Consider the following 57671-nt stretch of genomic DNA (forward strand, 5'->3'; position numbering starts at 1 on the left):
CCACGACCCGGGCTAACACCTCCATTTATAAATGAATTTTAGTGTCGGGGTTTTATCACGATTAACCGGACAAGTTAATTGTCGTCAACCGGACAGGATAATTGTCGCACAATATCGCAATGACCATAAGACGTTCAGAGTATCAATGATACCAGTTCAATTCTTGATAAGCTTTTTAACAATCTGACAGATCAAGCCGAAAAAGTTTATAGGGTTTACCTCTGGCTATTAAGCACGGTATCCTGGAACCAAAAAAACTCCGGACTTTCCCTGTCAGTACACACTTCATTTAAAATTATTCAAACCACAGCATAATAAAACCCGCTGCATAACTTGTATTGACCGGAACCGGACTTTATCAGAATTATCGTCTCCAATAGTTTTTGTGACCTGGAGGATTTGGGAATTTGAAAGGGTACCGTTTGATGGTATTTCAGGTCCGTATAGTTTAACGTGCTGCTGTGAGGCGAGCAACCGTTTCGCGCGGCCTTAACAGCAAAAGGTTATGTTTTTTTATTTTCCCATTTTAAATTAAACAATGTTGCTAATGTTTCTGCTTTTTTGAAAATTTCATCAAATGTTACTACTTCCACATCTTTCAGGCTTGTTCTAAAAAGCTCAAAGGATTTTCTCTTTTTTTCCGTATCTAATTCACGCGAAGCATTTCCAACTATAACCACACATCGAGGGTTAAAAACATCTATTTTATGATCTGTACCATTTGTTATTTCTTTTATGTTTTTTGACAACTCTCTTCTATAGTCTAGTACCTGAACGATTGAACCTGAAAGATCGTTTGAGGGCTTATGCACACCTCTACGATACCTTGTGCCAACAAGTTTTGTCATAGGTGTTTTAATTTCAACCAGAATTGCATCATTTGATGATTCATTTGTATATAAATAATCTACGAACTTTGCATTTTGTCGGTCAACATTCATGCCACCCACATAAGCTTTATCTTTAATGAAAATTACTGGCACTGAAAATAATTGTGATAATACGTAAGGATTTTCGTTGAATACGACTTGCCAGAACTCCTCATTAGAATTTTCTTTGTTCGCGTGCCATTTTTTGATCACATTAATTATTCTACGGGCTGAGTGACCCATCCATACAACTTCTTCAAGATTGTCCTTAAAAACACACATTGACCTACAACGCTCTGCTGAAGCCATCGCCCAGGCGGCTTTCATGGGGTCATTTTGCTCTATTGCTTTTTCAGCTATGGAGTTATACATACCAAAAAGAAGAGCCCACCATTCCAAAGTGTTTTGGTTTTCTTTTAATATTTTGAAAATATCTTCCGAGTGATCGGGATTATCAATATCAAAATCTTCAATTAATCTCGATTCCTTAAGAATCGAGTTACAGTACTTATCGTTTTCTTTTAGCCGTGAGAAAAACTTCTCAGGTTCTTTTTCCAATTGGCCTATGAAGATAAGCTTCGAAAACCACGCCAGGCCATACTTTGTTAAAACTGCGTTACTTTTTAATGGATTGGCTGACAAATTTATGAAACCTTTTGGAATTGTGAATTTATCACCTTTCTCAACTTTTATTCCATGGCCATTTTCACTGCGCTCTCTTAAGTTGATTTTCCGTCCACATTTGGAACAAGTTCTTATCACGTATGGTGTAGATAAATCGCTTATATCTATTAAATAATTACATTTATCGCATGACATTCTGTTTGTTCCTTATCAGCTCAATTCTAATCCATTCGTCCAACTCATATCTTCATATTTTCAAAACATAACCGCTAATCAGCCGCGCGGTTTTTTGTGTCGGCTACATTAGCCATGTTATTTTTTTACGATATCATTTCCATGGTTTAATAATCCGTCTGTCCTCGAATAATATGTCTCTGTATTCAGATCTTATTCTTGCATCGACTGCGACGATGCCTTTGTCTTCAGGTTTAAAATTGCCAACACCAAATGAATGCCAATAGTCTGTCCATGTTGAGTTATCATAGATAGGATTTAATATGGAAGAATGAGAAGTTATTATCCGGCTATCATTATATCTCTTTAATTCTGTTTCAATAATTATTGATCTACCACACATCCCCTTAATCCTAATATCAAATGGGATATACAGATACTGTCTTCCATCAAAAAAACCTTTCTTTTTCCACTCCCATTTGTAACGCCCTGGCGTGAATAGCGCATGCCCAATTTCATTGGTAGATCTATTAATTGTAAAATCACAGGCATTTGTGAATTGGTTATGGATTCTATGACAGTTGCTGCATTCAATATAATTCGATTGGATATTACCAATTCGGCGGGTGTCTTTTTGTCCACAGCTAAAACACTTAGTAATTGTATCCAAAATTGACCCAACTCCCCATCCTACAACTCCATTCAAGAACATTGAGAAAATATCAATCATTATTCATTCCTAAAACATAACCAGTGATTTATGCAGATCTGAATATCATGCAATTTACAATGTTATCCGATATGCACCGATAAAAAAATTTGGTTCATAAATCAGTATCAGTGTTTCAAATTTGAGTAAAGAGCTATTTGACCAATCGCAATCAAATGAACAAAGCTTGAAGAATTCCCCGTCAACAATATTTTCAGAATCTATGACTGAGATGGTTCCCAAAGCCAGTACGGAAGGAGAGGCCACCTCACCTTCCAGCAATCCAATCCGGGAAGAATAAAAATGGAAACCTAAGGGTTTACCCGGATTTACAGGAATGGTATGGGGTGGTATGAGATCAACCCAGATCAAAAAAATTTGAATGATTATTGAATTGTACTTTCGGGGGTTAATTATATTGATTAAGAGAAATTTAAAATGTCTTTAAAAGAAATGATTTTCAGTCTAATGCCAGCGTGGATCTTCCTATTTTCATGTTTTGTTCCAGTGCTATTGATTTTTTATATTTTCAAACATCAAACCAGAAAAAAGAAATCACCTCTGACTATAGATTTATTAAGAAGCCCGGGAGAATCATTAAGAATTCAGATCGATAAAAGTACCAATGACATCTTAGAAAACTTTTTTTTCCTATGCATTTTTCCTATTATTCTATATTCAGTCAGCATTACACAATATTCATTTTCCCACTGGAAACCGGGAATAACCTATTTCATTCTTATGGGTTTGATAATTACCGGCGGTTTGCTTTATTTTGGAAAAAAATTGTATAAACTATTCAAACAACGTAACCATTTACGCATAGGATATGAATGTGAAGTTGCCATAGGCCAAAGCCTTCAGAAACTTGCAAAATATGGTTTCAACACATTTCATGATTTCCCAGCACAAAAAAATTTTAATATTGATCATATTGCTGTTGGGCCTCAAGGAATTTTTGCAGTTGAAACTAAAGGCAGAGCTAAATTAAAAAAAGCAGAAAATAACAATTGGAAATTATTATTTGATGGGGAAAGACTACGTTTCCCTGGGTGGACAGAAACCGAACCTGTTTCTCAAACAACCCGGCAGGCAAAATGGCTTCAAAATTGGATAAAACAAGCAACCGGAGATCAACATTATGTGACACCAGTTTTAGCTATTCCAGGATGGTTTATAGATTTCCCCCCCAAACCAAGTGAACTAAAGATCTGCAATGGGAAAAGTTTTGATTTCCTCACAAAAAACAGAGCTGTATTAACCGAAAAGCAGATAGCGGTTATTTCATTTCAGATTGAAAAAATGTGCAGAAACATTGAATGTAAATCGTACAATAAAAAATAGGATGTAATATATGAGAAAGAAGACTATGTTTTTTATGATTATTGGGATCTTTTTTATGAGTAATCTGCTTGTTGGTTGTGCTACAACAGCTCAGACTCAATTTTACCGCCCCGTCAATTATGCTGGAGATCCTTACCAAATTTCTGGAAAATTTGACCCAATGAAAGGTTGGAATGGTGTTGTGAAAATTTATATTAATAGAATAGAGGTTATTAACAAACCTCTTCCTGTTTTTACGAATTCTACTGACGCTTCGGGAGTATTCGAAGATAAAAAAGTATCAACTACCATCACAAGAATAAAAACCTTTTTGTCATCCTATATTCGCGCTGACGTATTTATTGGATCAGAAAGAGCTGCATCTCTTACATTTTAGAATCAAAAGCTAACAACATAAACGGATAATCAAAGATTTAATTAAATATATGAAAGGTTATCGCCACCATGTTGCCAATATTTCCAATATCCGATCCGGCTCGCGGTATTTGACAGCAATCCAACCAGAGAAGAATAAAAATGGAAGCTAAGAGTTTACCCGATTTACAGATTGGATTTGGAGTGGTATGGGAAAAGAGAAAGTATGTTCTTTTTGTTTGGGGGAGTTTTGATCGGTAAAGGAAAGAAAAAGGAGAACGATCATAATGAAAAAGACAATAATTATATTTACTATGCTATTAATAGCCCCATCCATTTCATATGCGGTAAACATAAACGACCTTCCAGGTGATTATACTTTAACCAGTTTAAAAGTAACCGGTGGTGGTTTAACTTTCCAACCCACATCTTTTTCGGGTAGGGCTTCCATGACAGAGAAAGGTTTTGTGATGGATGCGTATATTACTAACATAGACGGTAACGGTGTTAATCTAAACTCCTGTGGATTCTACACTTTAGGTACAGATGGACTGACAATTAATATTTCATTAAGGGGTGGGGATTCCGGTACAGTTACCGTGTCATACTCAAACGAGAACCTTTTGGTTAAAGAGTATGAATATGTGAATAACATTCAATATTTGACTGAGTATACTTTCAAAAAAGATAAATCGTATTACACATCGACAGGATACACCCAAGCCCAACTTGACCTTGCGGTTTCAAATGCTGTAGAAGCTAAAAACACTGTTATTGCTCAAAAAGATGCTCAGATAGCATCTATGTACACACAGACCCAACTTGACCAGGTTGTTTCCAATGCTATGGCAGCTAAAGATGAGATTATATTACAAAAAAACAAAACGATTTCTCAGCTTACCGATATGGACGGTGATAATGTCACTGATATGATAGATATAATGCTTGGGCTGCAGGTTTTATCTGGAAAGCGATAAAACAACTGCAATGTTTTGTGTGAGCAGCGACTTCCAGACGGGATGTGGCGGAGTTTTAATGGGTAGGATTGGTTAGCTCAACAATTAAATGAATCAAAAAACAAATCACTATTCTTATGGAGCTATTCCGTTATGAAACATAAGAAAATGTCCGATATTTTGAAAGAAATGGCCTTAACGGTTTTAAAAGAACCATACGCTATACCATCAAGTGAGGCTGCACATGCCGCCTTACTCCTTTCACATGCTGCCTGGAACAGGTCAATAGGTCAAATATTCCATGATAAAGATTGCCAACCCATTCTTCAAGAATTTGAAAAATCAAGACCGGGATTCTGGTCAGAGCTAAAAACCAAAGATTGGAAATCGCTTGTTGATGATCTAATGAACTATAAAAAACAGCACTTTTCTCATGACAAACGTATAGTTGTTGTATGTGGAATGAGAGATCACAATGTGCACGTTGAATGGAAAGAAACGAAAAAAGAAAGGCTAATAGATTAGCAGGGAGTTTTAATCCCCCAGTCTCCAGCAATCCAACCCGGGAAGAATAAAAATGAAAAAATTAGGAGGTTACCCGATTTACAGGTTGGGTTTGTGGTGGTATGGAAATAGACGAAGCTGATCAGGAGTTTTGATCTGTAGGATTGACGATTCAAAGATTTGAATGAACTTAATATTTTAAAAGGATCTCGATATCCAATAAAAGAATAAAAAAATATTCGCTTGATTATGCTTCCGCAATATATTAGAATCGTAACCGTTGGAATATAAAGACATCCCTTCATGTTCTTGCTGTCCTTCTTCCCAAAATGTTTAGCAACATAGATACGACTATTTCCTAAATCTTATCCAATTCATATTATAGTTGATCAGATAGTTAAAGCCAAACCATCCGTAACGATGGGACGAATAATACGGAGTCTTGGAGACAAGACAGCCGGGTTGCTCATATTAAGAGCAACCGTTTTTTTGAATTTAAGAAGAAGAGAAAGGAGATGATGCCTATGATTGTTCAAATTTACAACCATATCTAAAAAGAACGTTTCAATCCAGAGAATTAACTGACCAGTTTAAATTAATAATAAGGAGGTATTATATGAAAAGCAAATTACTGGCGATATCCCTTGTGCTGGGATGGATAATTTTTACCATTTCCCCAATGGTTTGGGCTGACGACTGCAACTGCGAAAATGAAACCTACACTATAGATGCTGACTTCGATGGTGGTACCTTAGTGAACGTTAACCATGAGGATCCAAACAACGACCAATTGCAACTGGACAGTGAAGCAACACCTTTCGGATTTATTTGGGTAGCCGTATCTTCCAAGGGAACCGTTGTCAAAATTGATACCGATACCGGAGCAGTGCTGGGTGAATACCGCACCACACCCTCAAGTCAGGGTCTGGGGAACCCGTCTCGGACAACGGTTGACAATGATGGCAGCGTTTGGGTGGCAAACCGTAACGATGTCTCGAACGGATTTGGGACAATCGTGCATATCGGTCTCCTGGAAAACGGCCAGTGTGAGGACCGCAACGGCAACGGAGTCATCGACACCTCCACCGGACTCGGGGACGTAAAGTCATGGACCGATGCCTCAGGAACTCGTGGGGTCGAGACAGCTGACGACGAGTGTATTACTCATTATACCCAGGTCAACTCGACAGGCACTAGGCACATCTCCGTTGACGCCAATAACGATGTTTGGGTCAGTGGAATCGGCAATCGGGTTTTTGACCTGGTCCAAGGCGGGCGGTACGATGTTCCCGGCTCCGGCACCATCATCCGTTCGGAACCCTCGGTTGGCTACGGCGGGTATGGGGGCCTAATAGATCCTAACGGCGTCATCTGGTCTGCGCGCAACCTTCTGCGCTGGGACGTCGCAAATTTATTGACTGGCCCCAACGGTGACCCTCCAGGAGACTCAATCGGGCCACCTGCTGTTGGAACGAATTGGTCCGGCCAGAGTTCACCGGATAGCTACGGGCTGTGCATCGATAGCCAGGGAAATGTCTGGAACACTCAGGTAAGTGGAGGCCTGATTAACAAGTATAAACCAGATGGCACTTGGTTAGGTGGTTTTTCCCACGGCTGGGAAAATGCACAAGGCTGCGTGGTGGACGGGAATGATGATGTCTGGGTTGCGCACTCCATTGCTGAGGGGGGCTCCAATACGGTTGGACATATTTTGAATGACGGGACATATATAGGCAACGTCACCTTGGATCCAACCGAGAATGCTTGGGCCACAGGCGTGGCTGTAGACAGGGAGGGAAAAATATGGGCTACTGGTTATAACAGTAGGAAGGTTTATCGGATAGATCCCACAAAAGACCCTCTCGATGCAGATGGTTGGACACCTGTTGGTAAGGTTGATTTTACTTCGGTCAATCTCGGTGGTTTACTCTATAACTATAGCGACATGACTGGAAGCACACTGATCGCGCCTCCAGACACCGGCACCTGGACGATTATATACGATAGTGGGTGTGCCCTGAATGACTGGACGACGGTGAAAGTGAAATGGGCTTCTGATGAGCCCGGCGACAGTTCGATTATGGTGGAGGTCTCCTCCAGTGAGGACGGGGTAACATTCGGATCGTCCCAGGTCACGGCAAACGGCGATCCGCTGACAGTGGGCGAAGGTCAATATTTAAAAGTGATGGTGACCTTTGAGCGAAGCACATATACCGATGATGACAATGATGGTATCAATGATTCTCCAATATTGTACGACCTGACAGTTGAATGCAATCTGCCGCCCGATTGTTCTCAAGCAGCAGCAAGTATAGATACTATCTGGCCACCGAATCACAATTGGGTAGATATTGGTATAATCGGTGTAACCGACCCCGATGGTGATCCGGTTACAATCACAATTGATAGCATTAATCAGGATGAGCCCGTCGACACCTATGGTGATGGAAAATTCACCCCTGATGGCCAGGTAATTGGAACCGATACGGCCTCGGTGCGCGCAGAGCGGGCAGGCAGTAAAAAAGTACCAGGTAACGGTCGCGTTTATCATATCGCCTTCACCGCCAGTGATGATAAGGGTGGCGAATGCAATGGAGAAGTGCTCGTGGGAGTACCTCATGATCAGGGTCAAGGGAATGTCCCAATAGACGACGGCCCCTCTTATGATTCAACGGCGTTATCGCCATAAGTAGGACCAAGGTGACATACCTGGATGAAGGCAGGGTCAGAAAGGCCCTGCCTTTTTTGTGCTTTGTCAGTATCCTCAAAATTTCGATTATATTATATGAACCAAAAGCAGCATCATAAGGATTTTGTAATTGCCCCTTTCTTAAAAATCTGCTCAAACACAATATGATGTATCCTGTCCGATGAAAATTTTCCAATAAGGGAAACCTCTGCTTTCCAAAAAAACATTTGACATTCTTCTTTTTTTCATGAAATACTAAGCACGGTTCGCTTCCCCGAGTTGACCAAAGCCCTCGCAAGGGGGCAGCATGACACAATCAGCTTTCGAAAAACCTGTAGACACTCAGTCTGACAAGTTTTTTGCGTTCTGGCCTCCTTTTATCCAACAATCCAGAAAGGAGGGCATCTTGGAAGTATCTATTCCAAACTTCGACTATTCCGTCTTTGACCCAGAAACAAGAGAATTCCTTCGAGTCAAAGAAACATTAATCAAAATCAGAACCAATCAGACCGTTATCGAAAACGGGAGGGATCTGTCCGAAGCAAAGGGAAAACTCAACGAAAATGGAGAATTATTCCATACATGGGTTGAATCTGCTATCGGGATAAAGTTCGAAAGGGCTTATGAGTATATACGAATATACAAACAATTTGGCTCTATTGCGGAATCCGCAATAGATAATTTTCAGAAAAGCTCCCTGATTCTTCTGTCTTCGCCATCCACCCCGCCAGAAGCCAAGCGAGAATCTATTGCCAGAGCAGAATCAGGGGAAAAAATAACGCATAAGCTGGCCAAAGAAATTCAAGCAAAGCACAAAAAAAAAATCGAAGAAAAAGAAGCCCGTATCAAAGAGCTTGAACAGCCCAAAGCCCCTAACCTCGATAACCTTATTCCCCAATTATTGAAAAAATACAAAGGTGCATCTATCACAATCGGAACAGCCAACCGGCTATCTGTGTTAGATGAAGGCCATCAAAAACTATTCCTGACATACATTGAATCAAGCCAATGGGCCTCAAAAGAAAAGGTATCCGCCATTGATGAAAAGCTCAAGGCCTTGGAGGATCTGAACAAGGCTATAAAAGAACGCGATGAAATAAGAGAAAAGCTTGATGAGATCGCCACCACCGACACCGCCCAAATCTTTCTTGATAAAGAACAGGCGTTAAAAAAAGCCAGAAGAGATTATGACAGGCGCATTATTGAAGAACGAAACAAAGCCAGCCTGGAAGCCTCACAGATCCATGAAAGGCTGAATAAAGACAAGATCCATGAGGCTGAAGCTGAACGGGATAAAGCCAAACGGCAGGAAAACGAGTGGAAGGATAAAGCCAAGGCAGCATGGGACAAACGCAAGGAGCTTGAAGCTAAGGTCAAGAAGCTTGAAGAGCAATTTGAAGTTGACAACCCAACCAATGTTGACAATGCAAGAGTGCTGCACATCGAAGATGCTGGACATGGTTTTTTGATAGGAATTAATGAGCTGAGAAAAGATATGATTTTGATTGGCGGAGGCATGGATAGGTCAATTAAGGCTGTCCAGGAAGTCATTGAAAAAGCATCGCTTGAGTTGGCGAAACTCGTTGAAAACCAAGACGCAATAATCAATATATAAAAAAGGAGATCCTTAAATGATTTCAGATTTTGATAAAGAAAGACGGTTAGAACAAAAATATCAAGGTGTTTTGGCGTATACAGAAGCAAAAGGATTTTTAAGGGAAACTCCATATACATCTGCCAAGATAACTGGTGCGGTAAAAAGGTTTATTAAAGCAGAAGGAATAGAAAAACCAAAAAATTTCACTGAAATGGAAAGCTTTGTAAATTCACTGGTGGACTTTTACCTTGACGCGAATCCTGAGGCGCATACCGATGGTGAATTTATTCTCCACCAATCCGTATCAAACTATATCGCCTTCTCTCAAGTCTGGAAAATAAAGGCCAGGACATCAACTATCCTTGATCCAGATCTGATGGGAACGGTTGGGAATTGGTTGGCTGCAAGAAGTTCGTTGGCTTCCATGTCAATGGTTATTCCGTCAATGGCAAAGAGGGCCAACGGATACAATAAAGAGCTATATGACCAAATGAAGCAAGATCTTCCTTATATTTTTCAGAGTTTTTATATCACCGGTCATGCATTATCAAAGGGTAAGGTAGCCCTTCCGGAAAACAAATCACAAGAAGCTGTAACAAGAATGATAGGCGCATTTTATGCCGGTGATAAGGGGATTATTGAAGCGGTTGAAAAACTCGATCAGATTGAAAACAAGAAGGACTTTGCATAATGAAAGACCAAATCCAAAAACTGAAGACTTCCGTAGCATACCCAACAACCTCAAATCAACTGCCAGCAACAGAACCGGTGACATTGGTTTTTCCGAAAACTCATTACAGGAACCCGTTTGATTTTTCACGCCCCGGGAATGTTCATCTTTATCAGGTCCATGGTTTCAAGATGGGGGTGATCAAATGACCCACCAAAAAGCCCAGTACCTCCACGCTAAAAAAAGATTCTCCCAAAGATTTGATATACGCATATCCAAGAAGGGTTACAAGAATCTTATCCGTCAAATCCAAACCAATAAATCTATTTTCATTGAAAGGATCTCCAATAGAAAAACCAACCACCTGGTGGAGCTTGATGGGAATCCCTTTTTGGTGGGGTATGATTCCAGTACGAAAAGGATTGCGACTGTGTTGCCGGCCAAACGGTTGGAAGAGGTTTATTCATGAAATACTGGTATGGTGATCTCGTTCAAATGGAATTGTTTTAGGGATATAAATTGACTGAAACCGATCTTGACATACTCGCTTCAAGGCTTGCAGAAAAGCTTTCGATTCAGCCTCGTTGGTTGAAATTGAAGCAGGCTGCTATGTATTCGAGTATCGGAAGATCGGAATTGGTCAGACTGGCAAGCGAAGGTTCAATAGAGGGCTTTCAAGATAAAACGATCAAAACAAAGCCGTGGATTTTCGATAAAGAGTCTATCGATGGGTACCGGCGCAAGCAATACGGACAATCGATAAATGAGGAAGATGAACAGATTGGACTTGATATCGTCAACTCGATAGGATTATAACAATGAACATGGCAAGTTTTTATATTGATAAGTTTAGGATTTTTCAGCGGTCAGAGTATGCTGGGACATATTATATTGAGTTCAAACAGGTCGGCAAAAGACCCCTGAAAAGATCCCTGAAAACAAAGTGTCCGGACACAGCGGAGAAGCGCGCGCGGATAGCCATTGAAAAGTATTACCAGCGAAAAATTATTTCCATCCAGAAAGCTAAAGACAAACCCATTCTTGAGTATCTTGACGAATTCTTAGCGGCAAAGGCCTTTGATTCGCATTCGTCAGAAAGGGGATATGTTACGGCTGTGAATGTATTCGTCGAATTCATAGGCGATAAGAGCTTGAGATTGATCAATGACAGGGATATTGAAAAATTCAAGCGGCTCCACATTCAAAAGCGTATAAACAAAGGAACTGGCCCAATAACAAAGATCACCATCAATACTTACCTTGTGAGGCTAAAGGCATTATTCAGGCAGGCAAAGGATGATGGATACATCGATGCCGTTCCAAAATTCGTAAAGTATAAAATAGGGAAGAGGTTGCCGGTCATCCTTTCCGAATCGGACAAAGAAAAGATCCTGGATTACATCAAGAAAGAGGACCCACGGTTTTATCAAATTTGTAAGTTTGCCATTTTTACCGGGTGCCGACGTTCAGAGATCCTTTCGGCCAGGTGGGAAAACTTCAACCACTTTACGATCCGGGTTGTTGGGAAAGGAGATAAAGAAAGAACGGTCCCTCTTGTTCCCCAGGCGAAGGAGGCTATGGGCACCGTTCAAGGCAATGGGCCTATTTTCTGGCAGGCACACCCAGACACTTATTCCCATTATTTTAAAAAATATGCCAGGGCCTGTGGTATCCATGGCGTTAATTTCCATAAAATGCGACACACCGCCGCGACGAATATGCTTGAGGCTGGAATAAACATTTCCGTTGTCCAAAAAGTTTTGGGTCATACCGACCTTTCAACGACGAAAATTTATACCCATATTATGGAAGAATTTTTGATAAAAGAGATGGAAAAATTTGGGCAAATTTAAGGGTACTTTACGCCCTGTAGCGCACCCTGCCAGCTTGAGAAGTGCATGGTTACGGGATCGGTCAGCCTACTCGTAATGAGCAGGTCTACGGTTCGAATCCGTACATTGGCTCCATAAAATATAATAAAAACGGTAGGTTATAAATTTATATAATTTTGCCGTTTTTTTCTTTCCAAACATTTCTTTTTGTGTTAAAAAAAAAAATGATTTCACTATTTTGAATCAATTTTATCAGCATTATTTCGGCGCAAAGGGCTCCTTTTTCGAATTCATCTCTTTTGGAATCATGATCTTATCGATTACGAATGATTAACTCTTTTTGTGTTCTGACTTGCCCAGGTCAGGAAATAGAGTCACATCACTCGGAATTGATCACACGGCATCCCTTCTCCAAATGATACGATATCATTCATGTTATTTTGTCTTCGCTGGACAACTTTTTAGAAAACAGCGCTGAAATCAAATTTTTTCATGATGAATTGAAGGGAGGATATATGAAAAAAATATTGTTAAATGGCCTGGTTATTGTAATTTATCTATCGTTTTTTATCCCCCATGGATTTGGCGCAACCCTGATACAACTGTCCAAAGAAGGGGCCATTCAGTCACAACTTTCTATGCCCCAGCCCTTTTCGGTTCCACTCCTGAAATCCATTATTGGATTAAGCGGACAAGAGGATTTAAAGCTCTTAAAACAGCACACCGAACCTAACAACATCGTCCGATACCGCTACAATCAATTATACAAGGGCATACCCATATGGGGATATCATATCCTTGTTGCCAGGAACGCATTGGGCAATGTCATCGGGCTTTTCGGCACCAAAGTTACCGATATCGCTCCGGATATCCCGGATAATTCGTTGACAGCTCCTGCCATAAACGCCCAGACGGCATTATCCCAGATGAAGCAACGCCATATCACCAACAGCCCGCTATCCGATCAAACCTGGATATTTGAAAACGAAGTCAGCAAACAGGTGATCTACATCGATAATAGCAACCAGGCAAAATTAGCCTACCTGGTTTCTTTTTTTGCCGATGTCGAGAAGGGGGGGCACCCGGCGCGACCAACCCTGATCCTGGATGCGATAACACAGGAGATTCTCAGAGAATTTAATGCCCTGATGCATTCAGACGGCACTGGTCCGGGTGGCAATGAAAAAACCGGCGAATATTATTACAGTTTAGATTTCCCCGCATTTGACGTCACGCAGTCCGGCATGACATGCACCATGGAGACTGCCGAGGTGAAGACCATCAATCTGAATAACAGTCCCCCCATAAACACCGCCTATGCCTATCCCTGCTATGAGAACACGGTCAAGGAAATAAACGGGGCCTTCAGCCCGATCAATGATGCCCATTTTTTTGGTGGTATTGTCTGCGATATGTATCATGAATGGTTTGACACCCCCCCCCTGACCTTTCAATTGGTTTTGCGCGTTCACTATGGCACCGATTATGAAAATGCCTTCTGGAACGGGTCATCCGTAACATTTGGTGACGGTGCCAGCGTCTTTTACCCGTTGGTGGGATTGGACATTGTCTCCCATGAAATCGGCCATGGATTTACCGGTCAACATTCCGGTTTGAATTATTCCGGTCAATCCGGTGGTATTAACGAAGCCTTTTCCGATATGGCGGGCGAGGCTGCTGAATTTTATTTTAGAGGTTCGAATGATTTTCAAATCGGCTATGATATTATTAAAGGTACCGGTGCCCTGCGTTACATGGATGATCCACCCAAAGACGGAAAGTCCATAGACAGTGCCGATGATTTTTACGTCGGTCAGAATGTTCACTACAGCAGCGGTGTATTTAACAAAGCGTTTTATCTGCTGGCCACCACTGCGGGGTGGAATACCCGGACAGCATTTGAAGTTTTTGTCAAAGCCAATCAAAACTATTGGCAACCCAGTACTGATTTCGTCACCGGGGCCCAAGGTGTCCTTTATGCAGCAATTGATCTCGGATACGCGGCCCAGGACGTTGTTGATGCATTTGCAGAGGTGGATATTTTCATTGACAATCCCCAAAATGGCACTGCTGATTTCACGGTTACCACGGATTTGTTAACGGCCAGCTTTACCGACATCAGTTCCTGCAGCGATTGTACGATCATTTCCTGGGACTGGGATTTTGGCGACGGCACCGGCTCCATTGAGCAGAATCCGGTGCACACCTATTTGGCCCCCGGTACCTATACCGTGACCTTATCGGTAACCGACAATAAGGGGGAGACCAACAGCAAATCCAAATCGGTCAAGGTGGGCACCCTACCGGAGTACTGTGAGACCGGCGGCAGCAACCAGGCCTTCGAGTGGATTCAAACCGTTTCTGTGGGTGACTTTTCCAACACCACGGGTGCCAGCAGTTACTCTGACTTTTCCGACCAGGTCATTGAGGTGTCCTGCGGCAGCACCTATGCGATCAGCCTGACACCGGGATTTGCCGGGTCGGTTTATACCGAATACTGGCGGATCTGGGCGGATCTAAACCAAGACGGGGATTTTGATGATGCTTTTGAGTTGCTTTTTGAGGGCAGTGGCAATGGCGTGGTGCCCTGCAATATCGCCTTTTCGAGCCAAGCCGTTCCAGGCAAAACGCGGATGCGGGTGTCGATGAAATACGGCAGCTATGCCAGCGACTGCGGCAGCTTTGTCTACGGTGAGGTGGAAGACTACACCCTGAATATATACAATACCGGACCCATTGAGCCTACTGCGGCATTCAACTATACGGTGGACGGTCTGAGTGCCACTTTTACCGATGCGAGCCTATCCCCCGGCAGCAGTATTGAAAGCTGGGACTGGAATTTTGGCGACGGTAACAGTGCCACAGACCAACATCCGGAACATATCTATACAAAAACGGGAAGCTACATAGTGACCTTAACGGTTACTGCCAGCAATGCCCAGACCGCGAGTATATCCAAAACGATCAACGTTGATGATACCTCGCTGGCGTACTGCGAAAGCAATGGCAGCAATCAGACCTATGAGTGGGTAAAAACCGTTTCAATAGGCAATTTTTCCAATAACTCGGCTGCCAGCGGGTATTCTGATTTTACAGGTCAAATCATAGAGGTGACCAGTGGCAGCAGCAGTCCGATCAGTCTGACACCGGGCTTTACCGGTTCCGCTTACACTGAATACTGGCGCATCTGGGCAGACTTAAATCGCGATAAGGATTTTGACGACATCGGCGAATTTTTGTTTGAAGGCAGCGGTAGCGAAAAAATCTCCGGTCAGATAACGATTCCATCAAACATTTCCCCCGGTGATAGCCGTTTACGGGTAACGATGAGCTACGGCAGCAACACTGAAGCCTGCGGAAGCTTTAACTACGGTGAGGTGGAAGACTATACCCTGAGGGTATCCGACGGGGGACCCGTCGAGCCCACTGCGGCATTCAGCTATACGGTGGACGGTCTGAGTGCCACTTTTACCGATGCGAGCCTATCCCCCGGCAGCAGTATTGAAAGCTGGGACTGGAATTTTGGCGACGGTAACAGTGCCACAGACCAACATCCGGAACATATCTATACAAAAACGGGAAGCTACATAGTGACCTTAACGGTTACTGCCAGCAATGCCCAGACCGCGAGTATATCCAAAACGATCAACGTTGATGATACCTCGCTGGCGTACTGCGAAAGCAATGGCAGCAATCAGACCTATGAGTGGGTAAAAACCGTTTCAATAGGCAATTTTTCCAATAACTCGGCTGCCAGCGGGTATTCTGATTTTACAGGTCAAATCATAGAGGTGACCAGTGGCAGCAGCAGTCCGATCGTTCTGACACCGGGCTTTAGTGGTTCCGCTTATAACGAACACTGGCGCATCTGGGCAGATTTAAACCGCGATGGTGATTTTGACAATTCCAGTGAACTGCTGTTTGAAGGCAGCGATAACAAAGCGATCTATGGCCAGATGACCATCCCGGCAGATACTCCGACCGGGACTACCCGATTGCGGATTTCGATGCAATACAAGAGCTATACAGAAGCCTGCGACAATTATGGTTACGGTGAGGTGGAAGATTACACCCTGAATATACAATAAACGGCACAACACATTGATGCCATCATCAGACAGGCTAAATATCACCGTCATGGGTCCGGGGGTGAAATACTGTCTTTTTAGCAGATTAAGCATATTTTTTTCTCAATTATGTAATTTAGTTCTCAAATATATGTATTTTATGTAACAATACTACTTTAACTTCATAGGAAAAAAAATACCTTAAATAACTGTAAATACTATAGAATAAGGCTCTTGAAACACAAAAAAAATTGGTCTGATTTTTGCATTAAAAAAGTACTGAATAAATCTCCGAAATGATCTGTAGACAAAAAAACAGACTGTCTAAGTCGGTGTTACGTTTCCTGAATTCTCCATGCGCTTTTACTATTTCATAAATTCTTTGGGTTTTTTTAACCATAAAGGGGATAATGGCACGAACGCCATGTGTATAACTTATTAATATATAATTAAAAAAGGAGTTGTTCTTATGAAAAAAATTTTTTTTCTGATTATTGTATGTGTTTTTAGTTTAGGCTTTACACCGGCTGCTTTTGCCGATCTTGAGGGTGAAGCAACTGCCCATGTGTGGGTGGATGTTGTACCGAACGTGGCAGTGGGCGTTCTTGATTCTCAAGTTGATATTGGCGAAGTACAGATGGGTCAATTTTCGGCTCTAATCGGCTTCAGGATAGACGCCAATATGGAAGACGTAAACCTCTATCCTATGGTCAGCCACCTCTATAAAGGAGATGATCCTACCAATACTGATGTGGCGCCAATTCTCGTTGCCGAAAGAGAGGGCGTGTTGATTGAACCAACGAATGCGAATCCAACTGCTGGTGCAAGTAATGTCGCAGCAAGCGAAACTGCGTTTGGCGATCCTACTCTTGGTGAGTGGGCAGGATGGCAATTTGGGATAATCAATTTTGAAAGCAGCCAGAATGGTCATTTCAGCCAAGATGTGTTTGTAACCGCCTACTGGGATCAGACCGATCCTGAAAAACCTCAGGGCGAGTACAGTGGATTTGTAACGCTTTACTGTCTACTGACACCATAAATTGTGATGTCATTTTTTTAAGATAGCGTTCGTGCCATCCCTTTTATGCTTTAAAATAAAAGCGGCCCGCAAGGGCCGCAAAATAATAACTTTTTTTTCAAAGCCGTTATTTGGAAGACTAAATTAAAAGGAGCAGTTTATGGGTTTTAAGCATGTTGCAATTGTGACGAACATTTGTCTGCTAATCTGTTTATTTGGTTCACCCCCTCTATTGGCAGGGATATCTATCTCTCCGGCATTCATAGAAGCTGATTTTAACACCAAAAGGCCTTCGGGACGGTTCATTATCAGAAATACAGGTACTGAAACAGAAAGATATCGAATTGTAGCCAGTCATTTTGTTTTTAATAATAATGGACAGTTAACCAAAAAAAAGCCGGATGAGAACTCTCTGGTTCCATGGATTAAGTTTAATCCCAAAGAATTTTCACTGCCCCCTAAAAGTAATCGTGCCGTTAGATATGTGATTGTTCCGAAGGGAAAGATCGAATCCAAGGAATATTGGGGATTTATGGAATTACAGTCCCTGAAAATGAATACTGTAAGTGCAAATGATAATGCCGGCAGAAAAATGAAACTAAAAATAATACCAGCAATTCTGGTTCCCATTTTTGCGACAAAAGGCGAGATATCCTACAGTGCAACCGTTGAAGAAACCCAGTTGGTAACCACTGAAAAAGGACTGGAAATTGATTCAATGGTAAAAAATACCGGCCAAGGACATCTTTTAATTAAAGGCATTTATGAAATGATCAACAGTTCTGGAGATGTGGTCGAAAAAGGGGGATTGGGTAAAGGGTATATACTTCCCGGCGGTCAAAGGCGGTTTAAAAGAACCATAAATCCTGAAATACCAAAGGGAGATTTCACATTAAATGTGGCCTATTCGGCGCCTAACCTGAAAGGAACGGTAACTGGCAAGGTTCAACACTCGCGGTAAAAGGATTGTCGTGAAGGGAGCATGTGAATATGCATATCCTGGTGACACGATCATTCAGTTGTTTTATTCTGCTGGCCTTTTTCTGCATTTATCCTGCCGAGGTTCAGTTACAGGAGGTGAGTACCATAGACAAGTCTTTCTCGCCGCCTGATCCCCAGGATTCTGTGAAATCCGGTATGCTGGCATCCGGACCAGACACGCCTTCAAATAGTTTCCACTGTGAGGTCGCAGCGTTTACCCTGAGGGGAAAGCAATCCCGACAAAATTTAACCATTCCAGATCTCGAAATTATGGTCACTGAGGATGAGAAGCGATACTTTCCCCTTTTCAGACTGCTCACGGCCCTGAATCTGGAAAAATCAGAAGAAGGGCCCTTTATTATATTTCAACCCGAAGGGTCTCCTCCCATCGTAATTGATCTTCAAAAAAAAACAATCGGTGAAAAGAACGCGGGTCAACCCGTCAATTTTATTGATGCCGTTTCCGACATCTCCCAGGAACGAGATATTTTTCTTCCCCCGGAAGTGATCTCACAGCTTTTTTTTATGGATCTTAAATGGAACGATATGGAATATGCCTTTAACGCCGCAACAGAAAAATCTCTAACGATCTGGAAACGAGAAGAGGGGACCTCCCTTTTGTCCATTAAAACCACAGAAATATTGGCCAAACTCCCGGAAGCCCACCCCCCGGCATCCCCCATGCCCAGCAAATTCAGCCTGGATTTTATGGAACTAAAAGCCCAAGCGCGATACAGGGTCATTGATCCGAATATTTCCGAGGAATTAAATATCAACAGCCTTGAACAGACCTTCTGGGGGTCTCTTATGGACGGCCGATACAAGGTTCGGATCAGAGAACCTTCTTTAAATTGGAATAGTGATGGAACTGAATTTAATGATGATCCCCCGATTATGCTGGATTGGGCGCAGTGGCGATATCGTTCAGAGGCCACTGAAATTGTAGCTGGCGATTCTGTATTTGGCCTGAATCATCTGGTTTTTCCAACTCTGAAGATGACTGGAATTCGTTTTAACGGCATTTGGGGCCTTGATGAAAAGACGCTCAGTGATCGATCCGGTTTTGGGAAAAGAAATATCTTTGTGCCCCCCCAGACATATTCAGGTTCTGCACCTGTGGGATCAACGGTGGAGTTGATTTTAAATGACCGGGTCATTGAAACAACGAAGGTATTGACCAGCCTTCCCACAAGACCCGGGACAGGCATGTATCGCTTCGAAGAGATCTCCCTAGCACCTGGTAGCCTTAACGACCTTATCATTCGCATCACGGAACCGAATGGTGAAATAACGGTGATAGAAAAATCCATTCTCGGCAGTTCCACGTTACTCCCCCAGGGAAATATGGCATTTTTATCCGGTCTGGGCACTAACCGGGATACAGTGGAGTGGGAATCCCGGGGTACTTACCTGGGTGGCCGGGTTCTCTACGGACTGAATGACCGGTTGACCCTGGGCTCTACCCTTGCATACCAGAAAAATTTTTTTAAACCTGCAACTTTATTCACCTCTAATTCCTATGAAAGACCATATCCGGATTCAAGCCTGCACACAGGCGCGCAGTTTTCGTGGCAGCCCCTGGCGCATTCAATCCTGTCCGGATATGCTTCCTGGGTTCAAGGAGAAGAAGGCTATGGTCAAGGTTCTTTCAGCGATTTTGCATACAGTCTGGAATATGAACTGTTTCCCTGGCAGACGGCTAACCTGAATATGCTGTATTTCTGGTATGGCCCGGATTTTTTCAATGGGTCTAACCGGAACTTGAGAGACAGAAAAGGATATGTCATCAACCCGGAATGGCGCATCCATCCCAAATGGCGGCTTGAGTCAGCCTTTGGGGAGGTTAAAAGCAATGTTAATGGGGATCAAACAGAAACCCTTTCCGCTAATTTCCAAAATATGACCCTCAGTTCATCTATCATCCCCCAGACCACTGTCATTTTTTCCTATGACAGGCTGGCACCGAAATGGGATGAGGCGACCAAGAATCTTGTGTCCATTGGGTTCAGGTCACGTCCCTTTTCAGGTTTTTCTTTCAGTGGTACCTATGCCACAGGGGATGACCTGAGCCTTGATGATAACCGGCAATTCTTCCAGGGATTAAGCCTGCCCGGGATTTCACTCCATGGCTCTCATTCGACATCTGCCGGTATTTCAAAGCGGTTGCCTGTGGGTGGCAGTGTTTCCCTTAATTATTCAAAAACAGACACCCGGGAGAAAGTGTTGCTGGGACATACAAATATTTTTGATTTTAAAATTCCCGTTGAGGTTCGTACAGAATTGGGATATCAATATGATACCGACTCGTATTCGTTTAGAAATTTCACTGAAATTCCCTTGAATGCATCTGGAAAATCCCGCCTGGGAATACGAACACAGCTGGATCAAGAGGAGTGGCGGGTTGAACTCTCCCTTACCTTTAACGAGATATTCAGTTTTTTAGGGAGATCTCCCCGCCGGATAACCGATCGAAGAAGAATTAATCCTGAAAATGGGATTGTTTTCGGCAGGGTGTATCTGGATCGAAATGCCAATGCCATTTTTGATGAGGGGGAGCAGGGGTTAGACGGCATACCGGTTTTCCTTAACAATCGCAGCCGTATTAAAACCAATGAAAAGGGACGATTTATATACTCGGTGAGCGGGAAATCAAAGGAACTTCAACTAAATCTCAAGCCGGATGATATTCCAGCCATTTATAGTTGCACCCATGGTCAGCAAAAAGTCCGTTGCCGGGAAGGGGAAATCACCGAGGTCAATTTCGGCCTGACACCGTTAAATATTGTCCAGGGATATGTGGGAAAAATAGGGAAAGAGAATGAACCAAACTATATCCCGGGTATCAAGGTAAAGATAACCTCTGCCAGTGGAAAAAACTTTAAAGCAGACTCTGTCACGGCAAGTGATGGCAGTTATTACCTGGAAGATATCAGGCCTGGAAAATATACCATTCAACTGGCCCCGGAAACCATACCCCCCGGGTTAAAATTTGAAGAAAGGATAAGAACCATCCAGATTGAGCCGTCCGAAGATCCCCAGGAAATTAAAGTGCCTGATTTTATGGCTTCCCTGGAATCTGAAGAATCACCCACGGCATTAATTCCTTTATCAAAGAAAGAAAAAGAGATCTCATCTTCCGATGAGAAAAAACCCAAAGACGTTATAAAACCGGATATCCCTGTTGTGATCGATGAAAAAAAGCTTGACCAGAAAAAAACCAAGCCCACCGCTGCCATAAAAATGGATCAAAACCGGTTGAGTGAACGGTCATCATCCACCAGTGGGGAAAAAGCGAAAAATAATGAACCGATCCATGGAAACAAAACCACCGTTACTAAGTCACAGGATCCATCACTTGTGATAGAGAAGAAAAAACACAGGGGCAATAAAACTGTGACTCTCCCTTTGGGGATCGACGAAAAAAAGGTTGAACAGGAGCAAGCTAAGCCCACCGCTGCCATCAAAACAATTCAGAAATGGTTGAGTGCATGGTCAGAATCCACCAATGAAAAAACAGCCAGAAACCATAGGACAACCCATGGGAAAAAAACCACCGTCAATCATTCTCTGGATAGGCTATGGGCAATAGAGGATCAAAAACCCAAGGACGATAAGGCACTGAATATTCCTCTGGTCATCAATGAAAAAAAGGTTGGCCAGAAGAAAGCCCGGCGGGCCGCTGCCATCGGAATGGTTCAAAAATGTCTGAGTACCTGGTCATCCAGAAAAATGGACGCATATACGGCGGTATATACACCGGCGCTTCATTCGGACGGGTTAGCGGAAGAGCAGTTATACCCCATAAAAAAAATCAGGTAACCCCACCCCTATTATTTTTCTTGACTTAAAAAAATATATATGGTCTATCTGAATCTCAAAAGGAGAAACAGATGAATTTTTGCACAACAAACAGATCCTACTTTTATTTTGGGTATTATTTTTATACTCGCCTGTCTGTTGCGCACTATCGTTAATATTTAACAAAAAAGCCGCAGGCAGCAAAAGCCTGCGGCTTTTTTGTTTTTAGGCTGTTGGCTTTTGGATGACACCTGCAAAGGAAAAAGCAATGAAACAGACCTATGATGTAAATGTAAAAAATTTCAAACCCCTTATTTCACCTGATGCCATCAAAGAAGAACTTCCGATATCAGATGAGGTGGCAAAAACCGTCCTTAACGGACGTCATGACGTTGAAAACATTTTACAGAAAAAAGATGACCGGCTTCTTGTGATTGCCGGTCCCTGCTCAATCCATGACATAGATGCCGCCCTTGAGTATGCCCAGAGAATGAATCGGTTACGGGAAGAGGTGAAAGAAAAAATTAATCTGATGATGCGGGTATATTTTGAAAAACCCAGGACAACCGTGGGATGGAAAGGGTTGATCAATGATCCCTTTCTTGATGCGTCTTACGACATGGACGAAGGCTTAAAAAAAGCCAGATCCCTGTTGATCGAAATCAACCAGATGGGGCTTCCCACCACAACGGAAATTCTTGATCCCATCACGCCCCAGTATATTGCCGGCCTTCTCTCCTGGGTGGCCATTGGTGCAAGGACAACCGAATCCCAAACCCATCGTGAAATGGCCTCCGGCCTTTCCATGCCGGTGGGATTTAAAAACAGCACGGACGGAAGCCTGGATGCCGCCATCAATGCCATGGTGGCGGCGCGATCCCCCCAGCATTTTCTTGGTGTAGACCCCCAGGGGTACACGGCCATCGTCAGCACCACGGGAAACCCCTTCGGCCATATTGTTCTTCGAGGCGGGTCCCACCCCAATTATGATCCGATTTCCGTTGGCAAGGCCCGGGAAAAACTGAGATCAAAAAAACTGCTGGATGCCGTTATGATAGACTGTTCCCATGATAATTCAGGACAACAATTCAAAGAGCAGTCCTTTGTATTTAAAAGCGCTCTGGATCAACGAATTGGCGGCAATACCAGCATCATCGGGTTGATGCTGGAAAGTAATCTCTTTGAAGGCAACCAAAAATGCAACGGCGATGTCAAAACCCTCACCTACGGGATTTCCATAACAGATGAATGCATCTCCTGGGAAACCACAGAACAACTGATCCATTGCGCCTACGACAGGTTATCACAATGAAACTATCTGCCTATGAAAAAAGAGTAAAAAGAAGAATTATTGGCAGGGATCATTCGTTTTTTGCTGTCTGCCCTCCCGGATTAAAAAGACTCTGTAAAGATGAACTGATGGGGCTGGGGTTCTCTAAAGACACCCTGGACATCATCCCGGGAGGTATCGCGTTTAACACCCGACTGACCACCGGTATGCAGTTAAATCTCAATTTGAGAAGCCCTTCAAAACTATTGATGCGGATCAGCCGCTTTAAAGCAGATTCTTTTGAAAAACTGGAAAAAAAAACGGCTGCCATTGACTGGGTCCTCTATCTGCCACAAAATTGCACCCTCAAATTTAATGTCACCGCCAGAAAATCACGGTTATACCATTCCGATGCCATTGCCCAGCGGTGTGAAAAAATCATTACCGCTCAATTGGGATCAGGCAATGGGGTTGTGTCTCCTTCCGGGAACAAATCAACCCAGACGATTCATATCCGGGCGGATCATGATGAGTTTACCATTTCCCTGGACAGCACCGGAGATCTGTTATTCAAGCGCGGCATCAAACAAAATGTAGGTAAGGCACCGTTGAGAGAAAATCTGGCCTTTGCCATGCTGTACTGGGCTGGGTTTTCAACCGAAGATATCTTGATGGATCCCATGTGCGGATCCGGTACCTTCTCCCTTGAAGCGGCCATGATGAAAGCCAACGTACCCCCCGGCTTTTTCCGATCGTTTGCCTTTGAACACTGGCCGGGCTTCAGCCGAAAGGCCTATGATCATATGAAAAAACAGGCCCGAAAAAACATTGTCCATTTTTCAAACAAGCAGATTTTTGCCTCGGATATCGATGACATGGCCATAACCGCTCTGGAGCAGAATATCGCCCATGAAATATTCAAGCCGATCATTGATGTCACTAAACAAGACTTTTTTTCCATTACCCCTTGCTTGATATCTTCCCCCCAACAGGGGGTGGTGATGTTAAATCCGCCTTACGGGAAAAGACTGGGAGAAAAAATCGATGCCCGGTCTATTTATCGTGAAATTGGAAAAAAACTGGCGGCTGATTTTAAGGGATGGCGCGCAGGGATCGTTCTTCCCTCCCGGGAGTGCCAGTCCTATCTTGGGCTGAAGCTTGAGCTGAAACCCATATTTCACGGTGGCCTCGAAATTTTTGCCGGTATCGGTATCATTTGAAGACAACTGCGTATTGATTATTCCGATACGGATGACATATCAAATCGATATTATCATTTTGACAACCCCTGCTTTATTTCTATATTTTCATTTATCATAAGAACTTAAATAACAATTAGGATGGCATGGAAATAGAACATATTCTGGAAAAAGGATCGGGCAGGTTAAACGAAGACGCGGTTATCATTGAAGACAGTATTTATGGTGTCTTCGACGGGGCCTCCAGCCTTGATAATAAGGTGTTTGATGGCTGTAAAACCGGCGGGATGATGGCGTCTGCCACTGCAGGACAGATCTTTTCAAAAAATCACTTTCCTTTGATGCAATTGGGCAGGCAGGCAAATACGGCCATATTATCCAAAATGATGACCCATCAAGTAAATTTAAGTCAGCGACATACGCTATGGAGCACCAGTGCAGCAGTTGTCAGGGTAGGCAGCAACACCCTTGAATGGCTCCAGACCGGTGATGCCTTTATCATCCTTATATATACCGACGATTCCTACAAAGTCCTGGTAGATAAGGAAGATCATGATTATGAAACCCTCTTAATGCTCAAAAAAAATTACTCCCACAAGGACCCGGCATTTAAACAACAGGTCAAAAAAATCAGATCAAACATGAACAAAACCTATGGGGTCCTCAATGGTGAACCCGGTGCTCTGGATTTTGTCAACAGCGGTTTTCTGCCCCTGGAGGATGTCAAGACCATTCTTTTGTTTACCGATGGGTTACAACTTCCCTCCACCATCCCTGAAAAAAAGAAAAATTTCAAACAGTTCATGACACTTTACCAGAAACTGGGTCTGACCGGACTTAAAAACCATGTACGACAACTTGAGTCCCAGGACCCGGATATCAGACTATATCCCCGATTCAAATGCCATGACGATATTGCCGCCATTGCCATACATCCATGAAACAGGCGGTCTTGATGGCTTTCTGATGGCTTACCGGCATACCCGGGTATACACCGTTTCAATCCTTAAAAAAATTTTTTCCCAGGTAAATTGAGACGTTACTGAGTCAACAAACACCCTATCCGGTTCCGCTGTCGTTAAAATGTCTTCAATCCCTTGCTTCACGGTTCTGGCCAGAAGGCTTTCAAGGTTGACCATGTCTTTTGCATGGGGAGTATCAATGGTTTTCAGCTTTGGCAAATCGATCATTTTTATCATAAAGGCATGATCTGTCCCAAAAATTTCCTTTGCACCCGGCAATGCAGTTGTAATAATTCGACATCCACAAGCCAGGGCCTCCATTAACACAAGGGGCAGTCCCTCATAAAACGAGGGCAGTATAAATATATGGGCGCTTCGCATCAGCGCCCCCAACCCGGCATGGCTTAAAGGCCCATGATAAACCACTTTTGATCCCAGCCGCCTGGCAAGCGCAAGACACCTTTCTTTTTCCCTGCCGGTGCTGCTGCCGGCCATATGAAGCCTGAAGGGCAGATCTCCAATCTGTTCCAGGCTTTTCAAAAGCCAGGGAACCCCCTTTGCTGAACTGAGTTTACCGGCATACACCAGTTCCACAACACCATGAAATGCTTTGGGGTCATAAAAAAAACAAGACGGATTGTATCCGCCACTGATCACATGAATTTTTAACGGATCGACCCCCAGGGTTTCCACAATGGTCTGTCGTTGATCACCACTCAATGCAATGATCTGATCAATCTTTTGCAGGTCTTTTTTGATCTGCCTGCCTATATCCGGGCACAGGTAATGCTGCCGAAGACAGGTCCCGTGACAGGTCGTTACCATGGGGATCCCCGGGGCAATGGTTCTTGCCAGGGCAGACACCACCCACAAATGATGGGTATGCAGCAATTCCGGCTGAAACCTGTCCATTGCCTGCCTGATTTTTTCCTCAAAGACCCTCTGATAGGCGACATGATCTGCCTGACCCAGTGTTGAAAAAACACTGCTGGGGTAGGGCATGACATCGCTCATGCCCGGGATGGGATAGTCAAGGTCTTTCCCGTCGAACCGGACAAAAAGGCAATGATCCGGGTCAATGACAGACCCGGGCATCTCAAATTCAGCCTGAACACCGGCCACCAGATAATTTTCATGGCCCTTTATTGCGCTCTGCCGGATCAGTTCCAGGATAAATTTTCCACTCCCGGTAAAATCCGGAGACTGGCTGATGATATGCAGGATTTTCATGGAGAAAAAGGTATCACAAGATTGATTTAAATGAAATAATAAGCATAATGAAGATCTAACACCAAAAAGTAAGGGGACAGGCATGCAAAAAAGTTTCACCTATGGAGTCGTTTTTTTCATGGTTACACTGTTTGTTGGGACCCAGGCCATGGCAGCAGGGGATATTGACAATCGGCTATATGCCGCCCTTTTAAAGAAACATGTCATAAACAAAACAGTGAACTATGACGGCTTCAAAAAGGATGAAGCTCAGCTGGACGCGTATCTGGCCATATTGAGCCACACAGATGTCAAACCGCTTTCAAGAAACAGCCGGTTTGCATTTTACATCAACGCCTATAATGCATTCACCATAAAACTGGTTTTAACAAAGTATCCGGGCATTAATTCCATTAAAGAAATCGGCAGTTTTTTTTCCAATCCCTGGAACATTAAATTCATTTCTCTGCAGGGAAAAACCGTATCCCTTGATTATATCGAGCATGATATCCTCCGGCCAGTCTTCAAAGATCCCCGGATGCATTTTGCCATCAACTGTGCGTCTAAAAGCTGTCCCCGACTCCGGGAGGAACCCTATGAAGGCGACATCCTGGAAGATCAGCTAACCGACCAGGCCAGCGGCTTTATCAATGACAAGCGGCATACATTTATCAAGGGCGACACCTTATATATCAGTAAAATTTTCAAATGGTTTGAAGCGGATTTTTCCGACAATCCGCTTTTGTTTATTAAAACCTATGCCTCCGACGAGTTGAAACAAAGACTCACCCCCCCCGGAAAACCCCTGAAAATTAATTATCTGAACTATGACTGGACACTCAACCGATAAGGGATTCCATCACCCCCTGCCCTATCCATATCCTGACCCGGCCCCCCCGGCAAGGTGCTTGCCAACCACCCGAATGGCAACCGTACCCTGAACCGGACAGATATGTTCACAGATACCGCATCCAATACAAAGTGCCACCACCACATAGGGTTGTTTCAATATAACGGGGTTTCCAAGCCCATCCCGGGTTTTGAGTACATTAAACTTAATGGCTTTATCATGGGTTGGACAATGTTCTTCACATACAATGCACGAGTGGTTACGCGCATACTTTATTGTCCGCGAACGGCCATGACAGGTGATGCTGCCGCAACAAAACATTTTATATAAAAATACGACAGCAGAGCCCCCGACGGGCGATCGGATCGACCCGTTCGGACCCAAAGGCGATCAGCCCATTTGCCCTGCCGGGCGTTAAGAAGCGCAGGCTGTTTGAGGACACACCTGCCCGAAGTTCCTGCGCTTTAGACCGGTAGGGCAAATGGGCCGCCGACGGTCCGGGGCCGATCCGATCGCCCGTCGGGGCGGCATAATACCATTTTCGTTATTCGTTGTGTCGGCAGGCCGACATGTGGGTTTATATGATTTTCAAATCTGACTTAATGTTATCCAAACCGATTCTATCCACCATCCGGCCCATGCGTTCCCGTTTTGAATGTTCCTTGTAGTATGCCATCACCCTGGCCACCATCTCCTGGGCCGCTTCAAACCCAAGACCTTCCATCAGTATATCCGCCAGCCTTGGTTTTGCCGAGCCATTGCCGCCAATCATCATTGTCCATCCTTCCTGGGTACCATACAGAGAAATATCCTTAATACAATTTTCAGCACATTGTATTTTACATCCGCTGACACCGATTTTCATTTTACTGGGAAGCACCATTCCATGGTAAGTTTCATCCAATGCCATGCCCATTTTGATGCTGTCCTGTTTTGCCAGCCGGCAATAGGTTGTTCCGGGACAGACCTTGATACTTCTGACACAAAGCCCTGTGGCGTGACCGGCATCCATTCCCAGATCCGCCCAGATGCCATCCACCTGCTCTTCTGTGATGCCCACAAGGGCAATTCTTGCCGCACTGGTAATCTTAACCGCCGATACCGAGTATTTTCGGGCCACATCCGCCAGTTTCTGGAGTTGATCCGGCGTTATTATTCCGCAGGGAACATGCGGGGCAATGGCATATGTTGCATTGTCCTTGCCTCTTTGACGAATCACCCCTTTTTCACCATCCTTGAGCATAACCAATTCCTTTTCTGTTTCTTAATTTATCATGTACGGGCTCAACACCCATATTTTTTTTTGGATTATATCATACTCTTGATGGACGGGGTCAGGCTTTTTTTATGATGGTATGGCTCAAACGGTCATGACAGACCGGCAAAAGACCAATAACAAACGCCTGACCCCGTCCATTAAAGCTAACATCCAAACGTTGCGTTGAATAAAATCAGCAATTCTAATTTTGGCATTTTCTTGAACGGGTCAGGCTTGTTTTATTGTGCTTTTTATCAAAAATCGGTTCTTGAAGAGGCCAAAAGCGCAATAAAGCAAGCCTGACCCTGGCCTGATGTTTCATATTTAGAATTGCTGGAATAAAATCCGGGAAGTTGCAAATTCATACCAACATAGTGTATAAATAAAGGATTCAACTTTTTTATATGGGGTCAGGCTTTCTTTATGGCACTTTTTACCCGTCTGGTTATGCAATAGTGATAAAAAGTACAATAAAAAAAGCCTGACCCCGTCGATTAAAGCTAACGTCCGAAAGTTGAGTAAAAGATTCAATGAAACAGGAGAAGGGCGGATGGACAGCCAGACCTTACAAAAAAAGCATCAACGACAAGCACAAATGCTGGTTGATAAAGTCAAAAAAAAATTCAGGCATTTTCACAAACGGTATAGAAAACAAAATATTTATATCTTCAGGCTGTATGACTGGGATATACCGGAAATCAACGCGGTCGTGGACTGGTATGCCGGTCACCTTGTTGTGGGTGAATACAGCCGGAAACAATCCTTTCCCGGCTGGCTTTCCCTCATGGGCAGATCGGTGGCACGGGCGTTGGACGTCCCTGGTGAAAACCTGCACCTCAAAATCAGGCGGGCCGGTAAAAATGAAGGGAAAAGATACGAACGGATCGATCATACAAACCAGAAAATTGCCATGGGCGAAAGGGATTTCAAATTCTACATCAATCCAAATGATTATGTGGATACAGGCGTGTTCTCCGATCACCGGAACACCAGACAGATGGTGCGTGAAAGGGCATTTGACTCCCGTTTTTTAAACCTTTATTGCTATACCGGCTCATTTACCTGCTATGCCGCAAAAGGGGGTGCCAGACAGACGGTATCCGTGGATCGATCCGTAACCGCCATTAACTGGGCACAGGCGAACCTTGAACTGAACGGCCTGTCAGATGCAAAACACATCCTGATCCAGGAAGACACCCTTGATTTTCTTACCACTGCCAAGCCCATGCACCAGGACTTTGATCTGGCCGTTGTCGATCCGCCTTCCTATTCAACGACGAGAAGAACAAATGGCTATTTTGATATTGCCAAGGATCACCCTCAATTGCTCAATGCTGTATTCAATCTCATGAAAACCGGTGCTAGTGTTTTTTTTTCCACGAATCATCAAGACTTTGCGTTAAAAACAAAAGACTTGACCGTAACGAATATCCAGGAAATTACGTCAAAAACCATCCCCGAAGATTATCAGAACAAGCGAAGGCAAATTCATAGATGCTGGGAAATACAGGTATGATATTCGATCCCTTTGAAAACCGGACCTGCAGGGACATTAGAAATAATCTGGGCCATGATTTTGTCAAGGCAATTCAGACAAAAGACCCTGGACCGTTTAAAAAGAATATTGCATCATATCCCTCACGGCAACCCAATGGCCCTGTAGCCACGTATATCCGTCACCGAACGGATTGTTTTGAAACGATTTTTGATCAAATCATTTCCCATGGAAACCAACCGGATGGGGATATCATAATTTCAATTCTGTTATGGAATCTTGAATTGTTTTTTGAATTTCATGAATGGCTGGAAACAGAGTGGCTGAGCGCTCATGGGGCCTGGAAAAACGCATTGCAGGCGCTGATTCTTTCCGCCATCGTCTATGAACTGCTGACATATGGCAGACGGCTTCCTGCAGAAAAAGTTGCCGCAAAGGCCCTGTTGCTTTTCAAACAGCACAAGGGCATTATTCCTGATCTTTTTGATACAAATCTATTGATCTTAAAATTAACCGAACTTGACCCTGTTCCGCCTAAATTCAATATAAAACAACACTATTTTTAAGGAGGAAGATATGGCCTTATTTCTTGTCCAGCACGGACTCAGCCTTTCAAAGGACCTAGACCCGGAAAAGGGACTTTCCAAAGCCGGTGAGGAAGTCACGCAGCGCATTGCCGATGTGGCAAAGGCCTATGCCATAAATGTGACAAAAATAGTTCATTCGAATAAAAAAAGAGCGGTCCAGACCGCCGCTATTTTCCAGGATACTTTGCAGCCAACTACCTCTCTGGAAAAGATGTCAGGGATTCAGCCCCTGGACCCTGTAATCCCCTTTGGAGATAGGATTGACCCAACGGCCAATCTTATGGTGGTGGGGCACCTGCCCTTTATGGAAAAACTGGTTTCGTATCTGACAGCAGGTATTCAGGATATCCGGGTCTACAAATTCCAGAATTCCGGGATTGTCTGCCTGGACCGGGAAGACAATGACTGGTATATCAAATGGACTTTGAACCCGACTATTTCCTAGTGGAGGCTCCCATGTATCTGCCAAACAGGAAAGGATGGCTTGCCGTTTTATTTATTGTTTTCACCCTGGCTGTTCCTTTTGCCATTATCTTTTATGTGTCCACGGAATCTTATAAAGACCGTCACCATGCCTGGCGTAAAAATTCTGAAACCGCACGCCTGCCCATCCGTTCAAAAATAACGGCAGACCAGGTATTGCTTGTGAAAAATGAAAAAATCATTATCCACCGTACCGGCCTTGTTTTCAAAGGATTAACAAACCAGCAGATACAGATTGATCTTTACCTGCTCGATTTGGACCCTGAGGTCCCCTATTCCCTGAATTTCTCTAGAAAGTCACTGGTTGAGGGTATCCGGCTCGGCCATGGCATGTATCGCCTCCTTTCCGTAAAAGACACCCTGTTGAAACTCAAAATCCAAGGCGTTTATCCCACCCATTAAAAGCGGTCCATTGATTTAGGGACTCGGAAATAAATATTTACGCCATCTGGCTTGGCTTTCAGCGCGTCTTCTGCGTTGCATCAACGGGCACCTATTTTAAAAAAAACACCCCCTGGTTCAAATAAACATGGCTTTTGTGTTCTTTTCTATTTAAACTCTTGAACATCAGTTGGACGGACACATTTTCCGGAGATAATTATGATAAAGCTAGTGATGGTTGGAATGGGAGGGTTTGCCGGATCCATCTGCCGGTACATGATCAGTGATGTATCCCAAAGGCTGTTCAATGATCCTTTTTTCCCTTACGGTACCTTGACCGTTAATGTGGTCGGATGTCTGTTGATTGGCTTATTGGGTGGATTATCTGAATCAAGACACCTCTTCACCCCTGAAATCCGTGCCCTGGTGCTCATGGGATTTCTAGGCGGATTTACCACTTTTTCAACCTTTGGATATGAGATATTTACGTTTGCCCGGGACGGGCAGTTTGTGTCAGCACTGACAAACCTTCTGCTCCATCTAATCCTTGGTTTTGGTTCTGTCTGGCTTGGGTTTTCCATGTCTAAAGTATTATAAAGGAGGGTATGGGTATGGTTCTTCCGGAAAAAGGGCATTTGCTCAGGATCTTTATCGGAGAAAGTGATAAACGAAACGGCATCCCGCTTTACGAATGGATTGTAAAAAAAGCAAGGGAACAGGGATTGGCCGGGGCAACAGTGACCCGGGGCATCTTAGGGTTTGGTGCACATTCAAGGATTCATACCACAAAAATCCTGAGGCTTTCAGAAGATATGCCCATGATCATAGAAATTGTCGATACCCTGGAAAAAATTGATAATTTCTTACCGCTCATTGATCATACCATTAAAGAGGGCCTGGCCATTATAGAGGAAATCCACATTCGGTTCTACCGGACACGTTAGGCGATTTTTATAGCAATTTTCATTATGACGACAACCAAACCGGGTCAGGCAGCTATTGCGTTTTATAATGAATTGCTGCGGTTTTTGATAACGGATTGATTTGATGGGCTGTCAATGCTATAACCGCTTACCAGAAGACTGAACGTTACAAGGACACCAAGATGACGGATTCAAAGAGGAAAGTACACCATTTTTCAGCCCGGGTGTATTACGAAGACACTGACCATTCAGGGGTTGTATACCATGCAAATTATTTAAAATTCTTTGAACGGGCCAGGGAAGATATCATTGGGATCACTGTCCTTGCCGACATGTGGCATCAGCATGAAATCGGTTTTGCCGTTTACAACGTCACCATCAAATACCATGACGGGGCAGTTTTCGGAGATCTCCTGGACATCAGAACCACCGTGAAAAAAGAAGGCAGCTACAGGATTGTTTTTTTCCATGAAGCCTGGCGGCCGAATGGATCAAAGCCGGCTGTCACCTGTACCCTGGAACTTGTCTGCCTGGGACCGAACAAAAAATTAATACCCATTCCGGATTTAGCGTTCTTGATGGGTGTGGAAACGTAATCCTTTTGCATTTGTCAGGGGACTCCTGACGTCCTTATCCCTCTTTAACTGCCATGTCGCTGACAGTAAAAATCACTTAAATTCCCCATCGATTCTATCTATATGAATATCGCAATCTATTAAAATACTCTTTTTTTATTGACAACCACATCCTTGCATTATACTCATAATTACTATCTGGCACAATAAAATTAGGCATATTTTGTACAAGGATTGACACGGATTCAAAAACAACAGGTGAGATATAACAAAAAATCAGGTGAAAATGGTTCATTAATTTTTAACAGTATCAAGGAGGTGTCCGTGAAAGACAAACTGATGGTATTGGATGAGCAGCAAAAGCAAACAGGGGTTTCCAGAAGGGCTTTTTTGAAAACCATTACAGGAACAGCGGCTGGAATCGGTATTTCCCAAGTGTTCAATCCAGTGCTTATTTCAGCAATGGAAAAGGCCCTTGAAACCCATCCGGTTCTCTGGATTCAAGGGCAAAGCTGTACGGGCTGCTCCGTTTCTCTGTTGAACAGTGTTGACCCTTCGATTGCCGATATCCTTCTCAAAGTGATCAGTCTTCAATTTCATCCCACGATAATGGCTGCTGAAGGTGGGGTCGCCATGGAAAATCTATTTAAGATTGCCGAAGCCTACAACGGAAAATTCTCTCTGGTCGTTGAGGGAGCCATTCCTGTAGCTGCAGATGGTAAATTCTGTATTGTTGGCGAATTTAATCATCAAGAAATGACCATGGTGGACCTTGTCAAAGACCTGGGTAAAAAAGCCGGTTCGGTTCTTGCGGTGGGTGCCTGCGCCGCATATGGCGGCATTCCGGCTGCGGAAGGCAATGTCACCGGCGCCACCGGCGTTATGGATTTTTTTAAACTGTATGGCATTCAAACTCCGGTTGTGAACATCCCCGGTTGTCCGCCGCATCCGGACTGGATTGTGGGATCCATTGCCCATCTGTTAACCAAAGGTCTGCCGGAACTGGATGATGATGGACGTCCGGTCATTTTCTATGGCAATAACATCCATGACAATTGCCCCCATGTTGAGGAATACGATGCCGGGGAAATGGCCATGACACTCTCCGATGCAAAAGGCTGCCGTATGGATCTGGGATGTAAAGGTCCGGATACCTATGCGGACTGTTACAAACGCAAATGGAACAGCGGCATGAACTGGTGTGTGGACAATGCCGTGTGTATCGGGTGTGTTGAGCCCGGCTTTCCAGATGCCTCATCCCCCTTCTATGAACCCGCATAGCAAAATATCCAAAACTTTTTAAACCTGAGGAGGTTTTATTATGGCAGGCTGTAAACCACAAGCTGCTCCGGTGGGAGCCGGAAAAAAAATTAAGATTGCCATTGATCCGTTAACCCGGATTGAGGGTCACCTTAAAGCTGAAGTTGAAGTGAAAGACGGTGTTGTTGTTGATGCCAGAATATTTGGCGGTATGTTCCGGGGTTTTGAACAGATATTGATCGGCAGGGACCCCAGGGATGCGATCCAGATTACCCAGCGGATCTGCGGCGTCTGCCCGACGGCCCATGCCACGGCATCTGCCCTGGCACTGGATGATGCGTTCAATGTGACACTCACTGAAAACGGCAGAATTGCAAGGAACCTGATTTTAGGGGCCAATTTTTTGCAATCCCATATTCTTCATTTCTATCATCTGGCTGCATTGGATTATGTGAATGGTCCTGATGTTGCCCCGTTCGTCCCAAGATATGCAAAAAACGATGTCCGTGTTTCCAAAGACATTAACGACATTGCCGTGGGCCAATACCTTGAAGCCCTTGAAATCAGAAAAATTCTCCACGAGATGGTCGCCCTTTTGGGGGGAAAAATGCCCCATGTTCAGGGGATTGTTGTGGGAGGAACCACAGAAATTCCCACCCGGGAAGCGTTAAATGCCTATGCGGATCGTTTCAAGATTGTTAAAAAATTTATCATGGAAAAATATCTCCCCATCGTTTACCTGCTGGCAGGCCCCTACGGGGATCTTTTGAAAACCGGCGGCGGATATCACAATTGTGTTGCCTGGGGGGTATTCCCAATGGATAGCGCGGGCAACACACTTCATAAAAGAGGGGTTTTTACCGAAGGTAAGGACTATCCGGTTAATACAGCTCTCATTAAAGAATATGTAAAATATTCTTATTTTGATGATGCCACAACGGGCTTAACCCCCTCCCAGGGAAAAACCGTTCCTGCCCCCGACAAAGAAAGGGCTTACAGCTTTATCAAGGCTCCCAGATACAATAACAAACCCCATGAAGCCGGACCCCTTGCAAGAATGTGGGTCACCAATCCGGAGCTGTCCAAGATCGGCCAGGAAAAACTGGGGGTCAAAAACATGCGGGATATCGGAGACGCGGCATTCTCTATTCTCGGCAGACATGTTGCCCGGGCGGAAGAAACGGCCATGGTGGCGGGTGCTGTTGAACAATGGCTGGCAGAAGCCGTGCCCGGCAAAGAGACCTATGTTTCTGCACCCATCCCGGATTCATCCGAAGGACTTGGGCTCACTGAAGCCCCCCGGGGTGCATTGCTTCACTACATTAACATTAAAGATAAAAAAATTGCCAATTACCAGGTCACTTCGGCCACCATCTGGAATGCCAACCCCATGGATGACATGGGCCAGAGAGGCCCCATGGAGCAGGCCCTGATTGGGGTTCCGGTTCCTGACACTGAAAACCCGGTGAACGTGGGACGGCTGGTCCGCTCCTTTGACCCCTGACTGGGATGTGCCGTCCACGTGCTGGACGCAGACACCGGCAGAAAAATCAAAGTAGAAATTCCATTATAATTTAGATGGATTTTACCTGAACAAAACTTAAGGGGATGATGTTTTTCATCCCCTTTTTTTTTACTCGAAAATCTTTGATGAACAGGGTAAGTAATGATAACAATTGACAAAATGGAACGTCTATCCAAAATGAAAAAACTGTTAGTACTGGGGGTAGGCAATATCCTCATGACGGACGAAGGAGCCGGAGTGCATGCGGTTCATGAGTTCTGGAAAGAAAAAGACACATATGATGACACCCTGGTTGATTTTATAGACGGCGGAACCTTTACCCAGGACATCTTCTACCTGTTTGAAACCTACGAACACGTCCTGGTGTTGGATATTGTCAGGGCCGGGCATGAAGCCGGCACCCTTTACAGCCTTGACGAAGATGATCTGGTAAAAAATGAAAAACAGATGTTATCCCTTCATGATATCGATCTGCTGGACTCTCTGGACATGGCCCAGATGAGAGGACACCGGCCCAAGCTGAAGGTGGTGGGGATTGAACCGGACAAAATTGACTGGGGAACCCAAATGACCCCGGCACTTGTCAAGGCGTTTCCATCCTTCATGCAAGTGGCAAGAAAACAGATTGAAACCCTTTTAAACGAATAATTACGACTGACTGCCTGATCGAGAACGCCGTGTTTGGATGGCTCGCAGAGGATTTATTCAAACACCACTTAACAAATTCTGGGCAACTGGTCTCCCGTCAGCATGTCAATGATTCTCACGCCGCCAATGGCGGTATGAAGGAAGACGCTGCCAGGGTCTTCCCGGGTGACGTCGCCAATGATCATGGCCTCTTTTCCAAACTCATCCTGCTGGATGATCTCCAACGCTTTTTGGGCATCCCTTTCCGGGACAAAGGCGATCAATTTACCTTCATTGGCAATATAGAGCGGATCAAACCCCAGCAACTCGCAGGTTCCCCGGACCGCTCCCCTGATGGGCAAAGAGAGTTCATCTATTTTCATTCCCACCCGGGATTGAGCCGCAATCTCATTTAACGTTGTCCCCAGGCCCCCCCTTGTGGGATCCCGCAGCACATGGACATCACAGTCAGACTGGACCAGGGACTGAACCATTTTATTTAACGGGGCTGAATCGGTTTGGATATTTGAATCAAACTGCAGTCCTTCCCGGGAACTTAAGACAGCAATCCCATGATCCGCAATGGTACCGCTGACAATAATTTTATCTCCGGGTACGGCATTGCAGCCGGACACATCCGTGTGAGGGGGGATCACGCCGATCCCGGACGTATTGATAAAAATCTTATCGGCTTTTCCCTGGGGAACCACCTTGGTATCGCCGGTGACAATCCTGACCCCGGCCTTTTGGGCCGCCCTTGCCATGGACTCAAGAATTGTCTTTAACGTCTTTACCGGCAGCCCTTCTTCAATAATCAGGCCCACACTGATAAACCTGGGGATGGCGCCGCACATGGCAATATCATTGATGGTACCGTTCACGGCCAGATCTCCGATATTTCCGCCGGGAAAGAAAATCGGGTCCACCACATACGAGTCAGTGGAAAAAGCAAGTTTGGTGCCGTCAATATCCAGGGTTGCACCGTCATCCTGCTTTGATAATTCAGGATTTTCAAACAAGGGCAGGATCATATCGGAAAACAACGCGTGGGAAACCTTTCCCCCGGACCCATGGTCGAGTAATATTTTTTCTTCAGTCATTTTTTTTTCCTGTTCCCCTAACTATATCGGTAAAATGCCGCACAAGACCCTTCACTGGAAACCATGCAGGGGCCCACGGGTGTCATGGGGGTGCATTTTGTCTTATAAAGGGCACAGTCGTAAGGTGTTTTCAACCCCATGAGAATTTCCCCACAGGCACATCCTTTTGGTTCAGGCACATCGGGCATGTCCATTCCAAATTTTATGGCGGCATCAAATTTTTTAAACGCTTGTTTCAGCTGCATGCCACTGGAAGGAATTTGGCCGATCCCCCTCCAGGTAGCATCACAGATCTCAAACACCTGGTTCATGATCTGTTTTGCCTTTTCATTACCGGCATCCGAAACTGCCCGGGCATAGGCATTTTCAAGGGCAGGGGCGCCTGCCTCATTCTGCTGGATCAACCGAAGGATGGCCGTTAAAATATCAACAGGCTCAAATCCTGCAATCACGGACGGAATATCATATTTCTCAAAGGTATCCTGATACGCACGGGTTCCGGTAATCACAGAAACATGACCCGGAAGGATAAACCCGTCAATGGAGACACCCTCTGTTTCCATCAATGCAGCCAGGGCCGGGGGGGTGAGTTTATGGGCCGAATAAATGGAAAAGTTATCCAGTTTTTCCTTGATTCCCATAAGAATGCCGGCCGCAATGGTGGGGATGGTGGTTTCAAATCCCACGGCACAAAATACCACCTCTTTGGCTTTATTCTCCCGGGCAATGGCAAGGGCATCAGATATCGAATAAACGATCCTCACATCAGCGCCTGACGCTTTCTCCCGGGCCAGGGTCGACCGGGATCCCGGCACGCGCATGAGATCCCCAAAGGTGGTCACAATCACATTCTTCACCCTTGCAAACGCGACAAAGGCGTCCATATCTCGTTGCGCAGTCACACACACCGGGCATCCCGGACCGGACAGCAGCGTAATCCCTTCGGGTAACACGCTCCGGATGCCATGCCTGAAAATGGACGTGGTATGGGTACCACACACTTCCATCAATCTTAGATTTTTTTTGCTGACCAAATGAATTTTTTTAACAAGACCCCTTGCCAGCAAGGCATCCCTGTATTCTTCAATATATTTTAAACTCATCTATTCTTTTCCTTCCCTGGCAGCTGCAATCACTGCTTGCCCCAGACAAATCCCCCCATCCCCAAAGGGAACCTTTGTATGGGTATATACGGTCAAATTGTTTTCTTCAAGGGCCCTGATCATGAGGTTCAAAATGATATCGTTATTAAACACACCACCTGAAAGGACTATTTTTCTAATCCCGGTCTGCTGGCTCACCGTTACCGCTGCCATCCGGAATGCCTGGACAAGGGTATGATGAAACGTTGAGCTGATGGTACCGGCAGATCTGTTCTGTCTTAATTCCCCTATCATCTGCCGGATACCGGGCATTAAATTAATTTCAAAGGAATCGTCCGGGTCATTATGGAGACTTGCTGCCAGTTCGAATGCATAGCCCTCCCCTGTGGAATTTTCATCTGCCAGGGCTTCCAGTTCCATTGCCGCCTGGCTTTCATGGGAAATTTTATGCCGGATACATAAAAGAGAGGCCACCGCATCAAACAGCCGTCCTGCACTGGATGTCAACGGGGAGTTTACGTTTTTTTCCATCATTTTGCCGACAAAAGACAATTTTTCTCTCCCCATCTCCCGGACATAGGGGAGATCCAGGGTTAAAAAATCATTTCCCATGGCCTGGTAAAGAACCGATGCCGCCATACGCCAGGGCTCCAGAACGGCAGCATCGCCACCGGGCATTTTAAGATAAGACAGGTGGGCTTTCCGCTTGAAGCCTTTTTGCGTGCATAACAGGATTTCCCCGCCCCAGATGTGGCCGTCTGTCCCATACCCGGTGCCATCCAGGGTGATGGCAATCACCGCTTCATCCAGATTATTTTCCGCCATACAGGCGGCAGCATGGGCATGGTGATGCTGAATCGCCACTTTTTTTACGGTCTTCTGGGCCAGGGCATATGCGGTACTGTAATATCCCGGGTGCATATCATGGGCAATGATCGCCGGCTGGATATCGAACATCTGTTGTAAATGATCAATACTGTCTTGATATACCTCATAACTCTTTACATTCTCCAGATCCCCGATATGGGGACTTAAAAATGCATGATGATTCCGGGTCAGACAAATCGTATTTTTGAGCCCGGCGCCACATCCCAGAATTTTCGGTAATTTCTGTTTTAAAACAATGGGCAGGGGGGCATACCCCCTTGAACGGCGGATAAATCTTGTCCGGCCGGCCTGGACCCGGACAATGGAATCATCTGCCCGAAAACAAATCTCCCGGTTGTGTAATAGAACATAATCCGCCATGGAAGAAACCGCGTCCAGTGCATCCTCATTCTCAATGGAAAGCGGTTCTCCTGAACGGTTACCGGAAGTCATCACCAGAACGCAAGGTCCTTTTTCCAGCAGCAAATAATGCAGGGGCGTATAGGGCAGCATGATCCCGAGGCAAGGGTTAAAGGGCGCCACTTCCGATGCCAGTCCCGGGATATGCCCCTCCTTGACCTGCTTTTTGGTCAACAGGACAATGGGTCGGGAAACAGATTCCAACAATTCCTTTTCCCGGCCACTGACATGAACGTGGTCAAACAAAACCGAAGCAGATTCTGCCATCAGGGCAAAGGGCTTATGCGGGCGGCCTTTTCTTTGCCTCAGGCGCTGAACCGCTGACTGGTTTGCGGCATCGCAGGCCAGATGAAATCCGCCAAGCCCCTTTACGGCAACAATCCTGCCCCGGCTTAAATACTGGGCAGCCAAGGTGATGGCTGTTTTTGAACCTGATACAATCCGGTTACCCCCCGGGTCTGTCAACGACACCTGGGGACCGCATTCCGGGCAGGCATTGGGCTGGGCATGAAACCGTCTGTTCAGCGGGTCATCATATTCCTGTTGACAAGCCGCACACATCTTAAAGTGTCGCATGGACGTCTGGGGCCGGTCATAGGGAATATCTTCAATAATCGTATACCGGGGACCGCAATTGGTACAATTGATAAATGGGTATTGGTACCGCCGGTCCCGGGGATCTTTCATTTCAGACAGGCAGTCCCGGCAAAGGGTTACATCGGGAGAAATTAAAGTACGCCGTTGCTTGGACGTCTGGCTCTTCACAATTTGAAAACAAGAAAATTTCCGGGATGGTGCATCATTGGTGCTAATATGGGTCACTGACGCCAGCAACGGGCTCTTATGATATACCTCATTGGAAAATTGCTCAATTTGTTCAGGCAATCCTTCCAAGAGGACACACACGCCAAGGGATGTATTGGACACCTCACCGGTGAGGTGGTATTTTTTTGCCAGACCGAATAAAAAAGGTCTAAACCCTACGCCTTGAACCACACCACTGATGTCCAGCCGTTTTACAACCCGCGACCCCTTCATGAACCGTTACACGTCATCATTCAAACCATGGGTCTGTTGAGGATCGGCAGCCAGTATCCGGCGCATATCTTCCAGGGTCTGAAGGGCAGCCACTTCATCCACCTTGTTGATGGCAAATCCTGCATGGACAATGACATACTCCCCGATCTTCACATCATCCAGAAGCAGGATACTGGTTTCCCGGACCACACCGTCCACATCCACCCGGGCAACCGTGCTATTGATCTCAATAATTTTAGACGGTACAGCTAAGCACATAGTGTTTACCCCTATTTAAAGTTGAGGGATGAATATACCACAAAATGACCATTGAACAAACCTTATTTTAAACTTGTCTTCTGTATTGAATGTGATATATTACATCCAATGTAGTATTCATGGATATGATATTCCCGGGTTTATCCGGGAACGCATTTTAAATGACAACAAACCGAAAAAAGGCTTAAACCATGCCCCTCCCTGTAAAAAACAATCAAATACATCGTCCTTCCATGCGGGATGAGGTATACAACAAACTGCTGACCTGGATCATGGAAGGGGTTCTCCGTCCCGGGGAAAAATTATTGGACAAGGAACTCGCCGAACATATGGGTGTGAGCCGAACCCCGGTCCGGGAAGCCCTGCGACGACTTGAAGACAAAGACCTGGTTGAATCCTCGGCAAACCGTTGGACACGGGTATCTGAAATTTCCTCCCGGGAACCGGAGATGATTTATCCGATCATATGGACCTTGGACGGACTGGCAGCCGCCCTGGCCCTAAAAACCCTGGTTGCCAAAGATTTTGAAAAAATGGAACAGGCCAACGCAGTGCTTAAATCCGCCCTTGAAAACAATGATCCCGTGGCCGCATCCAAAGCAGATGCCGCTTTCCACGATGTATATATCGAACGATCACAAAATAACCATCTCATTAAAATCCTTCAGGACCTGAAGGTCCGATACCGCCGATTTGAGGTGTTCTACTTTGAGGGAACCGCCCATGCCAAAAACTCCCTTGAAGACCATAAGACCATCATCGCCACTTTAAAAGCAGGAAATTCAGACCTGGCCATCAAAACCATCCACTCAAACTGGCAAAACAGCCTTGAGCGACTCAAAGCCGGGACACGCAAACAAAAATAACCCGTCATGCTATTTAATTGTCAAAAAATTGAAAAACACTGTAACAACTTAAGGAAATCCCATGATTGATTTAACCATCACCCCTGAAATTCTGGAAAAAAACATTGCCTTTTGCCGGGAAAAAAAAATTATCCTGCCTACCTTTGCCATGATGAAAAATCCGGAAACCATACCAACAGCCATGAAAGATCAACTCAAAACCATTGGTTTATGGGATCTTCACTCGGCCAACCTCTTCAGGATAACCTGGCATAATGAACAAAAAGATTCAGGCGGCCTCTTTGGGGGGGCAAATCACTTTATCCTTCCCCCGGAACTCACCGGGTGCCGTGCCAATATCATCATGCTGTCAGGACGCTGGTTTCCCACAGGCGCTCACAAAGTCGGTGCGACGTATGGTTGTCTGGCCCCCGGCCTTGTCACCGGGCAGTTTGACCCCCAGCGAACAAAGGCCGTATGGCCTTCCACCGGCAATTACTGCAGGGGCGGAGCCTATATTTCAGCCCTTCTGGCATGCAATGCCATTGCCATTCTCCCTGAAGAAATGTCCCAGGAGCGGTTTGAGTGGCTCAGTAAAATCGCCGGCCAGGTCATTGCAACGCCGGGATGCGAGTCCAATGTCAAAGAAATTTTTGACAAATGCTGGGAATTGAGGAACTCTGGAGAAGACCTTCAAATTTTCAATCAATTTGATGAAATGGGCAATCCATTGTGGCATTACACCGTCACCGGCAATGCCATTGAGGAAATCTTATCCGTTTATCTCAAGGACAACAAGCGCCTTGCCGGTTATATTTCCTCTTCCGGATCAGGCGGCACACTGGCTGCCGGATACTACCTGAAAAAGCAATTCCCCCATACAAAAATAGCCGTGGCAGAGGCGCTCCAGTGCCCGACACTTCTCCAGAATGGTTTCGGCGGCCACCGCATTGAGGGCATCGGAGACAAACATGTCCCCTGGGTCCACGACTGCAAACAAACGGATTTTGTCATCGCTGTGGATGATGAAGTCCCCATGCGGCTGTTACGTCTCTTTAACGAGGGCATTGGAAGACAGGCTCTCATAGCAACGGGTGTGGAGGCTGATCTGGTCAATAAGCTGGACCTGCTCGGGATCTCAGGCATCGGCAACATGGTGGCTGCCATCAAATTTGCCAAATACAATGAACTGACCGAAGACGATTATGTGGTGAGCATTGCAACGGATTCCATGCAGCTCTACGGTTCAAGGCTCACTGAATTAACCCAAGAACGGGGGACTTACTCTCAAACAGATATCCAGCGGGATCTCCAGCTATTGGAATCCGTTGGCATGGATCACATGAAAGAGCTGACCTATTATGACAAAAAAACAATCCACAACCTCAAGTACTATACCTGGATCGAGCAGCAGGGCAAAGATGTCAACGAGCTCAACGACCAGTGGTATGACCACGACACCTACTGGACCAGCACCTTTGACCAGGTAGAACAAATTGACCAGCTGATCACCCAGTTCAATGACCGGGTGGGGCTTCTAAAAGATTAGCCGGCTGTTGGCGTTTATTCTTGGGGTCAGGCTTTCTTTATGGCACTTTTTACCCGTCTGGTCATGAAATAGTGATAAAAAGCACCATAAAAAAAGCCTGACCCCGTCCATTAAAGCTCAAGACCGAAAGTTGGGTTACATACTTTAACAACAATCAGCGTGATATCGTCCTGACGCTTTTCTCCTTTCCGGAACCGATTGCAGGCATCCATGACAGCGGTTAATATCTGCTGAGAGGTCAAATGGGCATTTTCCCGTATTATCCTGGACAAATTATCTTTTCCAAATCGTTCTCCATGAGAATTGTGGGCTTCCCAGATACCATCTGTATAAAGGAACACAATCTGTCCCTCCGACAACCCGGCAATTTCATTTTCCGTGTATTGCCAGGTATCATCCACCCCCAGGGCAATGCCAGGGCCTTTCAGCTCAATCACCGTCTTTTGTTTGTCGTCATATAACAATGCCGGATCCTGTCCTGCCCGTACCCATTTCAGGGATTTTTTGCCTGTGTCCATCTCAATGCAGAAAAGGGTCATAAAATTGCCGGAATCTTTTACATCCTGACACAACTGGCGGTTGACATCGGTTATCACCTGGGCCAGGCGTCCCGGCATGGCCGAGCGTTGGCGAAAAAAGGCCCTTGACGTCGCCATGAGAAGTGCAGAGGCAATGCCATGCCCGGAAACATCCCCCAAAACAATTCGAATTCGATTTTTCAAGGTATTTTCAGGCAAAAGGAAATCATAATAATCTCCACCGGTTTCATCACAATAAATGCTGGTACCGGCAATATCGAGCCCGGGAATGTCAGGATTTTTTTGGGGCAGCAGATTCTGTTGAATCTGCCTTGCCAGACCCAGGGACCGTTGCATTATTTCCCTTTCCTGGAGGCCCTGGGTCATTTCATTCACCACATCCCCGGCATAACCAATTTCATCATTGGACACGATTTGAACCTTTTTATCAAATTGTCCTCGCTGAACCGCTTGAAGTACCCTTGCCAAATCTTTCATCGGATCAACAATATTATGGCTGAGCAATCGGTTTAATTGGTTGGAAGAAATCAGGGTATAAACAAACAGCACCAAGGTAAAAACGATGACCCCGCGACCATAGGTGACGGCGGACACCGGATGTGTCTCAAGTTCCCATTGGAGCGTCAGCAATGTCACCAGCAGAATCATTATGGGAATCACGGCCCCTAACCGGTTGACCAGTTTGATTCGTCTGGCAATGGATATTTTTGCTGTCCCTTTCAGCTTATTTAGCTGCCCTTTGGGGAAAAAAAAGGGAATCAGCTGTCGGCGGGAAATGGCATCTATTCTCTGGGAAGCTATGGCGGAAGCAATCAAGCCGACCATACTGGCCCTGGCGGAAAGGATGATCACCGTCCGGTGATCTGACATCCCGGCAAAAGCGGCAAATAAGCCAACAAGACTCGGTATCAGAATCCACAGGGACACATTAACCGGAACAAAGAGAAAATGAAGATTTAAAAGTCTTCTTTGTGCTGCTTCAATCTGGTCACGCAGGGGCATCCCTTTTTTTTTAAACAGCACCAGGCAGTCAGAAATCGGTTTCAGCATGATGCCAATACCCGTTAGGACGAATAGGTATGAAAGACTCAGTACAAAAACCAGCCTGGGGAAAAATACAGTTACCCCTATTTCCCAAGTCAACGACTGATGTTGACCCAGAATTCGAGATCTAATAAAGTCCAGCGGCGTAAAAAAATTGAGCACCACAACCACTAAAATACCAATGGTCGTTGCCAGAACCCCGACAATATAATACGGCGCCAGGGTAATCTCAGATAGGGTTGGTTTGGGTGTACTTTTATCCGAAGCCATTTCCCTGGAGATCGTCCCATTATGTTTTCCATGCATTTGCAATTAACCTTTCAGACAAAAATTTGATCAAAAGCACCTCAGACAAATCAAGACTGATGATGGGGTAATTTATCCGGCCCCTCACCGTAATGGGGGGGGTGTTTTTTTCAGGCCCAGGGTTTCTCTGGTCAGCAGGTAGCACAAACCGATAACCGCAAGACAGATGCTGCAAAAGACAAAAGCACTTTTGAAGGCCGGAACCCCCAATGAGGTTCCGGGGTAGAGAAATTTCATCAGGAATCCCAGTCCCTGTAAAAAAACGGCAACACCGGCCATGGTAAAAAAATTGATGGCGGTCATGGCCAAACCGGCATTTTCATGGGGCACTTGTTCTTTGATATGGGCATACATGATCTGGCCGGAACTGCTGAACAGACCAAAACAAAAAAAGAGTACAGATAAAATTTCTTTTCCTGCCGCCTCCGGGAGAAACACCAGTATCCCCAGAATCATTACCATCCCCCAGATACCGGGAATAATGACCTTTTTTCGAGACCGAAAAACAGTGTCGGATACATATCCGCTCAAGGGACTGCCGATGATCAATCCGAGACTCATGAGCAGAAGAATATTGCCTGCTGTAACCGGTGAGAGTCCCGCTGCCTTCATCAAATAGGGCCCTGCCCATAAGGCCTGAACAGCAGCAAAAATGCCGTAACGGCAAAAGGTGGAAAAAGAAATGATCCAGAAATCTCGGTGTGCAAAAAGAATTCGGGCCCGTTCCAGTGTATCGCTGACTTTGGGACGGGAAGCGCCCTGATTTTCCGGAACAAGTCTGGTGTCGGGCCGATCGGTGACCAGTAGAAAAAACAGGACGGCAATGAGCAAGGTGACCCCACCCATGGTCATGAAGCTGTTTCTCCACCCAAGCGCTTGAACCATCAGCACCAGGGGGGTAGCAGCGGCTATATTACCGGCAGTACCGGCGGATACAATAATGGCAGAGAGTGTTGCGAACTGTTTTGCCGGGAACCAGATCGTGATCAATTTCAAGGTTCCCATGAAGTTGCAGGCCATGCCAACCCCCAGAAATACCCTGCCAATGGCCAGTGGAAAATAGGATTCACCCAGGGAAAAAAGAAATGCCCCTGCCACGGCCACCAGGGTAAGAACGGTCATGGTGATTCTGGGGCCAATGGTGTCAAGAAAAATTCCAACCGGAATCTGCATCAGGGCAAAGGCATAAAAAAAAGCCGCCGACACTGTGCTGAGTTCCCAGGCATCAAGATTCAAATCCTGTACAAGATTCGGTGCTATCACAGCCACAGATGATCGGTAAAACTGCGATAGAACAAACAGGGCGCCGGCAATGATCAATATCAGCCAGCGGCGGGAAAATTTCAGGAATATCGTCTGCACGGTTTACAACACTTTCATTTGATTTTTAAACATAATTTCAGCCGCCATAAAAAACAAGGCCACCGCGACATCGTTAAAGACAGAGACGCTGCATATTAGCGTCTGCCTGACATTCTAAACGGTTGCGCCCGCTTATTGAGATCCGTATAAAAATGATTTATCATACCCCATAGGATAGAAGATAGAAACTTGTTTTTTTTTAAAAAAACCGTCATCATCAAGAGCAGACTGTGTCAGCTGATCAATGTAAAAATGATCCGGCACCGGCATCACAAAGAAAACCGCAGAATGAATTTGGCAATCTGGAATTGATCTGGTATATCTGGGCAAGTTACCTTGAAACCTTGTAAACAAGTGGAGTAAGATATCGGATACATCAACAAACACATCCTGACTGCCGTTGTTGCGGCGGAAAACGGTGATATTTTTGAACTGGAAGGCTATGGCGCAGCCGGCATGTCCGGCAATACACGGGTGGTATTAAAAAAAGACAAAACCGTGCCCCTGCCCCATGGCAGTGAACTGATGATGCTACCCCAGAGAAAACCCATTGTCTATAATATTGTCAAAGACACGTTTGAGACAATGGAACAAAACCCGTTTAACCTGAAAGAGAAGCTCTTTCCAGTGGCCGTATTTAATTCGCCGGGATATGTCAACCGACATTTCTGTGCCTATGATGATGCAGGGATTAAAGATTTTCTGCCATTGTTCGCCTATGGGGCCGTGGGGTTTGGGAAAAACAATTTCCGGTCTGCCGCCCTGCTTGTGGACACTGAACCCCGCCAGGATTTGAGGCAAATGCCCCATGAGGGGATCGTCAGCGGCGTGAACCAGATGCAACAAAAATATCCGGATAACCGCCTGATCCGGCATCTTGAAACCTGTGCGTTACACTATGGCTGTCCTGCCGGGAAAAATTTTTTCCTTAAACGGTATGAAGCCCCCCTGCCCACATCAATGGTATGCAATGCCAATTGTCTGGGCTGTATCTCTCTTCAAACGGACAATAACCTGTGTGCCTGTCAGGATCGAATCCGGTTTACACCGACCCCTGAAGAGATCGCCCAGATTTCCCTGGAGCACATTTCCAATGTTAAAAACGCGGTGGTCAGTTTTGGCCAGGGATGTGAAGGAGAACCCTTAACGGCATTCAAGGTTATTGAGCCGGCCATACGACGTATCCGGGACAGGACAGACCAGGGCACCATCAACCTGAATACCAACGCCAGCCTGCCCCATCAGGTTGACGTCCTTTGCCGGGCCGGGCTGGATGCCATGCGGGTCAGCCTGAATTCGGTGCGAGAAACCTTTTATCAGGCGTATTTCCGGCCCAGGTCCTATCAATTTTCTGATGTTCTCAACAGCATTCAGGCGGCCAAAAACCAGGGAAAATTTGTTTCCATCAATTACCTTAACTGCCCGGGATTTACCGATTCCCACAAAGAAGTGGCCGCATTAAAGCACTTTATTGAGACCTTTAAAATCAACATGATCCAGTGGCGCAACCTGAACTTTGATCCCCAAAAATACTGTGCCATCATGTCAAAGGTTGAAGACAGCGGCTCGCCAATTGGTATGGGCGCTGTGATCCGGCAGTTGTCTGATGACTTTCCCGAATTGATCCACGGCTATTTTAACCCGTACCTGGGGTAGTTCAATAACGCCCATGCCCTGACGGACACAAAAAAAATGAAAGTTATGAGAGGTGAGTAATGAGTATTGAGGGAGGTATAACGTCTCACTACTCAAAACTCATAACGCACTACTTTCATATAAAGAGAACACCATGAAAAATAAAAAAATCATCCTCATTGATGAAACCCTGAGAGAAGGCATGCAGTACAGGGGAACCATGTTCTCAATAGCGCAGCGCTTAAAAATTCTTGACTTTCAGGAACAGCTAGGGGTTGATATCTGCCAGGCAGGGTATCCGCCGGCGCATGCCCGGGAAGCCGATGCAGTCAAAACCCTTGTCAGCCATGGCCGGAAAAACAGATATAAGATCCGCGTTGCCGCCATGGGAAGGGCCACGCGCCACGATACCGGCATCCTTATGGCCACCGGCGCAAACGACCTGCATTTACATGTGCACCTGAAAAACAATATGTCCCGGGAAACACTTGACAACGCCCTTGCAGACCTTTCAAACACCATTCAATCGGTCAGAAAACACCTTTCCCATGCGGTCCTGTCCATTGCCATGCTGGATATCGGCAGATCTGATGCCCCAACCCTGGACCGATGTGTCACATTTTTAAGTCACCAGGGTATCGATATGATCTCTTTACCCGACACCTCGGGGATGATGGCCCCCAACCAGGTATTTGACAAAATCCTTCGGCTGTCCGGCAAAACCAGAAAAACCCATATTTCGATTCATTGCCACAATGATCTGGGAATGGCATCTGCCAACGCTGTCATGGGGATTCTGGCCGGGGGAAGGGTGCTTGAAGCCTCAGCCCTGGGCATTGGAGAAAGAAACGGGATTGCCGACCTGTATACCACGGCAAAAACCCTTCAGAACCAGGGGTATACCATCAACATGGATACGGATAATCTCTCTACTTTCAAAGCCTATTATGCGTATGTGGATGCCATTGTTTATGAACAGCAGGGACACCACCTGTTAGACGTCAACACCCCTGTCTTTGGCGATGCCGTCAAAACCCATGTGGCCGGCACCCATGCCGGAGGGGACTATGGGCTGGCCACGGAAGAACACTTCTTTCTCAACATCTTATGCAGTAAGCTTCTGGTAAAAAAATATCTGGCCGCCCACGCCATGGCGTGTCCGGCCGACAGGCTGGATCTGTTGACCGAGGAAATCAAGTCAACCAGCTCTCAACTGAATCGCTGCCTGACCCGGACAGACATCCAGCGCCTTATTTCCCTGCTGCATTAAAAAGCCATTGCAATTCAATACGGGCAGCAATTCTCATTATAAAATGCAATAGTCGCCGGACAAGGGTCAGGCTTGCGTTATTGACACTTTTGCCGGTTTCTGCCTTAATGGTTCAGGCTTTGGTCAAAAGCACAATAACACAAGCCTGACCCGATTTGGTTATAATCATAGTGAGAATTGCGGCAATACGGGTTTGTGTTTGACTAATCCTGAGTTAATACATATACTAACGGGATTGAAAAAATTTTATACTAAGGAATATGGCTTGGATATTGATATTAAAGGAATTGTTATTATTTGTGGAAATTATGGCAGTGGCAAGACCGAAACAGCCATAAATCTAGCGGCAACCCGGAAAAGGGATGGCATTGACGTAAAAATCGCGGATCTTGATCTGGTCAATCCCTATTTCAGGACCCGGGAGGCAAAAATTTCCCTTGAAGCCATGGGGATTGAGGTGGTATTGCCGGACAAGCAATACATGCATGCCGATCTTCCCATCCTCACACCGGCGGTGGCCGGGATGATTCAACAGCCGTCTGAACTGACCATTCTGGATGCCGGCGGGGATGATGTGGGGGTAACCGTACTGGCGGCTCTGGAAGATCATCTGTCCAAAAAAAAGGTTCAGATGCTGCAGGTGATCAATCGGTTCAGACCGTTTACAGACGATGTCAAAGGGTGTGTCCGAATAAAAGAAGAGATCGAAGCCACTTCAAAAATAAAAATAACAGGGCTTGTAAGCAATGCCAATCTCATTGACGAGACAACCCCTGAACATATCTATAAAGGATATGACCTGTTAACCGCTGTATCCGAGGCAACAGGAATTAAAATTGAATTTATCACGGCTTGTTCACATTTAATACCGCAGCTTGAGTTGGATCGGTTTACCTGTCCGGTATTGGAAATCAACAGGCAACTGAATTTCCCCTGGAAACAGTTTAACCCATAAGGAGTAAGCTAAATGAAGTATCAACATATCATTGATTCTGAACGGTGCAAGGGATGTGGCCTGTGTGTCAATGTCTGCCCGAAAAATGTTCTTGAAATCACGGATAAGGTGAATGCAAAAGGACATTTTCCCGCCTATCAGGCCCGGCCGGATGATTGCATTCACTGCACCATGTGCTGTATCATGTGCCCTGATGTTGCCATCAGCATTGTTGAAATCGAACCAGAGACCATGGAATAATTAATTAAGGATAAAAATAATGGCAAAAGTGTTAATGAAAGGAAATGAAGCAATTGGCGAAGCCGCAATCCGGGCGGGTTGTAAAAATTATTTTGCATATCCCATCACACCCCAGTCGGAAGTGGCCGAATACCTGGCAAAACGATTGCCTGAAGTCGGGGGTGTCTTTTTACAGGGCGAAAGTGAAGTCGCCGTTGGGTACATGATTTTTGGTGCCGCCGGTGCCGGTGAAAGGGTAATGACCACCTCTTCCAGTCCCGGCATCAGTTTGATGAGTGAGGCCATCTCCTATATTGCAGGGGCCCAGGTCCCTGCTGTATTTGTCAATATTATGCGGGGCGGTCCGGGTCTGGGCGGAATCCTTCCGTCCCAGGGAGATTATTTCCAGGCCACCAAAGGGGGCGGGCATGGCGATTATCACCTGCTGGTGCTGGCACCGGACGGTGTCCAGGAAGCGGTTGAAATGACCATGAATGCCTTCACCCTGGCAGAAAAATACCGGGGTCCGGTGATGATAATGGGTGACGGGTTGATCGGGCAGATGATGGAACCGGTAGAGTTTCCGGATACCCTTAAAACGGAACCGTCCAATAAAGACGATTGGGCCACCAGTGGCATGGACCATCGAAAGAGTGACAAGCGGAATCTGGTCAAATCCCTTTTCCTTGACCCCACCGAGCTCAACAATAACAACCTTGCCCTGAAAGCCAAATATGATCAGATGAAACGAGAAGAAGTCCTGTATGAGGGGTACAATACCGATACAGACTACACGGTTCTTATCGTCAGTTACGGCACCATGAGCCGGGTCTGCAAAACCGCCATTGACATGATGAAAGAACAGGGAATTGAGGTCGGTCTCTTAAGGCCCAAAACCCTGTTTCCATTTCCGGAAAAACCCGTTTTTGACGCAGCGACCAAAGAGAGTTGTAAACATGTTATCAGTATTGAAATGAGCATGGGACAAATGGTCGAGGATGTGGAGCGCAGCGTTAAAGGACGGCGGGAAGTTGATTTCTATGGCGAATGCGGTGGTGATATTCCAACACCTGAAAAAATTATCCAGGTGATTAAAGCGCTGCTCTAATCGTTAAATTTAGGAGAAAGATATAATGGGAAAAGCATTTTCAAAGCCGGTAAGCTTAAGCGATACCATGACGCATTATTGTCCCGGCTGCACCCATGGCATTGTTCACAGGCTTGTGGCAGAAGCCATTGATGACTTGGGTATCCAGGGAAAAACAGTGGGGATTGCCCCGGTAGGGTGTGCCGTGCTGGCATATAATTATTTTAATTGTGACTTCCAGGAAGCCGCCCATGGACGGGCACCGGCCATGGCAACAGGAATTAAAAGAGTAAGACCGGATCTCATTGTTTTTACTTACCAGGGAGACGGCGACCTTGCCAGTATCGGCATGGGAGAGATCATTCATGCGGCCAACAGGGGGGAGAAATTCACCACTATTTTCATCAACAATGCCATCTATGGCATGACCGGCGGCCAGATGGCCCCCACCACCATGCCAGGTCAACGGGCCACCACTGCCCCCACAGGCCGGGATACAGAACTGACCGGGATGCCCATACGAATGGCCAACCTGTTGAAAGAACTGGTAACCCCCGGTTATGTAACCCGCCAGGCAGTACTAAACCCAAAGCAGATCAATCGAACGAAAAAAGCAATAAAAAAAGCATTTGAATACCAGGTCGAAGGAAAATGTTTCAGTTTTGTGGAAGTGATCAGCACCTGCCCGACCAACTGGGGTCTGACCCCGCTGGATGCGTTAACATGGGCCCAGGACACGCTTCTGCCCTATTATGAACTGGGGGACTACAAGATACCTGAATAGAGGTGATATGTATTTTACTTTTTTAATTGCTTTTTGGAGAAACCAATGCAAACAGAAATAAAATTTGCAGGATTTGGCGGCCAGGGAATTTTGCTCAGCGCAAAGCTTTTAGCATATGCTGCAATGAAACAGGGCTTTTTTGTGGCCTGGGTCCCCTCCTATGGACCTGAAATGAGAGGCGGGACAGCCTATTGCACCGTTGTAATCGGTGACAAGCGCATCGGTTCCCCCATCATTAAGAACCCCAGCCATCTGGTGGCAATGAACCGCCCGTCCCTGGAAAAATTTGCCAATGATGTAAAACCCGGGGGTGTTATTTTAATCAACAGTTCTCTCATCCCCACCCGGAGCGGAAGAGAAGATATCATAGAACTTATTGTTCCGGCCAATGACAGCGCCATTGCCGTTGGCAGTGTCAAAGCCGCTAATATCATCGCATTAAGTGCATTTGCCGCAAAAACAAAAATAGTGGATCTGGAACTGTTGAAAGACTGTGTTAAAGCGGAATTTGCCGCCAAGGCAAAAATTATTCCGTTGAACATGAAAGCCTTTGACGAAGGCGTGAATATCGCAAACAAGAGTTAAGGTGACGTTTAAACGTTAAAAGGGGGGCAGCATGATCCGAATAGAAATATCTCTTTTTCTTAAAAATGTACCGGGTGAACTGGCAAAATTAACCGAGCTTTTGGGCAGTGCAGATATTAACATTGATGCCATCACGATCCAGGATGCCTCGGCCTATGTTCAGAACCTTTTTGAGGCCCGGGGCAAATCTTTAAAACGCCATGCCTCCTCTGCCAGCTATAGTTCCATGAGAAGAGATTCTGCTGAATTTGCCCTGATCCGACTGGTTACCAATCAGCCGGAAAAATCCATGGCGCTGTTAAACGAAAATGATTACCTGTTTGATTCAAAGGAAGTGGTGACCATTGAAATTACCAATACCCCTGGTGAATTGACAAAAATCACTAAGAAATTTGGGGAAGAACAGATCAATATTAATTATGTTTACGGGTCTGTATCGGATTCAGATGGTAAATGCCTGTTTGTTTTCTGTCCTGAGGATGTAAAATCAGCAGCAGCGATTTTTCAAAACGGATACGAAGCGTGATGAACCATTACTAAAGCAGCCATTTTATATTTTCTTAAAATGGCTGCTTTTTGTCGTCTCTATTACAATCCCAGCAATTTCCGGAGGAAAAAGGATCTCTATCAAAGATTTCGCTTATCTTTCAGCATCTGGTTTGAAATAACGATTCTCTGGATCTCACTGGTGCCTTCATAAATGGTAAACACCCGGGCATCCCGATAGAATCGTTCAACGGCATACTCTTTGGTAAAGCCGTATCCACCGTGTATTTGAATTGCCCGGGCCGTGATGTCGTTCACCATCTCCGAGGCAAACAGCTTGGCAATGGAGGCTTCCCTGGTATGGGGGTCTCCCCGGTCTTTCATGGATGCGACGGAAAAAATCAATTGTTTGGCAGCTTCAATCTGGGTGGCCATGTCGGCAATCTGGAACCGGATGGCCTGATGTTTTGAAATGGGGGTGCCAAATTGTTTTCTTTGTTTTGCGTATTTTACGGCAGCATCAAATGCTGCCATGGCCACACCATAGGATTGAGCAGCAATTCCGATTCTGCCGCTGTCCAGACCCGACATGGCGATTTTAAACCCGTCCCCTTCGTTCCCCAGTCTATGGGATACAGGGACCCTGCAGTTTTCCAGAATTAAATCCGTTGTATCCGATGCCCGCAATCCCATTTTATCTTCCAGGCGGCCCACGATTAAGCCGGGCGTTCCCTTGGGGATAATAAAACAGCTGATCCCCTTATGCCCTTTGCCCTCATCCGTTTTCGCGGTGACCAGAACCACTTTCGAATGTTTACCCGAGGTAATGAACCGCTTGGTGCCGTTTAAAACATAATGATCCTTTTCCCTTACCGCCATTGTTTGCTGGCTCACCGGATCAGATCCGGCATCGGGTTCCGTCAGCCCGAAAGCCCCGATCATCTCGCCGGACGCCAGGGGAACCAGGAAGTCTTGTTTTTGTTCTTCTGTGCCGAATTTATAAAGACTTTCACACACAATTGAATTTTGAACGGACATGACAACAGAGGTGGATGCACAGGAATAGGCAATTTCAGACAAGGCAAGGACATAGGAAATTGTATCTGCAGACTCACCACCATATTGTTCAGGTATCATCATGCCCATTAATCCCAACTCACCCATCTGCCTGAAATTTTCTGCGGGAAATTCTTTTGTTTTGTCCCTTTCGGCTGCCGTTGCTGCGATGACTTTCCGGGAAAATTCCCTGACCATATTCTGAATCATCAATTGTTCATTGGTAAGCTTGAATAACATAATTTATCCCTCTTCCCCCCTTATTTCCTTGAACCGCTAGGGTGCATACACCACAACAATGAGCTCAGCATCGGTTTTTCCGGTATTTCGCAAGTCATGTTTAATACTAGAATTAAAATGGAGCGAGTCCCCTTTTTTCAAACGATTGACATGATCCCCCACCTGGATTTCCACCCGGCCTTTCAGCACATACACGAATTCCTCTCCCTCATGCTGAAATCCGACACCCCCATGACTTTTTTCTGCCTCAACCACGATCCTGAAGGGTTTAAGGTGTTTGTTTTCAGCACTGAAGGCCAGGGGGGTGTAGGCATAGTTATCCGTTCGCTTGGTGTAGGCCTGGGATCTTTCCTGAAGGGTGTCATCCTGCTCTTTTAACAAAAAGCTGGAATCAATATGAAGGGTTCTTGAAATTTGCAACAGGTTCCCGACTGAAGGCCGTTGATCACCTGTCTCAATTTTTTTGATAACGTCTTTTGACAACCCTGTTTCATTGGCCATGGTATCCAGGCTGATTTTTTTATCCAGCCGAGCCCGCCTTATTCGCTTTCCAATGGGTATGATGCCCTTCTTTTTAGCCATGTTATCTCCCATCATCTTATGCTGTGAACACCCCCATATTGATTGAGCGCTCGTTCATAATAGTATCATTAAAAAAACCGATCCTTCTTTTCCCGGTAAAAAGATTAATCGATGACGTCAATCCAGTTTTCAGTATCATCGGCTTTTCCATATTGGATATCGGTAAGTGCATGATAAAACTTCATGGCTGTTTCACCCGGTTTGCCATCCCCAATGGAAAAAACCTTATCTCCATAACGTATTTCCCCCACAGGAGAAATTACAGCAGCGGTTCCCGAACCAAACACCTCGGTCAAGTTTCCGTCCGCATGGGCCTTAAAGACTTCATCAATACTGATTTTTCTTTCAGACAGGGTCATGCCCCACTTTTTGGCCAGGCTGATGACCGAATAGCGGGTGATTCCCGGCAGGATACTCCCATTCAGGTTGGGCGTCACCAGTTCATCTCCGATAAGCAGGAAAATATTCATGGCACCCACCTCTTCAATATATTTTCTTTCAATGGCATCCAGCCATAGCACCTGGGCATATCCATTCTTCTTGGCTTCTTCCGATGCAAACAGGCTGGCTGCGTAGTTGGCCGCCGTCTTGAATTCCCCCACTCCCCCCCGGATGGCCCGGACATGATTCTTTTCCACCCAGATTTTAACGGGATTAAGCCCTTCGGCATAGTATGCCCCCACAGAAGACAGGATGATAAAAAATTTATAGGTATAAGAGGCGCGAACCCCTATAAACGGATCCGTTGCAATAATAGTAGGTCGGATATACAGGGAGGTACCAAGGGTTTCGGGAATCCATTTTTCTTCCAGCTTGATCAATTGTTTCATGGCATCCATGACAAAATCAACATCAATCTCCGGGATGCACATGCCTTTTGCACTCCGGTTCATTCTTTCAAAATTATCCCTGGGTCTGAACAGACAGATCTTTTTATCCGGGGTTTTATACGCTTTTAATCCCTCAAAAATGGCCTGGCCATAATGAAACACCATGGCAGACGGGGGAACGGAAAAGTCAGCATAGGGTTCTATTCGAGGGTCATGCCACCCGTTATCTTCAGAATATTCCATGACAAACATATGATCCGTGAACACCTGGCCGAATCCTAAATCAGAATCTTTTGGCCGTGTTCTGTTCGTCTGTACCGGGGTGACTTTAATTTCCATTATTTCCTCCATAAATTTCATTAAAATTAACATTGCTTTTTAAATTATATGAGCGCTAAACGAATGCTTTGTCAAGATAATTTCATCTCTTCTATTATCACAGGCTCATTTTTCAAGCCATTATATTAAATGATTTGCACACTTAAGACAAAGGAAAAAATGCCCACAACGATATTCTGTTTTTTCCTCCGCTGCTTAACCTCTCTTTGCAGCAATATCATTTCACTGGCATTTGCAATAAACCCAATAAACGTCCCGCCGCCAAGAACAATAATAAGGATTGCCCCAGTAAGATCCTGCATGAATATGTGATCCTTTTTTTGAAAGAATTGATAGATGGTATTTCATCAACATTTGTGGTATAGCCATTTTATATGAAAAA

The 57671-nt window shown here is 45.3% G+C and carries 53 protein-coding genes; 38 read left to right on the forward strand and 15 right to left on the reverse strand.

What is annotated here, in order from left to right; genetic code table 11:
* Window positions 1-503 precede the first annotated feature (503 nt).
* Together Q1Q15_RS08880 and Q1Q15_RS08885 are read right to left on the reverse strand one after the other, a co-directional pair.
* Window positions 504-1688 carry a DUF4263 domain-containing protein gene (locus Q1Q15_RS08880; protein ID WP_300458631.1) on the reverse strand — a complete coding sequence of 395 codons (1185 nt, stop codon included), beginning with the start codon at window positions 1686-1688 and terminating at the stop codon, window positions 504-506.
* Between the two features lie 133 nt (window positions 1689-1821).
* Entirely contained in the window at window positions 1822-2397 is a 576-nt protein-coding gene (locus Q1Q15_RS08885) for a hypothetical protein (protein WP_300458633.1), read from the reverse strand.
* Between the two features lie 417 nt (window positions 2398-2814).
* Between Q1Q15_RS08885 and Q1Q15_RS08890 the strand changes: the two genes are divergently transcribed.
* The 17 genes from Q1Q15_RS08890 to Q1Q15_RS08970 all read left to right on the forward strand — a co-directional run bounded on the left by Q1Q15_RS08890 (window position 2815) and on the right by Q1Q15_RS08970 (window position 25596).
* Window positions 2815-3720 carry a nuclease-related domain-containing protein gene (locus Q1Q15_RS08890; RefSeq protein ID WP_300458636.1) on the forward strand — a complete coding sequence of 302 codons (906 nt, stop codon included), beginning with the start codon at window positions 2815-2817 and terminating at the stop codon, window positions 3718-3720.
* A gap of 10 nt (window positions 3721-3730) precedes the next feature.
* Entirely contained in the window at window positions 3731-4096 is a 366-nt protein-coding gene (locus Q1Q15_RS08895) for a hypothetical protein (protein ID WP_300458637.1), read from the forward strand.
* A gap of 265 nt (window positions 4097-4361) precedes the next feature.
* Window positions 4362-5051: a hypothetical protein gene (locus Q1Q15_RS08900; RefSeq protein WP_300458638.1), complete on the forward strand. Its 690-nt coding sequence runs from the start codon at window positions 4362-4364 to the stop codon at window positions 5049-5051.
* Window positions 5052-5183: 132 nt separating this feature from the next.
* Window positions 5184-5555 carry a hypothetical protein gene (locus Q1Q15_RS08905; RefSeq protein WP_300458641.1) on the forward strand — a complete coding sequence of 124 codons (372 nt, stop codon included), beginning with the start codon at window positions 5184-5186 and terminating at the stop codon, window positions 5553-5555.
* Between the two features lie 595 nt (window positions 5556-6150).
* The gene (locus tag Q1Q15_RS08910; RefSeq protein ID WP_300458642.1) at window positions 6151-8223 is read left to right on the forward strand and encodes a hypothetical protein; all 2073 of its coding nucleotides are present in this window, start codon (window positions 6151-6153) and stop codon (window positions 8221-8223) included.
* A gap of 307 nt (window positions 8224-8530) precedes the next feature.
* Window positions 8531-9838 carry a hypothetical protein gene (locus tag Q1Q15_RS08915; protein WP_300458645.1) on the forward strand — a complete coding sequence of 436 codons (1308 nt, stop codon included), beginning with the start codon at window positions 8531-8533 and terminating at the stop codon, window positions 9836-9838.
* 16 nt (window positions 9839-9854) lie between these two features.
* The gene (locus tag Q1Q15_RS08920; protein WP_300458646.1) at window positions 9855-10511 is read left to right on the forward strand and encodes a hypothetical protein; all 657 of its coding nucleotides are present in this window, start codon (window positions 9855-9857) and stop codon (window positions 10509-10511) included.
* A gap of 184 nt (window positions 10512-10695) precedes the next feature.
* Window positions 10696-10959, forward strand: a complete 264-nt coding sequence (locus Q1Q15_RS08925) for a hypothetical protein (RefSeq protein ID WP_300458647.1) — start codon at window positions 10696-10698, stop codon at window positions 10957-10959.
* Window positions 10960-11009: 50 nt separating this feature from the next.
* The gene (locus Q1Q15_RS08930) at window positions 11010-11306 is read left to right on the forward strand and encodes a hypothetical protein (protein ID WP_300458648.1); all 297 of its coding nucleotides are present in this window, start codon (window positions 11010-11012) and stop codon (window positions 11304-11306) included.
* Window positions 11307-11308: 2 nt separating this feature from the next.
* Entirely contained in the window at window positions 11309-12343 is a 1035-nt protein-coding gene (locus Q1Q15_RS08935; RefSeq protein ID WP_300458649.1) for a tyrosine-type recombinase/integrase, read from the forward strand.
* A gap of 494 nt (window positions 12344-12837) precedes the next feature.
* Window positions 12838-16410, forward strand: coding sequence for a GEVED domain-containing protein (locus Q1Q15_RS08940; protein WP_300458651.1), 3573 nt, complete (start codon window positions 12838-12840; stop codon window positions 16408-16410).
* Between the two features lie 448 nt (window positions 16411-16858).
* Window positions 16859-17428, forward strand: a complete 570-nt coding sequence (locus Q1Q15_RS08945; protein WP_300458653.1) for a hypothetical protein — start codon at window positions 16859-16861, stop codon at window positions 17426-17428.
* 139 nt (window positions 17429-17567) lie between these two features.
* Entirely contained in the window at window positions 17568-18368 is an 801-nt protein-coding gene (locus tag Q1Q15_RS08950; RefSeq protein WP_300458656.1) for a hypothetical protein, read from the forward strand.
* A gap of 23 nt (window positions 18369-18391) precedes the next feature.
* Window positions 18392-22207, forward strand: a complete 3816-nt coding sequence (locus Q1Q15_RS08955; protein ID WP_300458659.1) for a hypothetical protein — start codon at window positions 18392-18394, stop codon at window positions 22205-22207.
* 247 nt (window positions 22208-22454) lie between these two features.
* Window positions 22455-23498 carry a 3-deoxy-7-phosphoheptulonate synthase gene (locus tag Q1Q15_RS08960; protein WP_300458661.1) on the forward strand — a complete coding sequence of 348 codons (1044 nt, stop codon included), beginning with the start codon at window positions 22455-22457 and terminating at the stop codon, window positions 23496-23498.
* Window positions 23495-24676, forward strand: a complete 1182-nt coding sequence (locus tag Q1Q15_RS08965; protein WP_300458662.1) for an RNA methyltransferase — start codon at window positions 23495-23497, stop codon at window positions 24674-24676. Before Q1Q15_RS08960 ends, Q1Q15_RS08965 begins: the two co-directional genes overlap by 4 nt.
* A gap of 125 nt (window positions 24677-24801) precedes the next feature.
* Window positions 24802-25596 (forward strand): protein phosphatase 2C domain-containing protein, encoded by a 795-nt coding sequence (locus Q1Q15_RS08970; protein WP_300458664.1) that lies wholly within the window; start codon window positions 24802-24804, stop codon window positions 25594-25596.
* A 30-nt stretch (window positions 25597-25626) separates the two neighbouring features.
* On the opposite strand, the gene Q1Q15_RS08975 is transcribed toward Q1Q15_RS08970, so the two are convergent.
* Window positions 25627-26847: a glycosyltransferase family 4 protein gene (locus Q1Q15_RS08975; RefSeq protein WP_300458666.1), complete on the reverse strand. Its 1221-nt coding sequence runs from the start codon at window positions 26845-26847 to the stop codon at window positions 25627-25629.
* Window positions 26848-26929: 82 nt separating this feature from the next.
* On the opposite strand from Q1Q15_RS08975, the gene Q1Q15_RS08980 reads away from it, so the two are divergent.
* Complete coding sequence (locus Q1Q15_RS08980) at window positions 26930-27676, forward strand: DUF547 domain-containing protein (RefSeq protein WP_300458669.1); 747 nt, start codon at window positions 26930-26932, stop codon at window positions 27674-27676.
* 21 nt (window positions 27677-27697) lie between these two features.
* On the opposite strand, the gene Q1Q15_RS08985 is transcribed toward Q1Q15_RS08980, so the two are convergent.
* Both Q1Q15_RS08985 and Q1Q15_RS08990 read right to left on the reverse strand, forming a co-directional pair.
* Window positions 27698-27835 carry a 4Fe-4S binding protein gene (locus tag Q1Q15_RS08985; protein ID WP_300458671.1) on the reverse strand — a complete coding sequence of 46 codons (138 nt, stop codon included), beginning with the start codon at window positions 27833-27835 and terminating at the stop codon, window positions 27698-27700.
* A gap of 418 nt (window positions 27836-28253) precedes the next feature.
* Window positions 28254-28919, reverse strand: a complete 666-nt coding sequence (locus Q1Q15_RS08990; RefSeq protein ID WP_300458673.1) for an NAD(P)/FAD-dependent oxidoreductase — start codon at window positions 28917-28919, stop codon at window positions 28254-28256.
* A 565-nt stretch (window positions 28920-29484) separates the two neighbouring features.
* Between Q1Q15_RS08990 and Q1Q15_RS08995 the strand changes: the two genes are divergently transcribed.
* From Q1Q15_RS08995 to hysD, 10 genes are all read left to right on the forward strand, one after another.
* On the forward strand, window positions 29485-30450 hold the full coding sequence (locus Q1Q15_RS08995; protein WP_300458676.1) for a class I SAM-dependent methyltransferase: 966 nt from the start codon (window positions 29485-29487) through the stop codon (window positions 30448-30450).
* Window positions 30429-30995: a DUF309 domain-containing protein gene (locus Q1Q15_RS09000; protein WP_300458678.1), complete on the forward strand. Its 567-nt coding sequence runs from the start codon at window positions 30429-30431 to the stop codon at window positions 30993-30995. Before Q1Q15_RS08995 ends, Q1Q15_RS09000 begins: the two co-directional genes overlap by 22 nt.
* Before the next feature lie 10 nt (window positions 30996-31005).
* The gene (gene sixA, locus Q1Q15_RS09005; protein ID WP_300458681.1) at window positions 31006-31461 is read left to right on the forward strand and encodes a phosphohistidine phosphatase SixA; all 456 of its coding nucleotides are present in this window, start codon (window positions 31006-31008) and stop codon (window positions 31459-31461) included.
* An 11-nt stretch (window positions 31462-31472) separates the two neighbouring features.
* Complete coding sequence (locus tag Q1Q15_RS09010; RefSeq protein WP_300458683.1) at window positions 31473-31901, forward strand: hypothetical protein; 429 nt, start codon at window positions 31473-31475, stop codon at window positions 31899-31901.
* A 198-nt stretch (window positions 31902-32099) separates the two neighbouring features.
* On the forward strand, window positions 32100-32477 hold the full coding sequence (crcB, locus tag Q1Q15_RS09015; protein WP_300458685.1) for a fluoride efflux transporter CrcB: 378 nt from the start codon (window positions 32100-32102) through the stop codon (window positions 32475-32477).
* An 8-nt stretch (window positions 32478-32485) separates the two neighbouring features.
* Window positions 32486-32824, forward strand: coding sequence for a DUF190 domain-containing protein (locus Q1Q15_RS09020; RefSeq protein WP_300458688.1), 339 nt, complete (start codon window positions 32486-32488; stop codon window positions 32822-32824).
* A 161-nt stretch (window positions 32825-32985) separates the two neighbouring features.
* The gene (locus tag Q1Q15_RS09025) at window positions 32986-33399 is read left to right on the forward strand and encodes a YbgC/FadM family acyl-CoA thioesterase (RefSeq protein WP_300458691.1); all 414 of its coding nucleotides are present in this window, start codon (window positions 32986-32988) and stop codon (window positions 33397-33399) included.
* A gap of 303 nt (window positions 33400-33702) precedes the next feature.
* A complete protein-coding gene (hysB, locus tag Q1Q15_RS09030; protein WP_300458692.1) occupies window positions 33703-34659 on the forward strand; it encodes a NiFeSe hydrogenase small subunit in 957 nt (318 codons plus the stop codon).
* Between the two features lie 40 nt (window positions 34660-34699).
* A complete protein-coding gene (gene hysA / locus Q1Q15_RS09035) occupies window positions 34700-36211 on the forward strand; it encodes a NiFeSe hydrogenase large subunit HysA (RefSeq protein WP_300458694.1) in 1512 nt (503 codons plus the stop codon).
* Between the two features lie 93 nt (window positions 36212-36304).
* Entirely contained in the window at window positions 36305-36811 is a 507-nt protein-coding gene (gene hysD / locus Q1Q15_RS09040) for a NiFeSe hydrogenase maturation protease (RefSeq protein ID WP_300458696.1), read from the forward strand.
* Window positions 36812-36879: 68 nt separating this feature from the next.
* Here hysD and hypE read toward each other — a convergent pair whose 3' ends face one another.
* From hypE to Q1Q15_RS09060, 4 genes are read right to left on the reverse strand one after another with little or no spacing between them, the layout of a single operon-like run.
* Window positions 36880-37890 carry a hydrogenase expression/formation protein HypE gene (gene hypE / locus Q1Q15_RS09045; protein ID WP_300458698.1) on the reverse strand — a complete coding sequence of 337 codons (1011 nt, stop codon included), beginning with the start codon at window positions 37888-37890 and terminating at the stop codon, window positions 36880-36882.
* Between the two features lie 17 nt (window positions 37891-37907).
* A complete protein-coding gene (hypD, locus tag Q1Q15_RS09050) occupies window positions 37908-38993 on the reverse strand; it encodes a hydrogenase formation protein HypD (protein ID WP_300458700.1) in 1086 nt (361 codons plus the stop codon).
* On the reverse strand, window positions 38994-41318 hold the full coding sequence (gene hypF, locus Q1Q15_RS09055) for a carbamoyltransferase HypF (RefSeq protein WP_300458703.1): 2325 nt from the start codon (window positions 41316-41318) through the stop codon (window positions 38994-38996).
* Between the two features lie 6 nt (window positions 41319-41324).
* A complete protein-coding gene (locus Q1Q15_RS09060) occupies window positions 41325-41576 on the reverse strand; it encodes a HypC/HybG/HupF family hydrogenase formation chaperone (protein ID WP_300458705.1) in 252 nt (83 codons plus the stop codon).
* A 191-nt stretch (window positions 41577-41767) separates the two neighbouring features.
* Between Q1Q15_RS09060 and Q1Q15_RS09065 the strand changes: the two genes are divergently transcribed.
* Both Q1Q15_RS09065 and Q1Q15_RS09070 read left to right on the forward strand, forming a co-directional pair.
* Window positions 41768-42442, forward strand: a complete 675-nt coding sequence (locus Q1Q15_RS09065; RefSeq protein ID WP_300458708.1) for a GntR family transcriptional regulator — start codon at window positions 41768-41770, stop codon at window positions 42440-42442.
* Window positions 42443-42503: 61 nt separating this feature from the next.
* Entirely contained in the window at window positions 42504-43970 is a 1467-nt protein-coding gene (locus Q1Q15_RS09070) for a pyridoxal-phosphate dependent enzyme (protein ID WP_300458711.1), read from the forward strand.
* Window positions 43971-44080: 110 nt separating this feature from the next.
* On the opposite strand, the gene Q1Q15_RS09075 is transcribed toward Q1Q15_RS09070, so the two are convergent.
* The gene (locus Q1Q15_RS09075; protein ID WP_300458713.1) at window positions 44081-45859 is read right to left on the reverse strand and encodes a SpoIIE family protein phosphatase; all 1779 of its coding nucleotides are present in this window, start codon (window positions 45857-45859) and stop codon (window positions 44081-44083) included.
* A gap of 84 nt (window positions 45860-45943) precedes the next feature.
* Window positions 45944-47221, reverse strand: coding sequence for an MFS transporter (locus Q1Q15_RS09080; protein ID WP_300458714.1), 1278 nt, complete (start codon window positions 47219-47221; stop codon window positions 45944-45946).
* 456 nt (window positions 47222-47677) lie between these two features.
* On the opposite strand from Q1Q15_RS09080, the gene Q1Q15_RS09085 reads away from it, so the two are divergent.
* The 8 genes from Q1Q15_RS09085 (at window position 47678) to Q1Q15_RS09120 (ending at window position 54282) form a co-directional block, all read left to right on the forward strand.
* The gene (locus Q1Q15_RS09085) at window positions 47678-48877 is read left to right on the forward strand and encodes a radical SAM protein (RefSeq protein ID WP_300458716.1); all 1200 of its coding nucleotides are present in this window, start codon (window positions 47678-47680) and stop codon (window positions 48875-48877) included.
* Between the two features lie 133 nt (window positions 48878-49010).
* The gene (locus Q1Q15_RS09090; RefSeq protein ID WP_300458719.1) at window positions 49011-50126 is read left to right on the forward strand and encodes a hypothetical protein; all 1116 of its coding nucleotides are present in this window, start codon (window positions 49011-49013) and stop codon (window positions 50124-50126) included.
* Between the two features lie 265 nt (window positions 50127-50391).
* The gene (locus Q1Q15_RS09095) at window positions 50392-51081 is read left to right on the forward strand and encodes a cobalamin biosynthesis protein CbiA (RefSeq protein ID WP_300458722.1); all 690 of its coding nucleotides are present in this window, start codon (window positions 50392-50394) and stop codon (window positions 51079-51081) included.
* Window positions 51082-51093: 12 nt separating this feature from the next.
* Window positions 51094-51321 carry a 4Fe-4S dicluster domain-containing protein gene (locus tag Q1Q15_RS09100; RefSeq protein WP_300458724.1) on the forward strand — a complete coding sequence of 76 codons (228 nt, stop codon included), beginning with the start codon at window positions 51094-51096 and terminating at the stop codon, window positions 51319-51321.
* Between the two features lie 19 nt (window positions 51322-51340).
* Entirely contained in the window at window positions 51341-52408 is a 1068-nt protein-coding gene (gene vorB, locus Q1Q15_RS09105; protein ID WP_300458727.1) for a 3-methyl-2-oxobutanoate dehydrogenase subunit VorB, read from the forward strand.
* 25 nt (window positions 52409-52433) lie between these two features.
* A complete protein-coding gene (locus Q1Q15_RS09110) occupies window positions 52434-53171 on the forward strand; it encodes a thiamine pyrophosphate-dependent enzyme (protein WP_300458730.1) in 738 nt (245 codons plus the stop codon).
* Between the two features lie 45 nt (window positions 53172-53216).
* Window positions 53217-53756, forward strand: a complete 540-nt coding sequence (locus Q1Q15_RS09115; RefSeq protein WP_300458734.1) for a 2-oxoacid:acceptor oxidoreductase family protein — start codon at window positions 53217-53219, stop codon at window positions 53754-53756.
* Window positions 53757-53787: 31 nt separating this feature from the next.
* Window positions 53788-54282 carry an amino acid-binding protein gene (locus Q1Q15_RS09120; RefSeq protein WP_300458737.1) on the forward strand — a complete coding sequence of 165 codons (495 nt, stop codon included), beginning with the start codon at window positions 53788-53790 and terminating at the stop codon, window positions 54280-54282.
* A gap of 101 nt (window positions 54283-54383) precedes the next feature.
* Here Q1Q15_RS09120 and Q1Q15_RS09125 read toward each other — a convergent pair whose 3' ends face one another.
* The 4 genes from Q1Q15_RS09125 to Q1Q15_RS09140 form a co-directional block, all read right to left on the reverse strand.
* A complete protein-coding gene (locus tag Q1Q15_RS09125; RefSeq protein ID WP_300458739.1) occupies window positions 54384-55538 on the reverse strand; it encodes an acyl-CoA dehydrogenase family protein in 1155 nt (384 codons plus the stop codon).
* Window positions 55539-55574: 36 nt separating this feature from the next.
* Window positions 55575-56120 (reverse strand): XRE family transcriptional regulator, encoded by a 546-nt coding sequence (locus Q1Q15_RS09130; protein ID WP_300458741.1) that lies wholly within the window; start codon window positions 56118-56120, stop codon window positions 55575-55577.
* 104 nt (window positions 56121-56224) lie between these two features.
* Window positions 56225-57289: a branched-chain amino acid aminotransferase gene (locus Q1Q15_RS09135; protein WP_300458744.1), complete on the reverse strand. Its 1065-nt coding sequence runs from the start codon at window positions 57287-57289 to the stop codon at window positions 56225-56227.
* A 125-nt stretch (window positions 57290-57414) separates the two neighbouring features.
* Window positions 57415-57591 (reverse strand): hypothetical protein, encoded by a 177-nt coding sequence (locus tag Q1Q15_RS09140; protein WP_300458747.1) that lies wholly within the window; start codon window positions 57589-57591, stop codon window positions 57415-57417.
* Window positions 57592-57671 lie beyond the last annotated feature (80 nt).

It is taken from the genome of Desulfobacula sp., from assembly GCF_030145145.1.
GTDB lineage: Bacteria > Desulfobacterota > Desulfobacteria > Desulfobacterales > Desulfobacteraceae > Desulfobacula.

What these genes read in the sequence shown, in the direction of transcription:
- Q1Q15_RS09070 (WP_300458711.1), top strand. Translation starts at nt 42,504, where the DNA reads ATGATTGATTTAACCATCACCCCTGAAATTCTGGAAAAAAACATTGCC.
- Q1Q15_RS09020 (WP_300458688.1), top strand. Translation starts at nt 32,486, where the DNA reads ATGGGTATGGTTCTTCCGGAAAAAGGGCATTTGCTCAGGATCTTTATC.
- Q1Q15_RS08935 (WP_300458649.1), top strand. Translation starts at nt 11,309, where the DNA reads ATGAACATGGCAAGTTTTTATATTGATAAGTTTAGGATTTTTCAGCGG.
- Q1Q15_RS09120 (WP_300458737.1), top strand. Translation starts at nt 53,788, where the DNA reads ATGATCCGAATAGAAATATCTCTTTTTCTTAAAAATGTACCGGGTGAA.
- Q1Q15_RS09060 (WP_300458705.1), bottom strand. Translation starts at nt 41,576, where the DNA reads ATGTGCTTAGCTGTACCGTCTAAAATTATTGAGATCAATAGCACGGTT.
- crcB (WP_300458685.1), top strand. Translation starts at nt 32,100, where the DNA reads ATGATAAAGCTAGTGATGGTTGGAATGGGAGGGTTTGCCGGATCCATC.
- Q1Q15_RS08970 (WP_300458664.1), top strand. Translation starts at nt 24,802, where the DNA reads ATGGAAATAGAACATATTCTGGAAAAAGGATCGGGCAGGTTAAACGAA.
- vorB (WP_300458727.1), top strand. Translation starts at nt 51,341, where the DNA reads ATGGCAAAAGTGTTAATGAAAGGAAATGAAGCAATTGGCGAAGCCGCA.
- Q1Q15_RS08880 (WP_300458631.1), bottom strand. Translation starts at nt 1,688, where the DNA reads ATGTCATGCGATAAATGTAATTATTTAATAGATATAAGCGATTTATCT.
- hypE (WP_300458698.1), bottom strand. Translation starts at nt 37,890, where the DNA reads ATGACTGAAGAAAAAATATTACTCGACCATGGGTCCGGGGGAAAGGTT.
- Q1Q15_RS08900 (WP_300458638.1), top strand. Translation starts at nt 4,362, where the DNA reads ATGAAAAAGACAATAATTATATTTACTATGCTATTAATAGCCCCATCC.
- Q1Q15_RS08920 (WP_300458646.1), top strand. Translation starts at nt 9,855, where the DNA reads ATGATTTCAGATTTTGATAAAGAAAGACGGTTAGAACAAAAATATCAA.
- Q1Q15_RS08925 (WP_300458647.1), top strand. Translation starts at nt 10,696, where the DNA reads ATGACCCACCAAAAAGCCCAGTACCTCCACGCTAAAAAAAGATTCTCC.
- Q1Q15_RS09085 (WP_300458716.1), top strand. Translation starts at nt 47,678, where the DNA reads ATGTCCGGCAATACACGGGTGGTATTAAAAAAAGACAAAACCGTGCCC.
- Q1Q15_RS09025 (WP_300458691.1), top strand. Translation starts at nt 32,986, where the DNA reads ATGACGGATTCAAAGAGGAAAGTACACCATTTTTCAGCCCGGGTGTAT.
- Q1Q15_RS09110 (WP_300458730.1), top strand. Translation starts at nt 52,434, where the DNA reads ATGGGAAAAGCATTTTCAAAGCCGGTAAGCTTAAGCGATACCATGACG.
- Q1Q15_RS09100 (WP_300458724.1), top strand. Translation starts at nt 51,094, where the DNA reads ATGAAGTATCAACATATCATTGATTCTGAACGGTGCAAGGGATGTGGC.
- Q1Q15_RS08995 (WP_300458676.1), top strand. Translation starts at nt 29,485, where the DNA reads ATGGACAGCCAGACCTTACAAAAAAAGCATCAACGACAAGCACAAATG.
- Q1Q15_RS08990 (WP_300458673.1), bottom strand. Translation starts at nt 28,919, where the DNA reads ATGCTCAAGGATGGTGAAAAAGGGGTGATTCGTCAAAGAGGCAAGGAC.
- hypF (WP_300458703.1), bottom strand. Translation starts at nt 41,318, where the DNA reads ATGAAGGGGTCGCGGGTTGTAAAACGGCTGGACATCAGTGGTGTGGTT.
- Q1Q15_RS08895 (WP_300458637.1), top strand. Translation starts at nt 3,731, where the DNA reads ATGAGAAAGAAGACTATGTTTTTTATGATTATTGGGATCTTTTTTATG.
- Q1Q15_RS08905 (WP_300458641.1), top strand. Translation starts at nt 5,184, where the DNA reads ATGAAACATAAGAAAATGTCCGATATTTTGAAAGAAATGGCCTTAACG.
- Q1Q15_RS09010 (WP_300458683.1), top strand. Translation starts at nt 31,473, where the DNA reads ATGTATCTGCCAAACAGGAAAGGATGGCTTGCCGTTTTATTTATTGTT.
- Q1Q15_RS09090 (WP_300458719.1), top strand. Translation starts at nt 49,011, where the DNA reads ATGAAAAATAAAAAAATCATCCTCATTGATGAAACCCTGAGAGAAGGC.
- Q1Q15_RS08980 (WP_300458669.1), top strand. Translation starts at nt 26,930, where the DNA reads ATGCAAAAAAGTTTCACCTATGGAGTCGTTTTTTTCATGGTTACACTG.
- Q1Q15_RS08940 (WP_300458651.1), top strand. Translation starts at nt 12,838, where the DNA reads ATGAAAAAAATATTGTTAAATGGCCTGGTTATTGTAATTTATCTATCG.
- Q1Q15_RS09140 (WP_300458747.1), bottom strand. Translation starts at nt 57,591, where the DNA reads ATGCAGGATCTTACTGGGGCAATCCTTATTATTGTTCTTGGCGGCGGG.
- Q1Q15_RS08950 (WP_300458656.1), top strand. Translation starts at nt 17,568, where the DNA reads ATGGGTTTTAAGCATGTTGCAATTGTGACGAACATTTGTCTGCTAATC.
- Q1Q15_RS09000 (WP_300458678.1), top strand. Translation starts at nt 30,429, where the DNA reads ATGCTGGGAAATACAGGTATGATATTCGATCCCTTTGAAAACCGGACC.
- Q1Q15_RS08910 (WP_300458642.1), top strand. Translation starts at nt 6,151, where the DNA reads ATGAAAAGCAAATTACTGGCGATATCCCTTGTGCTGGGATGGATAATT.
- Q1Q15_RS08915 (WP_300458645.1), top strand. Translation starts at nt 8,531, where the DNA reads ATGACACAATCAGCTTTCGAAAAACCTGTAGACACTCAGTCTGACAAG.
- Q1Q15_RS09130 (WP_300458741.1), bottom strand. Translation starts at nt 56,120, where the DNA reads ATGGCTAAAAAGAAGGGCATCATACCCATTGGAAAGCGAATAAGGCGG.
- Q1Q15_RS09125 (WP_300458739.1), bottom strand. Translation starts at nt 55,538, where the DNA reads ATGTTATTCAAGCTTACCAATGAACAATTGATGATTCAGAATATGGTC.
- Q1Q15_RS09075 (WP_300458713.1), bottom strand. Translation starts at nt 45,859, where the DNA reads ATGCATGGAAAACATAATGGGACGATCTCCAGGGAAATGGCTTCGGAT.
- Q1Q15_RS08885 (WP_300458633.1), bottom strand. Translation starts at nt 2,397, where the DNA reads ATGATTGATATTTTCTCAATGTTCTTGAATGGAGTTGTAGGATGGGGA.
- hypD (WP_300458700.1), bottom strand. Translation starts at nt 38,993, where the DNA reads ATGAGTTTAAAATATATTGAAGAATACAGGGATGCCTTGCTGGCAAGG.
- Q1Q15_RS08890 (WP_300458636.1), top strand. Translation starts at nt 2,815, where the DNA reads ATGTCTTTAAAAGAAATGATTTTCAGTCTAATGCCAGCGTGGATCTTC.
- Q1Q15_RS09065 (WP_300458708.1), top strand. Translation starts at nt 41,768, where the DNA reads ATGCCCCTCCCTGTAAAAAACAATCAAATACATCGTCCTTCCATGCGG.
- Q1Q15_RS08945 (WP_300458653.1), top strand. Translation starts at nt 16,859, where the DNA reads ATGAAAAAAATTTTTTTTCTGATTATTGTATGTGTTTTTAGTTTAGGC.
- Q1Q15_RS08975 (WP_300458666.1), bottom strand. Translation starts at nt 26,847, where the DNA reads ATGAAAATCCTGCATATCATCAGCCAGTCTCCGGATTTTACCGGGAGT.
- sixA (WP_300458681.1), top strand. Translation starts at nt 31,006, where the DNA reads ATGGCCTTATTTCTTGTCCAGCACGGACTCAGCCTTTCAAAGGACCTA.
- Q1Q15_RS08965 (WP_300458662.1), top strand. Translation starts at nt 23,495, where the DNA reads ATGAAACTATCTGCCTATGAAAAAAGAGTAAAAAGAAGAATTATTGGC.
- Q1Q15_RS09135 (WP_300458744.1), bottom strand. Translation starts at nt 57,289, where the DNA reads ATGGAAATTAAAGTCACCCCGGTACAGACGAACAGAACACGGCCAAAA.
- Q1Q15_RS08960 (WP_300458661.1), top strand. Translation starts at nt 22,455, where the DNA reads ATGAAACAGACCTATGATGTAAATGTAAAAAATTTCAAACCCCTTATT.
- Q1Q15_RS09115 (WP_300458734.1), top strand. Translation starts at nt 53,217, where the DNA reads ATGCAAACAGAAATAAAATTTGCAGGATTTGGCGGCCAGGGAATTTTG.
- hysD (WP_300458696.1), top strand. Translation starts at nt 36,305, where the DNA reads ATGATAACAATTGACAAAATGGAACGTCTATCCAAAATGAAAAAACTG.